A 54,597-nucleotide genomic window follows, 5' to 3' on the forward strand; every position below is an offset into this window, starting at 1 on the left:
TTGGACGCTCAATGCGCTTGTGCAGGGCCTTCGCGGGAAAGTCCGTCGCCTTCAGGCCGACCGCAACGGACGGCCTATTCGACGCATGGTTCAGACATCAGAAAATAGAAACCATCGACCTCAATACCCTGGCTCGATAGAATGCAAAACTGTTCGCGATGTCCTCGCACACCTGTTCGCGATGTCTCCGGTCCAAACACCCCTGTGGGAGAAGGTGTCGCCGAAGGCGACGGATGAGGGGTGTTCCAGCTTGGCGAGACGTCTCAATTGAACTGCGCACGGCGGCAAAAATCACCAACGTCTCACTCCGCTGGAACACCCCTCATCCGTCTCGGCGCTGCGCGCCGATCCACCTTCCCCCACAAGGGGGGAAGGAAGAACTACGCATTCCCGATCAACACACCGGCCGCGAACACCAGCGCACCGCCCAGGACCACCTGGAAGGCAGCACGCAGGAAAGGGGTCTGCATGTAGCGGTTCTGGACGAAGGCGATGGCCCACAGCTCGAAGAACACCACGACCGCCGCCACGCCGGTCGCCGTCCAGAAGCTCGGGATGAGATAGGGCAGCGCGTGGCCGAGACCGCCGAGCGTCGTCATGATGCCGACGGTCAGGCCGCGCTTGATCGGTGAACCGCGCCCCGACAATTTGCCGTCGTCGGAGGCGACTTCGGTGAAGCCCATCGAAATGCCGGCGCCGATCGAGGCGGCGAGACCGACCAGCAGCGTCTGCCAGGTGTCGTGCGTGGCAAAGGCGGCGGCGAAGATCGGCGCCAGCGTCGAAACCGAGCCGTCCATCAGCCCGGCCAGGCCCGGCTGAACATAGGTGAGGATGAACTGACGCTGCTCGGCGCTGGCCTCCTCGTCCTTGACCGCGCCCGGAACATGTTTCTGCTGCAGCTGATGCGCCGAGTTCTCGTGCCCCTGCTCGGCCGCCGCCAGGTCGTCGAGCAGTTTCCGGGTCGAGGCATCGGTGGTGCGCTTGGCCGCTTCGATATAGAAACGGTAGGCCTGTTGCTCCATCGCTTCGGCCTGGCGGCGCACGGAATCGATGCCGAGTGGCCTGACCAGCCAGTCGGGCTTGCGTTCATAATAGCCCTTCACATGCTCGCGCCGGATCAGCGGGATGCGCTCGCCGAACCGCTTGCGGAACAGCTCTATCAGCGCATCGCGATGGCCGTCCTCTTCCTCGGCCATCTCCTCGAACACCTTTGCCGATTGCGGAAAGCTTTCCGCCAGCCCGTCGGCATAGGCCCGGTAGATGCGGCCGTCATCTTCCTCGGATGAAATGGCCAGTGCCAGGATCTCCTGTTCGGAAAGCGATTCAAAGGGGCGGCGGCCGAAGCCGAAAACACGGGAAAGCATGAGGAAATCACCCTAGTTTAGAATAGTTCTAAACTAGGGTTTGGCATGCCCCGGGTCAATCGCGCAGAGATCGTGGAGTCAAGAATTGTTGAAGCCAGCGCGCGAGAGGCGCTCTTCATTATCAGCGAATGTTCACCTATATATGAACCAACCCCAAGAGAAAGGCATCCATAGATGACGGCAAAACAGCCCGCGCACAGCTATGACCCCAAACCCGTTCTCGATCTCATCGCCAGCATCGAGGCCGATCTGCAGCGCCTCAAGGGCCTGGTCGAGCAGCAAGTGGAAAAATTCGACCCCGCCAACCCGCACAACAAGGCGCCGGACGGCAAGCTGACCGAGGAAGGCGTCGAGTGCTGCTATCGCATGTTCGACGAAGGCAAGTCGCGCTATTCGGTCGCCCAGCAAATGAAGATCTCGTTTGCCGCCGCCAGCCACCGCTTCAACAATTGGCGCAAGCTGGGTGGGACCAAGAGGCAACGGACGTTGCTGGGGTGAGAAGCCGGTTCGCCGCAGGCGAATTGAAAGGTCCGGTGGACCTTTCAAAGGGTTCGAACCGGGGAGCTGCCGCAGGCAGCGGGTCCCCGGCTGGACACTCCGACCGCTGAGAAGCAGAACCCAGTCAACCGTCGGCGGGACAGCGCCCCCCTCTGTCCTGCCGGACATCTCCCCCACGAGGGGGGAGATTGGCGACTTCGCCGGTAGCTCACCAACTTTGTAACGGTCACATTTTTTCAATGGTGCGCAACATGCCTTTGCGGGCATCATGACAGGACGCTACCTCTTTTTGCTGGACCTCGCATGACCGCTACCACCCCTCCCGGCATAGCCGACATCCATGCCGCCGCAGCCCGGCTTGCCGGCCTGATCGTCGAAACACCCCTGATCGAATCGCAGGAACTCAACAACCGCTTCGGCGGCCGCATCCTGTTCAAGCCGGAGACGCTGCAGCGCACCGGCTCGTTCAAATTCCGCGGCGCCTATAACAAGCTGTCGTCGCTGAGCGAGGAAGAGCGTGGCCGGGGCGTCGTTGCCTTCTCCTCGGGCAATCATGCGCAAGGCGTCGCCGCTTCGGCCGCCATGTTCGGCGTCAAGGCGGTCATCGCCATGCCGGCCGACGCGCCGGCGATGAAGATCGGCAATGTCCGCAAGATGGGCGCGGAGGTGGTGCCCTTCGACCGTTTCCGCGATGACCGGATGAGCGTGGTTCGGCCCTATATCGACAGAGGCATGGTGTTGGTGCCGCCCTTCGACGATCCGGCCATCATAGCCGGGCAAGGCACGATCGGCCTTGAGCTGATGAGGCAGGCCAGGGCGCTCGGTGTCAGTCTCGATGCCGTCGTCATCCCTTGCGGTGGCGGCGGCCTGTCGAGCGGGATTTCTGTCGCGGTCAAGGATGCCTCGCCCGGCACAGCGGTCTGGGCGGTCGAGCCCGAGCATTTCGACGACACCCGCCGCTCGCTCGCCGCCGGCGCCCGGGTTTCCAACGAGCCAGGCTACAGTTCGATCTGCGACGCGATCCTGACCGCCGAGCCGGGCGCCATCACCTTCGAGATCAACCGCAAGAACCTCGCTGGCGCCATTGCCGTTTCCGACAGGGCGACGGCGCAGGCGATGCGTGACGCCATGGCCTATCTCAAGTTGGTGGTCGAGCCCGGCGGCTGCGTCGCGTTTGCGGCGCTGTCATCGGGCGAGATCGAGTTGTCCGGCAAATGCGTTGCCGTGGTGCTGTCCGGTGGCAATGTCGATTTCGGCACCTATGCGGAGATCATGGCAGCCGCCTGATCGCAATTCCGGATGCAAATCGTTCGCACTTTTCCTGGAACAGCCTAATCCAACGTGCGCCTGAACCGTAGAAGCGCCGTGCCCGCGAACACCAGCACGAACACGACCAGCCAGCTGATCTCGGCGGCGATGGCATGGAAGTCCGCTCCCTTCAGCATCACCGCGCGGGTGATGCGCAGGAAATGCGTCAGCGGGAAGATTTCGCCCAGCGCCTGAGCCCAGCCCGGCATGCCGCGATAGGGGAACATGAAGCCGGACAAGAGCAGCGACGGCAGGAAGAAAAAGAAGGTGAGCTGCATCGCCTGCATCTGCGAGCGGGCCATGGTCGAGATGGTGTAGCCGAGCAGCACCAGCGACAGCACGAAGACAAGCACCGACGATAACAGAAGCGTCAGGCTGCCGACGAACGGGATATCGAACAAAAGCTTCGCCGCCACCAGCACCACCGCAACCTGCACCGCGCCGACGACAAGGAAGGGCAGCACCTTGCCCAGCATGATCTCAGCCGGGCTGGACGGCATGGCGAGCAGGTTTTCCATCGTGCCGCGCTCGGTTTCGCGGGTCAGCGCCATGGCCGTCATCATCACCATGGTCATCTGCAGGATGACGCCGAGCAGGCCGGGCACGATGTTGTACTGCGAAATGCCTTCGGGGTTATAGCGCTGGTGCACCACCACCTGCAGCTGCTGCCTGGCATTCTCGGCGGCGGCCGCCTGCATCCCTTGCGCGCGCAACAGCGCCTGGCTCGCCACCGTGCTCAGCGTGGAAATAGCGCCGCTCGCCGCCGAGGGATCGGTCGCATCCGCCTCGATCAGGATCTGCGGATTGTCGCCGCGCTCGACTCGGCTGGCGAAGTCGGCCGGGATGGTGACGACGAAGGAGACGTCGCCGCGCGCCATCAGGAATTCCGCCTCTTCGGCGCTCGCGGTCACATGGTCGAAACGATAGTAACCCGTCACCTGCAGCGCGGAAACCATGGCGCGCGTATACTGGTCGTTGCTCATCGCCACCAGCGCCGTCGGCAAGCCCTTCGGATCGTTGTTGATGGCAAAGCCGAACAGAACCAGCTGCAGCAGCGGCACGCCGAGCATCATGGCGAAGGTGATGCGGTCGCGCCGCATCTGGATGAATTCCTTGATCAGCAGCGCGCCAAGCCTGGCGAAGGAGAAGATGCTGTTCATGCCATATTGTCCTTCGACCCCGACATGAACTGGATGAAGACGTCTTCCAGACTGGTTTCGCCCGGCGCCACCGTCACGCCCTTGTGCTGCTTCTCGACATCGGCAAGGGCCGCTTCGAGCTTCTTCCTGTCGGAGCCGACGACATGCAGCGTGGCGCCGAACGGCGCCACCTGGTCGACGCCTGGGCGGCCCTGCAGGTCGTCAGCCACCTTGGCCAGCTGCGGACCCTGCACCACGAAGGTGGTCAGGCCGGCGTTTTTCACCACTTCGGCGACGGTGCCGGTGGCCAGCATCTTGCCATAGGAGATGTAGCTGATGCGGTGGCAGCGCTCGGCTTCGTCCATGTAGTGGGTGGAGACCAGCACGGTGAGCCCGCCGCTGGCGAGGCGATGGATTTCATCCCAGAATTCGCGCCGCGCCTTTGGATCGACACCGGCCGTCGGCTCGTCGAGCAAAAGCAGCTTCGGCTTGTGCATGATGCAGGCGGCCAGCGCCAGCCGCTGCTTCCAGCCGCCGGACAAAGTGCCGGCCAACTGGTTGCGGCGCGAGGTCAGGCCGAGCTCTTCCAGCGTCCTCGCAACGTATTCGCCGACCGGCTTCAACTGGTAGAGCCGCGCCACGAATTCGAGGTTCTCGCCGATGGTCAGATCCTCGTAGAACGAGAATTTCTGCGTCATGTAGCCGACTTCGCGCTTGATGCTGAGCGAGTCGGTGCGGATGTTGAAGCCCAGCACCGTGCCTTCGCCCTCGTCCGGCGTCAGCAGGCCGCACATGATGCGGATGGTTGTTGTCTTGCCCGAACCGTTGGGCCCGAGGAAGCCGACGATCTCGCCTTCGGCGACCGACATCGTCACATGGTCGACGACGGTCTTGTCGCCGAAGCGCTTGACCAGGCCGTGAACGTCGATGGCGTTCATTTTGCCGTTTCCGCGAGATCGACGTCGACGATCTGGCCGGGCTGCAGCAAGCCGGCATCGCCCTCCGGCCGCGCCTCGACGAGATAGACCAGCTTCTGCCGGTTCTCGAGCGAATAGATCACCGGCGGGGTGAATTCGGGATCGGGCGAGACGTAGCTGACACGCGCCTTCACGCCCTCGCCGCAGCCGTCGCAATGGACGCTGAGCAGGCTGCCGATCCTGACCGAGGAGAAGGCAGCTTCCGGTATATAGACACTGAGCTTCACCGCGCCGTCGGGCAGCATCGAGATGACCGGCGCGGTCGGACCGGCGGTGTCGCCGGGATTGCGGATGACGTCGTTGACGCGGCCGGGCGAAGGTGCCGCGAGCGTGCGCTTGGACAGCCGCCATTGAGCCTGCTCGAGTGCTGCCTGCGCCTGCTTGACCTGATTGTCGGCCGCCTTGATCGTCTCGGCGCGCGCCGGCAGGCCGCCGACGGCAAGATTGGCCTCGGCCTGGCCGACCTGGGCGTTGGCCGTCTCCAGCGTGGCCGAGGCGGTGTCGTAGTCGGCCTGGGTGCCGGTGCCGCGCTTGAAAAGATCGGCGGCGCGGTCGTATTTGCGCTTGGCATCGTCGGCCTGCGCCTTGGCCATGTCGACCTGCGCCTTGAGTGCGGCGATTTCTTCCGGCCGTTTGCCGACCTGCAGGTCGGCGAGCTGCGCCTGCGCCTGGGCGAGGCTCGCCTGCGCCTGCGCCACCGCGATCTTGGCGTCGGCGCTTTCCAGCGTCACCACGGTCGCGCCGGGGATGACGCGATCGCCGCGCTTCACAGCGACGGTCTCGACCTGTGCCACTTCGATCGGCGCCAGCAGCACATAGTCGCCCTCGACATAGCCGACGGCGAGTGGCGCAGTGGGGGCACACGCACCGAGGAGCTGGGCGGCGAGCGGCAAGGAGCAGAGGAAACTCATTGTTTTGATCCCATTTTGGGTTTTGATCCCATCCGGGCGGCCAGTATGGCGCTGAGATTGTCCGTCGTGACCGCCACGACCTTGGCGGCCTCGGCGGCGCCGATGTCGTGCCAGCCCATGCGCCGCATCACCGCCTCGCGGCCGATGCGGAAATAGATGACCTGGCCGATCAGCGTGAACACGGTGAGTCGGGTCCGCTCGCTTTCGGCCGGCTCGCCGGTCGCCTGCTCCCACACCAGACACAGCCGGCGGTGCGTCGGCTCGAACACGCCGTCATAGATGCGGTCGAGCGCGGCCGTCGGATGCGACAGTTCGCGCAGCACGAATTGCACGATCTCGCCGGCCTGCGGCTGCGCCAGGATGAAGCCGCCCATCCGCTCCAGCACCGCGAACAGCTGCGCGCGCGCCGCCTCCGGATCGGAGGCCGGCGCGGCCGGGCCGGCGCCCAGTGCTTGGCCAGCAATCGTCTGGATGGTCTCGACGATATAGTCGGCGGCAGCGGCGCGGAGGCCTTCCTTGCCGCCGAAATGATAGGCGATCGAACCGATATTGGCCTGCGCCTCCGCCGCGATCTCGCGGGTCGAGGTGCCGTCGAAACCCTGCCGGCCGAACAGTTTCAGCGCCGCCTGCACGAGTGCGGCACGGGTCAGCTCCGGAGAGGTCTCGCGGCGTGGACTTTGGGCGTCAGGCAATTTTGTCATGGCGAATATTTAATCAATCGATTGATTAAAGTCAACTTGTATTCGAAGCCGTCTTGCCATCGCCCGCGCCAAACGCTTTAGTGCGCGGCCATGGGCAAGGAAGTCGAGCGCAAATTCCTGGTCTCCAGCACCACATGGCGGGGCCTGGTCGAGGCGGATATCCGCATTCTCCAGTTCTATCTCGCTACGGCACCTGGGCGAACCGTCCGCATCCGCATCAGCGACGGCGCTTCCGCCAAGCTGACGCTCAAATTCGGCCGCGCCGCGCGCGAGCGTGACGAATTCGAATATCCGATCCCCTTGGCGGAGGCGGTGGAGATGCTGGATTTCGCCATCGGACGTGTCATCGAGAAGACACGTCACCATGTTAGGCATCGCGGCTATCTCTATGAAGTCGATGTCTTTGGCGGCGCACTCGCGGGACTTGTGGTGGCCGAACTCGAGACTCCGGAAGATGTGCCGGACGAAATGCTGCCTGACTGGCTTGGCCGTGAAGTGACCGGTGAGCAGAAATTCTACAACGCGTCGCTCGCCCTCGGGGGGATACCGGAGATCGCCGCATGAGCTTTCGTATCGACCCGCGCCTGCCGCTGACCGGCGAGGTCAGGCGTATCCTTGCCGAGGAGATTGGCAAGGCACTGCTGCATCTGGATGCGGCGCGCAGCCGGCCGGAACAGGGCCTGCACAAATGCCGCAAGCGGCTGAAAAGCGCGCGTGCCTTGCTGCGCCTTGTTCATTCCGGAGACGAAACATTCTGCACGACGGAGAACCAGTGCTATCGCAACGTGGCGGCTCTGCTTGCCGGCCCGCGCGAGGCAACGGCGCTGATCGAAACCGTCGACCGGCTGGCGGCAGCTTTTCCCAAGGAGAGCGCCGAGGGCGGGCTCGAAGCCGTGCGCGACAGGCTGATCGCCCGTCAGCACGATCTGCATGAAGGCGCCGGCCTGGAAGCAGCGATCGGCGCGGCGACCGCCGCCTGCGAAGACGGCATGAAGCGGATCGAAAGCCTCGCCTTGCCCGACCAGCCGGAACAGGCGGCCGACGTGCTCGCCGAAGGCGCCCGCGTCACCTTGCGCCGTGCCAGGAAAGCGCTCGACAGGGCCGGCGCGCGCGGCGAGGCCAATGATTTCCACGATTTGCGCAAGGCGGCCAAGACACATGGCATGCACCTGTCGCTGCTGGGCAGGCTGTGGCCGACGCCGATCAAGGCGCGGCGCAAGGCGGTCGATGAACTGGGCGAACGGCTCGGCGAACTGCATGATTTGTTCGTCATGCGCGCGCTGCTCGAGGCGGACGACGAGCCGCTTGGGCCGCACGAGGACACGAAGCTTCTCGGCAAACTGCTGAAGCGCTCGGAAAAGAGCCTGAGGAAATCCTGTCTTGCCGAGGCCGCCGAACTGTTCGGCGACAGCCCCAAGCACGCGACGAAGAAGCTCGCCCGCAAGGCGCGCGATGATCTTGCCGGCGCTCCGTCTGCGGACGATTTGGCCGCCGCTGCCAACTGATGCCTCATCTTCTCCGAGGAAGGCGAGAAGGAAAGCGGCGGTAGGCTCGCTAGCGTTTCCCCGCCGACCCGTGTTAGTCACGCTCTACCATGACCGAGCCCGGCGACACGCTTCTGGATCGACTTGGCCGCTGGCTCGCCGGCCGGCTGCAGGAAGAGTCCTCCGGCTATGAGCCCTATACGCCGTCCGACGCCGAGACGCTGCGCCGCACTCTGGAACCCGGCGACATCCTGCTGATCGAGGGCAACCAGAAGATCTCGGCGGCGATCAAGTATCTCACCCAGTCGACCTGGTCGCATGCGGCCTTCTATGTCGGCGACGCGCTGGCCGAACCGGAGGACGGAACGGAGCGGCGGCGGCTGATCGAAGTCACTATCGGCGAAGGCTGCGTGGCGGTGCCATTGTCGCGCTATCGCACCTACAACACCCGCATCTGCCGGGCGAATGGCCTGACACCGGAGGACCGCGACAAGGTCGTCGCCTTCATGATCGGCAAGCTTGGCCTGAAATACGACCTCAAGAACATTTTCGACATGCTGCGCTATTTCTTCCCGACGCCGCCGGTGCCGGTGCGCTGGCGCCGCCGCATGCTGGCCTTCGGTTCCGGCGACCCGACGCGGGCCATCTGCTCCTCGCTCATCGCCGAGGCCTATGGCCAGATCCACTACCCGATCCTGCCAGAGATCACCCGCGCGCCCGGCCGCGCTTCGGCGCAGTCGACCTATATGCGCAAGGAAATCCTGCACATTCGCCACCACTCGCTCTACACGCCGCGCGACTTCGACCTGTCGCCGTTTTTCCGCATCGTCAAGCCGACGCTGGAATATGGTTTCGACTACCGGCAGATGGTCTGGGACGACAAGGCAAGCACAGACGCCGAAGCCGCAAAGGCTGGAGCAATCGCCTCAGACACGTGATGGCTTCGGCCTGGGTCAGGACATGCCCCCATAGCGCGGCCTGTCCGGCGGGGTGCAGGCGTTTCACATGGCAACCTACATCATGCCGAAACCGCAACAACGCCCTGGTTTTCGGCTCGGCGTTCGACCCAGACATGGACCGGTTCGTCCCGGCCGCGGATGCTCACCGGTCCATGATCGCGCGCATTCAACCGTGTCGTGGGCGATTCCGCCTTCGCGGCCTCAATCAGTCGTGACCCAAAGCAAATATTCGCCTGAAGCTCACGGCAGAGCGCCTGCAAACGGCTGGCGACGTTGACGGTGTCGCCCACCACCGCGAAGGACAGATTGCGCTCGCTGCCGACCGCGCCGATGACGACTGCGCCATATTGTGCACCGATTCGAACGTCCAGCGGCGGATATCCCCTGGACACCCGCTGCACATTCCAGTCTTCGAGAGCGGCGATCATCGCTTCAGCGCACTGGATGGCGCGCGTCGCGTCGTCATGGCTGGCTTGCGGAACCCCGAATGTCGCCATGATGCAATCGCCGATATAGTTATCGACGGTGCCATGGTGATCGAAAACGACCTGCTCCATGCGACGGTGGAACTGACGCAGAAGTTCGAACACTGCTTCGGCCGGATGATCCTCGGAATAGTGTGTGAAGCCGACGATGTCGGCGAACAGCACCGCGATATCCTGCCGCCGGACCGGGCCGAAGGGCTCGTCATCCGTGGCGAGCTGGTCGACGACGTTGGGCGAAAAATGCCGGGCGAGATTGGCGCGGGCGCGCTCTGCCTTGACATAGTCTTCCGACAGACGTCGGGAACGAAAGACGACCAGCGCCATGATCGCGCCGATAATCAGCACAACCAACACGTTGGTCGCCTGCGCGAACGTATCGACGAAATTGGGGTTGAGATAGAGGTTCAGTCGCTCTTTCATCGGCAACGAATAGAGGTTCGTCGCCGGAATGACGGTTCCTGGGTGAGAAATCACCCATCCCACCCCGATCGTCCACGTCAAGGCCGCGAGCACGCCGAGATAGAGCGCCAATCGTGTCGAAAGGGTCAGCGCGCCAAGGCATACGAAAATCAGCAGGAACTTGAAGCTGCCCTCGCGCAGTTGCATCGCGGCCGGCGCGACCTCCTGGGAAAACGGGTTGGGCGTTACCAGCAGAATGGTCAACAGAATGATGTCCAGCGTACCGACGAGGTAACCGATCCACCATGGCGCCGTGCGACGGCGCGCAAAGAGAAACTGGATCAGGCCGACGAGCTGGAACAGCACGAGGCCCGACAGCACGAAGAGCAGTGCGGCATCCCAGCGGCTGATCAATGAAAAGAAGCAGGAGATCACAGCGAGCGATGCCGTACGCGCCCAGAACTGCAATGCAGCACCCTGGCGTTCTGCGCGCGCCCGCAAATTTTTCAGGCGCGAATAACGGCGAAGTTCAAGTGTTGGTGCGGTCGGCATAGGATCACTTCGATTCGACGGGGACGTGTCACGCATTCGGCAAACCCGCCCTCTACAGTCTGGCAAATCAGTGTGCGAATTCTATCATGAGGTGCCGGATCTGTTCTATCCCAACGCGCCCTACAGGCGCGGTCGGCATCGCTGGTCGCATGGCTGGTCCGGGCGGCAAGCTGGTGGCGAATGGTGGCAGTCCTCGCCGCCGGAACGGTGAGCCGCAAGCTCAGCCGCCAGATGCAATCCTGCTCGGGATGATTGGTCAGGCCGGCAGCGGCCGCCGTCCCTTTGCGGTCGCTGCGGGCCGTGCACCGGCATCGCGCGGGTGCGGCCCGATCGGCATGATCGCCGGAAACGGCGTCGCGCCGAAGGCAAACGTAAATTTGTAGCCGGTGAGCCCGTCCTCGGGCGTCGTATGCTGGTCGTGATGGGCGAGAAGTTTCACGCGCTCGGCCAGGTCTTCCGCCTCGCGCCGCACCATCTCCGCCGTCTCCGGCCGCATCCGCCTGGAGAAGCTGACGAAGGTCGCCTCCTTTTCGATATGGGTGATGGCCCAGCCGATGAAATTCTTGTTGGTCATCTCGAACAGTGGCCGGAGCGGTCCTTCGAAATTCCACTGAATCGGCGTCTCGACCAGCAATCTTGCCGTCAGACCCCGGCCGAGCGCGATCAGGCCGAGCTCCTCGAGGTCGCGCAGATAGAGGAACATCGAGGCTTCGCTCAGGCCCTGCGAGCGCATGATGCCTTCCGGCGTGAACTTTTCCGACAGCATGACGAAGATGAACAGCAGCGCCGGCCGGCCGGCGAGCCGGCGCTCGATCTCCGGTGCGATATGGTTGACCGGCCCCGGTCCCCGGTTCATCGAGCCGAGCACGTTTTCCAGCTCGACGCCGGCAGCAGTGCAGATCTCCATCAGCCGGTCGAGCTTGCAGTTCTTCTCGTGGAAGATGCGCTTCACCGTCGGCTCGGAAACGCCCATGCGTTCGGCAAGCTCGCGATAGGTGATACCCTTGGCCTTCAGCGTCCGCTTCAGCGCCTCGAAGATCAGACCGTTCATGGCATGCACCTCTTGCCGGCAGTTTCGTATCGATATTCGATACTAGCGGTAATCGAGCTTCCAGAAAAGTATCGAAAACCCTAGCTCTCCGTTGTCATCACAGGAGACCAGCCATGAAACGTCTCATCCTCGCAGCCTTTGCCGCCGCCATCGGCATCGCCGCCGCACCCTCCGCCCAGGCCGGCGAGCTCTGGCGCACCACGGGCCTCGAACAACCGGAATCGGCGCTGTTCGACGCTGCCAACAATCGCATCATTGTCTCCAACATCGTCGGTAATGCCGGCGATGTAGACGGCAACGGTTATCTCAGCGTGCTGTCCCTGGACGGCAAGATTGTCACCCACCACTGGACCGACGGCATGGACGCGCCCAAGGGCATGGCGATCTCGGGCGGCAAGCTCTATGTCGCCGACATCACCAAGGTCCGAATCGTCGATCTCGCCAGCGGCAAGCTCGTCGCCAGCATCGTGGTGCCGAATGCCGTCTTCCTCAACGACATGACCGCCGACGCATCGGGCAAGGTGTACGTGACCGATATGCTGGCCGACACGATCTACCGCATCGACGGCGACCGGCCCGAACTGTTCGCTAGGGATCCGTTGCTGGCTTCGCCCAACGGCGTCTTCGCTGATGGCAACCGGCTGATCATCGCCTCCTGGGGCAAGGGCATCAAACCCGACTTCAGCACGGCGGAGCCGGGCGGGCTGCTGGCCGTCGACCTCGCCGGCAAGGTGGTTTCGCCGCTGCCCGGGGCGCAGAAATTCGCCGACCTCGACGGCGTCATCGCCCTTGGCGACACCATCTATGCGACCGCCTACATGACCGGCACGCTCTACCGCTACAGGGCCGGCGGTGCGCCGGAAGCGGTGGCGCATTTCAAGCCCGGCAGCGCCGACATCGGCACCGACGGCAAGTCGATCCTCTACGTGCCGCTGATGAACGAGGGCGAAGTCGCGGCGCTGAAGCTCAATTGAGAGCTGGCGCTTCAGATCCGATCCCGCGCGACCCCTGACTAACAGCCGTGGGATGGACCGTGCTACGACGGTCCATCCCACGGTGATGGTCGAGGAGGTTTGCAATGGACGATCGAGAGATTCGCGCCGCTCTGGATCGCCACTGGGCTGCTTCCGATGCCGATGACTTCGAGACGGAGCACGAGATCTACAACGAGGATGCGGTGCTCGACTATCCGCAATCGGGCGAGCGCATCCGGGGGCGCCGCAACATCCAGTCGTCGCGTGCTGCGCAGCCGAACCGCAAGCGTTTTGCGGTGCGGCGGATCACCGGCGCCGATAACCTCTGGGTCACCGAATATGTCCTGACCTATGACGGGCGGCCCTCCTACACGGTCAGCATCATGGAATTCCTCGACGGCAAGGTGGCCCGCGAGACCCAGTATTTCGGCGATCCGTTCGAGCCGGGACCGTCGCGCGCGCAATGGGTCGAGCGGATACCGTGAGCCACAGGGACGATCATCCGCCGATCGCCCGTTGGGAGCTGCCTGACGATACGGCCGCTCTCGCCCGCTACCTCATCGGCAAGCTGGTGGTGCGCGACTTGCCCGAAGGTGTCGTCAGCGGCCGCATCGTCGAGACCGAGGCCTATGTCGTCGGCGACGCCGCCGGGCATGGATTCAGGGGAATGACCCCGCGCAACCGTTCGCTCTTCCTCGAGCGCGGCCACGCCTATGTCTATCTCGCCTATGGCATCTCCATGATGCTGAATGTTTCGAGCGAGATGGAAGGCATCGGCACCGGCGTGCTGATCCGGGCGCTCGAGCCGCTCGGGGGCATCGCCATCATGCGCCAGAACCGCGGCGTCGAGCGCTTGCGCGACCTGGCGCGCGGGCCGGGACGGCTGGCGGCGGCGTTGCGCATCGATCGTTCGCTCGACGGGCTCGACCTCTGCCGGAAAGGACCGCTATGGCTCGCTAAGGATGGGCAAGACTCTGGTGAAATCGGGCAGGGCATCCGGATCGGCATTTCGAAGGATGCCGACCGGCTGCTGCGATTTTACGTCAGGGGCAGCCCGTTCGTCAGCGGTCCAAGATCACTACGGGAATAAGAGACCAGCCGCTTTCGCACCGCGACGTGCTCAGACCGCGATTTGAAGCGTACCGTAACGTTTTACCTCGGCCTCGATCTCCCTGACCAACGTCTCCAGCGCGGGATTTCTGGGGGAACGCGCGCGTCTGATGACATAGGCCAGGTCTGGAGGCTTGGGGAATTTGTTGTCGACAATCTCCATGTCGGGCTGCAGGTACCGCTGACTCAAGAGTGCGACGCCAAGCCCGGCGGTCACGCCCGCAATGATTCCGGCAGCGCTGGAGCATTCGAACACGGTCTCCAACACCGTATCCTCGTCCTGCCCGACATCGATGCCCCAGCGCCGGTAAAAGCAATTTTCATCGAAAGAAAGAAACGGGACCGGCTTGCCGGCCGACAGAACCAGGTCGCGCGATTTCACCCAATGCAGCGTCTCGCGGAACAAGAGGATGTCGGCGGGGCGGACCTCGTGCTGGAACACCTGGATGATGGCGGCATCAAGGGCTCCCTGGCTGAGCTGCTCCTGCAACACGAGGCTCATGCGCACCTGCGTGCGGACGCTCACCTCCGGATAAAGCCGGCGAAACCGGCCGAGAATGCGCGAAAGGTCGGTGCAGGTCGTATCTTCGGTCATCCCGAGCGCGATCTTGCCTTGCAACGGGCTTTTCGACAGGCTGAGGACCGCCTCGTCGTGGATGCCCAGAATGCGCCGCGCATAGCCAAGCAGATCCTGTCCGGCCGTGGTGAACATCGGCGCGTTTGCTTTCCGGGTGAGGATTTCGCAGTCGAGACTCGTTTCGAGTCTCCTGATCTTGTGGCTGACGGCCGACTGCGACAGGCCGAGAATTTCGGCCGCGCGCGTCACGCCGCCGTGCTTCTCGATCGCGACCAGTGCGCGCAAGGCGTCGACATCCAGGCGGCGGCTCATCAGTCCAGCCATGACAATCCTCGCCCGAAACAAAAGCAACGCGCCAATTTCTGATCCTCTGATGCCTTTTGGGCAAGCCAGTATGCCATTTTTCTGGCTGTTTCATGATCATATCGAAATTTGTCATGTGCAAGCATGCGTCGGCGTCGTCAATAGTCTGAGCCAAGATCGGCCGTGCTCCTCTTCGGGGGCCATGGGCGGGCCTGAACAAAGAGATCCCATGACGCTCCGGCAAACCAAAACCCATCACCTCGTATGGCCGGTCATGGCGACGGCGCTGGTCGTAAGCTGGAGTTCCGGCTTCGTCGGCATCCGCTATGCCAGCGAGAATGCCGATGTCATGCTGGTGCTGTTCTGGCGGACCTTGATGTCCGGAATGATCCTCTTGCCATTTGCTCACCTGATCGGGCCGCGCATAAGCGCCCGTGCCTTGGTCCAGCAGATGGTCTTCGGCGTGGCGATGATGTTCCTCTATCTAGGCGGATTCGCGCTTGCCATCGGTCAGCGCGTGCCGACTGGCCTTGTCGCGCTGATTTCCGATCTTGTGCCTCTCGCCATTGCAGCCTTGTCGCAGCCGGTGCTGGGACTCCGATTGACCGGGAGACAATGGATCGGAACGGCTCTCGGAGTGGCCGGCGTGCTTATCGTCTCGCTGGACAATTTGACGCTCGGAACGGCCCCGGTCTGGGCATATTTGCTGACCGTTGCTTCCATGACGGTTATGGCGCTGGCAACGGTGGTGCAGAAGCGGATGGGGACGATCAATATGCCCATCCATCAGAGCCTGTGCGTTCAATGCTTGACGGCGGCGCTCCTTTTCGCCGCTTGCGCCGAATGGAATGGCGGGCTGATGCCGCCCCTCGATCCCCGTTTCGGGTTCGGCATCGCCTGGCTGGTGCTGTTTTCGACCTTCTTCTGCTACGGCACGTATTATGCAAGCCTGCGCCTCTACACGGCCTCACAGGTCAGCAGCGTGATCTATCTCAGCCCACCGGTGACGATGCTCTGGGGCTGGTCGATGTTCGGCGAGCCGCTTTCGAAGGCAATGTTGGCCGGCCTTGCGGTGACACTGTTCGGTGTCTGGTTCTCCTCGTCGGGCAGTGCAGCGTCAAAGGACTTTCAGCCCAGTCAGCAGCAGATCGGCTAATCCCCGAGGCGAAATCGACCTCATGATCGATCGCGATCCACGCCAGCGTCGCTTACTCACGGACATCAAGGAGAGGTAACCCATGAAGCTCACAGATTTCAAAGCCCTGACCTTCGACTGCTACGGCACCTTGATCGATTGGGAGTCCGGCATGATCGCCGGCCTGAAGCCGCTGACCGAAAGGGCTGCCCGCGGCTTAGACCGGAACGAGATTCTGGAGGCGCACGCCCGGCACGAATCCAGTCAGCAGAAATGGACGCCGGGGAAACGCTATCGCGACCTCCTGCCGATCGTTTACAAGCGACTTGCGGAGGAGTGGGGTGTCGTCGTCACCCCTGAGGAATGCGTGGCGTATGGCGAAAGCGTGAAGGATTGGCCGGCTTTTGCCGACTCCGCCGACGCCTTGCGGTACCTCAAAAAGCACTACAAGCTGATCATCCTCTCCAACGTCGACAACAAAAGCTTCTCGTTCAGCAACAGGAAGCTCGGCGTGGATTTCGATGCGGTCTATACGGCGGAAGATATCGGCTCCTACAAGCCCTCCGACCGCAACTTCGACTATATGCTCGAAAAGCTCGGTACAATCGGAGTGGAGAAGCGAGAGATCCTGCACACAGCGGAAAGCATGTTCCACGATCACGCTCCCGCCAACCGCTTCGGCCTGACATCGTGCTGGATCTATCGCCGGCATGCGGATCAGGGCTTCGGCGCGACGATGAACCCCGGCGACGTGCCGACGGTGGATTTTCGCTTCGACAGCATGGCCGACCTGGTGAAGGCGCACGCTGAAGAAATGCGAGGCGGCTGATACCCGAGGCGCCAGGCAGCTATTGCGTGACCGCACGCGCCGGCGTCGCCACCAGTTGCGCCCGCGCGTCATTGATCGAGGCGGCGTAGGTCACCAGCGGGTGTTTGACGCCGTGGTTGATCAGGGTGCGCCGTATCTGCGGCGAGGCGCCCGCTATGATGAAGCGCACGCCGGCGCGGCTGGCCTTGTGAGCCGCGCTTTCGATGACATTGGCGGCCGTCGAATCGAAGAACGGCACGGCGGAACAGTCGAGGATGAAATTCTTGCGCTGGTCGGCGATGCGGTCGAGCACGGTGCCGACGATCGAGGCGGCGCCGAAGAAGAAGGCGCCCGAGATGCGGTAGACGACGGTGTCGGTGTCACTTGCCTCGCTGGCATCATACGCGCGGCCGCTGCTGTCGGCGACATCGTCCTGCACCAGCGGCACATCAATATGAATATCTCAGACGTAAGCCCTGTCGCCTGATTGTCCATATTTCGATACTTCCCGAGGAATACGAGCTAGGGTTTCGTCCGTCCGAGGCAGGGGATAACGCGGTGAACATTTTCAAGGCTTTGATGACGTCGGCATGCTTGCTGTCGATGGCTCTGGCGCTGGCAGGCTGTGGTGGGCACCTCATCAACAGATTGATCTGAGGCAAGCCTGAGTGTCGCGGTCAGGCGCGGTCAGCATCGTCAACCACCACATGGCGCCGCTGCAACATCCGCGCCACCAACCAGCATAGCATCGCCCAGGCGAAGCCGGCGCACCAGCCCGCCAGCACATCCGACGGCCAGTGAACCCCGAGATAGATGCGGCTGACGCCGACAAGCACCGTCGTCAGCACGGCAAGCGACAGGACGTAGATCTTGGTCGCCCGGCCGTGCAGGAAGCGCGCCGCGAGCGAGCCGAGCGTGAGATAGGTCACCGCCGACAGCATGGCGTGGCCGCTGGGGAAGGAGAGCGACGTCTCGTTGACCAGATGCGAAACGAGTTCGGGCCGCGGCCGGTCAACGCCGACCTTCAGCAGGCTCGACAGCACCTGGCCGCCGGCCACGGCGACGAAGATGAGAAGCGCGGTGCCGGGCCGGCGGATCAGCAGCAGATAGAGGATCGTTGCCGTCGTGATCAGCACCAGCACGGCTGAGCTGCCGAGACTGGTGATGTCGCGCATCGCCCCTTCCAGCCATAGCGGGCCGATCGGAACGCCGGGCTGGCCGGTCTGGCGGAAGGCGAGCAGGATTTCGGTGTCGAAGGCGTGCGGCGTGGTGGCCCGTGCCACCTCCATCAATTCCTCGAACCCCCACATCCCGCCGGCGATGACCAGGCCGGCCAGCAGGACCGGGAATTCGATGCGGTTGAGCAGGCTGCTTGCGGTGTCTTTCATCGGATCGGTATCGCAGTCTTCATCTCGATCAACGCCCTTGCAGATAGGGCCCGAGCGTGATCAGCGCCACCGCGGCGATCGCCAGCACGATGCCGCTGGCCTGCAACGCGTTGACGCGCTCGCCGAAGAACACCAGCGCCACGACGTTGACCGATACCAGCTGGATGACCGCCGAGAGGCTGAACGACACCGACATGCCGAATTCACGGATCAGCCGCAGCATGATCAGATTGCCCAGCGAATAGAGCGCGAGCGTTAAAAGGATCTTGCCCAGGCTCGGCGCCAGTCCCCATTGCTTGGCGGCGGTCGCAGCCAGAAGGAAGATCACCGTTGAAAAGCCAAGCTGCAGCAGTCCCGAAAAACTCAACGTCCCATCCCCTCGAAGCGGCTCTGGCGGCATCTGCCGCGGACCTTGTTTCCGAAGCACGCCGAGACGTCAAGTAACCTCATTCTAACGAAGGTCTTGGCAACGGCGAGGCTGAGGCTCAATGTGCCGATGTCGCCCGGCTGTCGATGGAGGGGCGGTCAGGGGAACATGATTCGTATTCTGCAGAACTTGGCGCGACGCTGGAGCGAGCTTTCCCTTGCCCTGCAATTCCTCGTTGCCGGCGGCTTTGGCCTTCTGGCCGTCATGCTGGTGGTGGGCGCCTGGGTGACGTCGCAGATCCGGGACGGTGTCACCCGCAATTCGGCCGCCACCACGGCACTTTATGTGGACAGCGTGATTGCACCGCTGCTGCCCGACCTGCGCAAGAGCGAGGAACTCAGCGAGTCCGTCAAACAGGCGCTCGACGAGACGCTCGGCCAGGGTGCACTCGGCAAGCGCCTGGTCTCGTTCAGGCTGTGGCGCCGCGATGGCACCGTGCTCTACGCGAAAGACTCGGCGCTGATCGGCCGTCGCTTCGATCTGACCGACAATCTGCGGTCCGCCTTCCAGGGCAACGTCACCGCCCAATTCGATACGTTCGATGGAGACGAAGAGAAGGAGCAGGCCGCCGGCGTGCCGCTGCTTGAAATCTACAATCCCGTGCGCGAACCCTGGTCCGGCGAGGTGGTGGCCGTCACCGAGTTCTTCGAGGTCGCCAGCGATTTCAAAGCCACGCTGGCTTCCGCCCTGTTGTCGAGCTGGCTGATCGTGGCCGGCACCACCTTGACGGCGTTTCTGCTGTTGTCGGGCATCGTGCTGCGCGCCAGCCGCACCATCGACGACCAGCGCGGCGCGCTGCGCCGCCAGGTGTCGGAGCTGCAGGGCCTGGTGACACAAAACAACGCCTTGCGACAGCGTGTGCAGCGGGCGTCCCGCCGCGCCACCGCGTTCAACGAAAGATATTTGCGCCGGATCGGCGCCGACCTTCATGACGGACCGGCACAACTCGTCGCCCTGGCGGCGCTGCGCATGGACAGCCCGGTATTTTCCGGCGACGGCAATTGGGGCGAAAGCCGCTCGACCGAGGTTACGATGATCCGCAAGACGCTGGAGGATGCGATGCGCGAAATACGCGGCATCTGCACCGGCCTCGTTTTGCCGCAGATAGAGACGGCCGCCGCGATGGACATATTGCGGCTGGCGGTCGACGAACACCAGCGCCGAACGGGAACGTCGGTGACGCTCACGCTGCCTAGGCATCTGCCCGAACCGGGAGCCTCCGAGAAGATCAGCATCTATCGTTTCGTGCAGGAAGGCCTGAACAATGCCTATCGCCACGGGCGAGGCAAGGACCAGGCAGTGCGTGCGGAAATGAAAGGCGGCAGGCTCTTCGTCGAAGTATCGGACGGCGGACCCGGCTTTGATCCAGCCGCACGGGTCGAAGGATTGGGGCTGGCCGGCCTCAGGGATAGAGTTGAAAGCATTGGCGGCCAGTTCGAAACCCGGACTGGACCGCAAGGCACGCGGCTGGTGATCAGCCTGTCGGTCGAGGAGCAAGCATGATTGGCGCCATTCGCATCGCTATTGTCGACGACCATCCGCTTTTTCGCGAAGGGGTGACACGCAGCCTGTCGGAGATCGGAGGCTTCGAGATCGTCGGCGAAGGTGCGACGGCGCAGGATGCCGAACGCATCGCCTCGACGGTGCGGCCCGACCTATTGCTGCTCGACATCTCCCTGCCGGGCGGCGGCCTGGCCGCGGTTGCAACCATCCTTGCCGACCATCCCACCCAGAAGATCGTCATGCTGACCGTTTCGGAGGCCAATGCCGACGTAACCAAAGCCCTGAACGCTGGGGTGCAGGGCTATATCCTGAAAGGTGTCGGGTCGCGCGCGCTCGCCGACATCCTGCGCAACGTGGCGGCCGGCGAGAGCTACCTTACGCCGGCCCTGTCGGCGCGGCTGCTTTCCGATCTCCAGTCGCCGCAGCCTGCCAATGGCGTGGCGGACCGGCTGCGGCACCTGACCGAACGACAGACGGAAATCCTGCGGCTGGTGGCCGAAGGGCTCAGCAACAAGGAGGTCGCCCTGCGCCTGGAGCTGCAGGAGAAGACGGTGAAGCATCACATGACGGGGGTGCTGTCAAAACTCAATGTGCGAAACCGCACTGAAGCGGCACTCATGATGCGCGAGTTTCGCGACCAGGACAGGAACCGATCGTAGGCCATCGCGGACCGGCGCGAGGGCCGGACAAAGAGAGGTCACCTCCGCCGGGGGCGGCGGAGGTGACGTGCGAAGCTGGCCGTGGCCTATTGACCAGCCTCACATAGCCTTCAGACGGCTGACATCGGCGGGTGTGGCCCGGCGGTCGATGATCGTGCGGCCCAGCGCATCCTGCATCTTGAACCGGCCGCCTTCAACCTTCTCGACGATGCCGTCGGGGTGCGTGACTGTGATCTTGTTGCCGCTCACATCGACCTTGTCACCGGTCGTGGCGTTGACATGGCTGGCGCCTTTGTCGCTCTGGCCATTGCTGGATCCCGCGCCGTTTCCATTGCCGTTGCCGCTATTGCCGCCGCTGCCGCTGTTGCCACCGTTTCCACTATTGCCGCCGCCGTTACCGCTGCCGCCGTTGCCACCACCGTTGCCGCCGCCATTCCCGCCGCCGCCCTTGCCGGCCTGCGCGGTGACGGCGTCGATTCCGGGGGCGGAGCCGTGCAGGGAAATTCGATAGGGGACGATGGTCAGCGCCAGAGCCGCCGCCGAAACGAGCGTCAGCCGGCGACAACGGGCCGTGATCGATCCGTGCATCCCTTATCTCCGTCGATTGAGCCGGCGCGCCCACCCCAACGTTGCAACCCGCAACATCGCCGAAAGATGTAGTGGCCGGAAGCGACCTCCGACCGTTGCGGTTGTCCTCCAGGACCTTTGCCAGCGCAAGATTGGACCAAAGTCCGAGGTGCGCGTGAGCAAGTCGCCTCGCCCCGGGCATGGGAGCTTGTATGATGTCACGAAAATGTGATCGGCCTGGCTTAAGGGGTCGAACAGGCAACAAGCTCCAGCCACGCCAAAGCCAGAGGCCCTCATGACCGAACACCGTTCCCCCGACGCCCGATTCCGCACCAGCCTGCTCGAGGAAAACGAAGGACCGGCCATCAACCCCACCGCCAACCGCACCATGGGCGAAATCATCGCCGCGCGGTTCTCGCGCCGTGGTTTCCTGAAAGGATCGCTCGCCGTATCGGCGATCGCCGCCACGGTCAGTCCGCTGGCCATGATCGCGGCAGACGATGCCCGCGCCGCGGAAGGCTCAGCCTTCAAATTCGACGAGCTCCAGGCCGGCATCGACGACAAGCATCATGTCGCGCCGGGCTATGACGCCGACGTGCTGTTGCGCTGGGGCGATCCGCTGTTTGCCGATTCACCGGAGTTCGATCCGACCAAGCAGTCGGCGCAGGCGCAGGCCAGGCAGTTTGGCTACAACAACGACTATGTCGGCTACATCGCGATCGACGGCTCGGCCGAGCACGGCCTGCTGGTGGTCAATCACGAATACACCAACCCGCATCTGATGTTCCCGGGCATTGTTTCGATCGTCGACAAGGACGGGAAGAAGAAGGCCGAGGTCGCGCCGCTCTCGAAGGAGCAGGTCGATGTCGAAATGGCGGCGCATGGCGGCACCATCGTCGAGATCCGCAAGTTGTCGGGCAAGTGGCAAGTGGTGCGCGACGGCAAGCTCAACCGCCGCATCACCTCCAACACCGAAATGGCGCTGTCCGGTCCGGTCGCAGGCCATGACCGCGTCAAGACCAATGCCGATCCGTCCGGCACGAAAGTATTCGGCACTTTCAACAACTGCGCCGGCGGCGTCACGCCGTGGGGCACCTATGTGATGGCCGAGGAGAACATCCACGGCTATTTCTCCGGCGAACTGCCGGAAGGCCACAAGGAAGCCGCCAACTACAAGCGTCTCGGCATTCCGGAAGGCGCCTATGAATGGGGCGCACATTACGACCGCTTCAACCTCGCCAGGGAGCCGAACGAGCCCAATCGCTTCGGCTGGATCGTCGAGGTCGATGTCAACGATCCGACCTCGACGCCGAGGAAGCGCACCGCCATGGGCCGCTTCAAGCATGAGGGCGCCGAATCGATCGTCGCCAAGGACGGCCGCGTCGTCTTCTATCTCGGCGACGACGAGCGCTTCGACTATGTCTACAAGTTCGTCACCAAGGGCACGTTCAACGCCAACGACCCTGCCGCCAACAAGGACCTGCTCGACGACGGCACGCTGCATGTCGCCAAATTCGCCGAGGACGGCACGGTCGACTGGCTGCCGATCGTCTTCGGCCAGGGGCCGCTGACGGCGGAAACCGGCTTTGCTGGCCAGGCCGACGTGCTGATCGAGACGCGGCGCGCCGCCGATCTGCTCGGCGCCACCAAGATGGACCGGCCCGAAGACATCCAGCCCAATGGCGTCAACGGCAAGATCTATGTCATGCTGACCAACAATTCGAAGCGCAAGGCCGACCAGGTCGATGCCGCCAACCCGCGCGCCGAAAATGCCTTCGGCCACATTATCGAGATCACCGAGACCGATGGCGATTTCACGGCCACCAAGGGCAAATGGGAAGTGCTCTTGAAATGCGGCGATCCCTCGGTTGCCGATGTCGGTGCTACCTTCTCGACTGCAACGACGAGCAATGGCTGGTTCGGCATGCCCGACAATTGCGCGGTCGATTCGGCCGGTCGCCTGTGGGTCGCCACCGACGGCCAGGGACCGAAGGCCACCGGCCGCACCGACGGCCTGTGGGCGGTCGACACGGAAGGGGCGGCACGGGCGACTTCAAAGCTGTTCTTCCGCGTGCCGATCGGTGCGGAAATGTGCGGCCCGCTGTTTGCGCCCGACGACCAGACCGCCTTCGTCGCCGTCCAGCATCCGGGCGATGGCGGCGAGGATTGGGAAGGTTTTGGCCGCCCGTCCTACTATGAAGACCTGTCGACCCGCTGGCCCGACTTCAAGCCCGACATGCCGGTGCGACCGTCGGTCGTCGCCATCACCAGGCAGGGCGGCGGCAAGATCGCGGTCTGATCTCGGGCGCCGGTTTTGCAGCCTTGGGAGGGGTTTCGGTTCCCGAACGCCCCTCCTTCGCGGCATGACGCCCATTCAAGCTCCGGGAAGATTGGCAATTTACAGGTGGCGCCCTAACTCCTCCTTCAGGAGACCGCCATGTCGAAGTCCGTCTATGATCGTGGCCTGCTCAAGCCCGGCGACATCGCCAGGCTGCAGCGTGTCTTTGACGAAGCCTGCCTCAAGCGCGAAGCGCACCCCGATTCGCCGGAAGCGCGAGAGATCGCCCTGACCCTGCTGGCCCTCCACAATGCCGGCATGGTCGACGAGGAGATGCTGACGGACGCCGTCGGTTTCCGCCGGCTTGAGCCGAAATCGGCCTGAGGTTCAGGGCCTCCCAACCGCTTATCCGGGGCGTTGAACAACGGCCACGTTGATTGCGCTTCGCAGTTTGAAGCCGATGGATTCGTACAGCTTTATCGCGCCGGCGTTGGTGGCGTAGGCGTGCAGGTAGGGTACCTCGCCGCGTGCGAAAATCTGATTGGCCACGAACACGGACAGCAGCCGGCCGAGGCCGCCGCCGCGGACATCCGGATGCGAGCAGACGCCGCTGAGCTCGCTGTAGCCAGGCTGTTTCATCCGCTCGCCGGCCATCGCCACCAGCCGGCCGCCGGCCTTCACGCCCCAGAAGTCGCCAAGGCTCAATGCTCCAGACGTGAATGGGCCGGGCTTGGTGAGCGACGCCAGGGCCACCATTTCCGCCAAATCGTCTTGTGTCAGGCGTTGCACCCGTTCATCCGACACCAGCTGTAACGGCGCCTCGGCGACCATCTGCACGGCGGCGGCGGTCGAGATTGCCGAGAGGCCAGCCGGAAGGGCAATGGGGTCGGCCTGAGCCATGATGACGCTGTCATCGGGGCCGACAAGGTCCGCGAAAGCCTGCAGGCTTTCGGCATCGTCCGCGGCGGTGGCGGCGAAAAGGGCGAATGACGGCGAATAGCGCCTGGCGAACTTGCCACCTTGCGCGAGGGCTTGATGGCGCGTCGCGAGCGCGCTCCAGATCGGCCGGTCGAGGACATGCTTCATTGCGCGACACCCTTTTTCACACGGCGATCGAGTGGAGCGGCGGCGAGGCCGTCCTCGATAGCGGCGAGTTGATCGAGAAGCGGCCCCGAGAGGTCCCGGCACAGATCCGCGACAGCGCTCTCGATGCGCGGCCAGACGTCCCGCTTCGCCACGTCGACCAGACGCTGGCCCTTGCCCGTCAACGAGACCATCTTGCGGCGCTGGTCGCCATCCGACTGGACGGCTTCGACCAGCCCCAACTCGCCCAGCAGCGACACGCTTCGCGTCACGCCTGGCTGGGTCAGCCCGAGCGATTGCGCCAGTTCGCCGACGGCCAAGGGTCCCAGCCTGTCGAGCGCGGCAAGCAGCGGGTACTGGCTCGATTGAAGCGGGACCTCCAGGTAGTCGAGCAGATGCTGCGCGTCGGCCTGCAATTGTTCGCCGATGCGCTTCAGCCGGCTGCCCAGGCAGAGATAGCCAAGCGATCGGACAACGTCTTCCATGATCAATCCGCCTCTCAATCCATAACATGTTATATAATACGGCAAGGAACGAGTCAAAGCCGTCCTCAGTCAAATCAGCGTGAGCCATCCGAGGGCCGGGACGCACCGGCGATCCGCCTGGCGATCGCCTTGCCCAATATGCCGGCATTGGCAAAGCAGCCGCGAATGCTCGGCCGCATGCCGGTGAACCACAGGCCGGGCAGTTTCGGATCGGCGTCGCCGCCGTTGAAGAGCGGGACACCCTTGCTGTCGAGCACGCCGAGACTGCCGACCATGCGCTCCAGCCCGGTGCGGTAGCCGGTTGCGGCAATGACGATATCGGGATCGATCAGGCGGCCATCGGCCAGGATGACGCCGTCGCGGCTGAACTCGCGTATCGCCGGCACGACGGTGATCTTGCCCGATTTGATGGCGTCGACGGCGCCGTCGTCCGCGGCGATCGCGGTGTAGTCGGAGGTCAGGCGGCTGGCGCCGCCCGACGGTGCGGGCGGCAGGCCGAATTTGGTCAGATCGCCGAAAACCAGCCGCTGCGTCGCGGCGATCGCCGCATCGGCGACGCGCAGCGGCAGGCGCGCCATGAGCGGCGAGAGCCGATGCACGGCGATCTTGCCTATCCGCTTGGGCAGCAGGGCGGGGCCATTGCGGGCCGACAGCCAGAGAGCTGCCACATCCACGCCAGCCAGATGATTGAGGGCGTCGAAGCCCGAATTGCCTGCGCCGACGACCAGCACCTTCTTGCCGGCATAGGACTTGGCATCGCCAAAATCCGCCGAATGGATGATCCGGCCCGCGAAGGCCTCTGCGCCCTTCCATTGCGGCGTGAACGGCTCCTTGTCGCGGCCGGTGGCGACAACGACATGGCGCGCCAGGCGCGAGCCGGCGCTGGTGCGCACGTCCCAGTGGTCGCCCCTGAACACTATGGTCTCGACAGCGACGCCAAACTCCACCGGCAGCCGGTTCGCCTCCCGGAAATCGTTCATGTGGCGGATAACGACGCTCTTGGGTGGAAAGGCTGGCGTATCGCCGGGATAGGAAAGGCCCGGCAGTGCCGAGAGATCGCGATGGGTGTTGAGATGCAGTTGCTGGTGCCGCCGATGCCAGGGCTCGGCCAGCCGGCTCTCCTTTTCCAGGATCGACGCCGGCACGCCGGCCTTGATCAAAGCCTGGGCGACGGCCAGTCCGGCAGCACCGGCGCCAATGACGATCGCCGGCTCGATCGCCACCAACTGCTCCACCATCGGTCTGGTTGTCGTATCAGCCATTCACTCTCAAAACCCATTCAACCGCCGCAGCATCCGACAGGTTCGCAGGACGCTGTAACCGTTTGATCGCGCGCAAACCCATGCAGCGGATCGGTACCGATTGCCGCGGCCCCGCGCCGGGCCGCGCTTGCGCTCCAGAGCATTGCGCCGCCAAGCGGAAACAACTTCCATCGCAGAAATGCGGCCAAAACAACGACATGACGCGGGATGCCCCGCTTCTGTCCGAAACCATGCAGCCCTATATGGCATATCCGCGGCATCGGCGATAATCAGGTCGCGGCAATGTGATTGATTCGAGCTCCGGGGGCTGGCGGATCTCGTTACCGACGCAGGAATTCGAAATCGCAGCGATTTTGGCTTCCCGCGAAAAATCAGGACGCCGTGGCGCGTCCAGCGTGTCGAAAGGCACGTCGCGCCACAGACGGCACGCGGAATCTCGACCATGCCCTCCTTGCGGATCTATTTCGACAAAATCCTCGAGGGCGCCTCGCCCAAGGTCGAGCGCCAGGCGCTGACGCATGTCGAACGGCTAGCGATCGTCCGCCGCCATGGCGATTTCTCGCTCGCCTATTCCACCGCCGTGCAAACCAGGCTTTCCTATTTTGGCGACGCCGACGGCTACATCGCCTTCGGCACCAAGATGAAGCATCATTTCGCACTTGGCGACCCGGTGGCGGCGCCGGCGCGGCGGGCCGACTACATCAGGCGCTTCGTCGGGACCGGCGGCGACCCGTGGTTCGTGCAGATCGGCGAGGAGACCGCGCGCGTGCTGGCCGGGCTCGGCTACAAGGTCAACCGGCTGGGTATCGACACAAGGCTCGTGCTGCCCGAGCATGATTTTTCCGGCAAGCGCAACGAGACCGTGCGCTATTCCGAGCGCTGGCTCTCGAAGAAAGGCTTTTCGTTCGAGGAAGACAAGCGGACGGTGTTCCTCGACGAGATCGCCCGGCTGTCCGAAAACTGGCGCGGCGACCGCATCGTCAAGCGCTGGGAGATGGGCTTCCTCAACCGCCCGTTCTACGATCAGCTCGGCACCGACATGCGCCGCTTCGTCCTGCATGGACCCGATGGCGAGCTGATCGCCCTGCTCGACTTCGATCCGATTTTTCGCGACGGCAAGGTCATCGGCTACACCACCGCCTTCAAGCGCAAGCATATCGACGCCTCGCCGCACGCCGAGATCGGGCTGACCAAATTCGCCGTCGACCGGTTTCGCGAAGAGGGCATGGAGGTGGTCACGCTTGGCCTGTCGCCGCTCGTCGACGTCGACCCCAGCGGATTTGCCGAAAGCGACTTCTGGCGCAACGCTTTTCAGCGCGCCTACGACTCGCCCTGGGTCAACCGCCGCCGGTTCAACCTGCAGGGCCAGGCGGCATTCAAGCGCCGCTTCCACGGTATGGAAGAGCCGGTCTATATCGCCTTCCGCAAGGGGACTTATATCGAGATGCTGGGGCTGCTGCGGCTGGTCAAGGCGATTTAGATCTGCCGATATTCAGGTGAGGCCGGCCTGACCTGAATCTCAACAGATCTGGGCAGCGTCTTAGGTGCCTTTGTCGCGTCAGTTCCGCAGCCGGTAGCCGGTCTTGAATATCCAGGCGACGATTGCGATGCAGACGGCCAGGAACACCAGTGTCATGCCCAGGCTAACGCCGACCGAGACGTCGGACTTGCCGTAAAAGCTCCAGCGGAAGCCGCTGATCAGGTACACCACCGGATTGAACAGCGTGATCGTCTTCCAAATGCCGGGCAGCATGTTGATCGAATAGAAGCTGCCGCCGAGGAAGGTCAGTGGCGTGATGATCAACAGCGGCACCAGCTGCAGCTGCTCGAAGCTTTTCGCCCAGATGCCGATGATGAAGCCGAACAGGCTGAAGGTCACCGCCGTCAGGATCAGGAAGGCGAGCATCCAGAACGGATGCAAGATGGTGAGCGGCACGAACAGCGAGGCGGTGGTGAGGATGATCAGGCCAAGAATGATCGACTTGGTGGCCGCACCGCCGACATAGGCGATGACAATCTCCAGGTAGGAGACCGGTGCCGACAGCAATTCGTAGATCGAGCCGACGAATTTCGGGAAGTAGATGGCGAAGGAGGCGTTGGAGATCGACTGCGTCAACAGCGACAGCATGATCAGCCCCGGCACGATGAAGGCGCCGTAGCTGATGCCGTCGATCTCGGTGATGCGCGAGCCTATGGCCGAGCCGAAGACGACGAAGTAGAGCGATGTCGAGATGACCGGCGAGACGATGCTCTGCAGCACGGTGCGGAAAGCACGTGCCATTTCCATCCGGTAGATGGCCCAGACTGCACGCAGGTTCATGCGTCTTTCCTCACCAAATTGACGAAGATCTCCTCGAGCGAGCTGTTTTGCGTGTCGATGTCGCGGAACTGGATGCCTGATGCCTCGAGGTCGCGGATCAGCGAGGCGACGCCCGGCCGCTCGGCCTGGTTGTCATAGGTGTAGGTCAGCTGCCCGCCATCCGGCGACAGCTCCAGCGCGTAGCGCGAGAAGGCTTCCGGAATGGCGGTCAGCGGATTGCGCAGTTCCAGCACCAGCCGCTTGCGGCCGAGCTTGCGCATCAGCTCAGCCTTGTTCTCGACCAGGATGATTTCGCCGCGGTTGATGACGCCGACGCGGTCAGCCATCGCCTCGGCCTCCTCGATATAGTGGGTGGTGAGGATGATGGTGACGCCATCCTCGCGCAGCCGGCGCACCATCTCCCACATGTCCTGGCGCAGCTCGACGTCGACGCCGGCGGTCGGCTCGTCGAGGAACAGGATGCGCGGCTCATGCGACAGCGCCTTGGCGATCATCAGCCGCCGCTTCATACCGCCTGACAGCGTGATCGCCTTGGCGTCTTTCTTGTCCCATAATGACAGGTCGCGCAGCACCTTCTCGACGAAGGCCGGATTGGCCGGCTTGCCGAACAGGCCGCGGCTGTAGCTGACAGTTGCCCAGACGCTCTCGAAAGCGTCGATGGTCAATTCCTGCGGCACCAGTCCGATCAGGCTGCGCGCGGCGCGGTAGTCCTTGTTGATGTCGTGACCGTCGACGGTGACGGTGCCGGTCGAGCGGTTGACGATGCCACAAACGATCGAGATCAGCGTCGTCTTGCCGGCGCCATTCGGCCCCAGAAGCGCGAAGATCTCGCCGCGCTGGATGTCGAGATTGACTTCCTTGAGCGCGGTGAAACCGGTGGCGTAGGTCTTGGAGACCCCGGAAATGGACAGAATGGAGGGCATGGCTGAAAACGGCTGCCTGAAAGAGGTCCCCTGATATAGGCCGAATGTCGGAGCGTGCAACCGGAAGTCAATGGTTGCTGCTGACAGTTCTGGACAGCCAGTGCGGGGACCGGCCGCAATGCGCGGCATGAACCGGCAAAATTGTCCTGTGGCGTTCAGCCTCGCGGCAGGACGCCGCTTTGACCTGAACCGGCTTCGAGCCTACTCTCCGCCAGTACTTTCAGCAGCCGGAGCCCGCCATGGACCCGCTCATACTGTCGCGCATCCAGTTCGGCGCGAATATTTCGTTTCATATTCTGTTTCCGACGATCACCATTGCACTTGGCTGGGTGCTGCTGTTCTTCAAGCTGCGCTACAACGCGACCAATGATTCCGCCTGGATGCGCGCCTATTTCACCTGGGTGAAGGTGTTCGCGCTGTCCTTCGCCATGGGCGTGGTGTCGGGCGTCACCATGAGCTTCCAGTTCGGCACCAACTGGCCGGGCTATATGGAAAAGGTCGGCAACATCGCCGGGCCGCTGCTGGCCTACGAGATCCTCACCGCTTTCTTCCTCGAAGCGGCCTTCCTCGGCATCATGCTGTTCGGCTTCCGCCGCGTCTCCAACCGTGTCCACACGCTGGCGACGGTGCTGGTGGCCGGCGGCACCACGCTGTCCGCCTTCTGGATCATCGCGCTGAATTCCTGGATGCAGACGCCGGCCGGCTTCGAGATACGCGACGGCGTGGCGCATGCCGTCGACTGGTGGGCTGTTGTCTTCAACCCGTCCATGCCCTACCGGCTGGTGCACATGCTGCTCGCCTCGGGTCTGACGGTATCGTTCCTCATCGCCGGCCTGTCGGCGCTGCGTCATCTCAACGGCGACCGTTCGGAATCGATGTGGAAGGCGCTGCGCACCGGCGTCTTCACCGCGGCGGTCCTGATCCCGATCCAGATCTTTGCCGGCGACCAGCACGGGCTGAACACGCTGGAACACCAGCCGCAGAAGATCGCCGCGATGGAGGCCAACTGGAACACCGGCCCCAACGTGCCGCTGGTGCTGTTCGCGCTGCCCGACGAGGCGGCCAAGGAAAACAGGTTCGAGGTCGCCATTCCCGACGGCGCCAGCCTGGTGCTGCGGCACTCGACCAGTGGCGTGGTGCCAGGGCTCAACGACTATCCCGGCAACCATCCGCCGGTCTTCCCGCTGTTCTGGAGCTTCCGCATCATGGTTGGCACCGGGCTTCTGATGCTCGCCGTCTCCTGGTCGGCCGCCTTCTTCCTCAAGCGCCGGCACAGCCTGCCGAAGGCGCTCGCCATGCTGATGGTGCCGATGGCGTTGTCGGGCTGGCTGGCGACGCTGGCCGGCTGGTATACGACCGAGATCGGCCGCCAGCCCTGGCTGGTGACGGGCGTGCTGAAAACCGCCGACGCCGTCGGCCCAGTGGCGGGCAGCCATGTCGCGCTGACTTTAGCCGTCTACCTCATTCTCTACGTGCTGTTGCTGATCGCCTATCTCGGCGTGCTGGTGCATCTGGCGCTGAAGGCGGCGAAAGATGGCGACACCTCACCGCTGCCCGGCGTGATGAAGACGGCCATGTCGCAACCGGCCGCAGGAGAGTGACATGACTTTCGACTGGCCAACCGCTCTCCCCCTCATCTTCGCCGGCCTGATGGGGCTCGCCATCCTGATCTATGTCATTCTTGACGGTTTCGACCTCGGCATCGGCATCCTGTTCGCCGCCGCCGAGGACAGCGAGCAGGACACGATGATCGCGGCGATCGGCCCGTTCTGGGATGCCAACGAGACCTGGCTGGTGCTGGCCGTCGGCCTGCTCCTGGTCGCCTTTCCCCTGGCGCATGGCGTCATCCTGACCGCGCTCTACATTCCGGTCTTCGTGCTGCTGGTCGGGCTGATCCTGCGCGGCGTCGCCTTCGATTTCCGCGCCAAGGTGCCGAGCGGCAAGAAGCATCGCTGGAACCGCATCTTCTTCCTCGGTTCGGTCATCGCCTCGCTGGCCCAGGGCTATATGCTGGGCGTCTATGTGCTCGGCCTCGATGTCGGCCTGGGCGGCATGGCGTTCGGTGCGCTGGTGGCGTTCTGCCTGGCCGCGGCCTATGCGGCGATGGGCGCCGCCTGGGTGATCTACAAGACCGAAGGTGAGTTGCAGAAGAAAGCCGTGCGCTGGCTGCGCACCGCACTGGTGCTGACCGCGCTCGGCATGGCGGCGGTATCGCTGGCGACGCCCTTCGCCAGCCCGCGAATCTTCGACAAATGGTTCGTCTGGCCGCAGATGCTCTATCTCTCGCCGCTGCCGATCCTGTCGGCGCTTTTGTTCCTGTGGCTGTGGCGGCAGACGTTCCACCTGCCGAAGCCCGACGACCGCCATGCGCTGACGCCGTTCCTGACACTGGCTGCCATCTTCGCGCTCGGCTTTGCCGGCCTCGCCTGGTCGTTCTATCCGTATGTGGTGCCGGACAAATTGACCATTTGGCAGGCGGCGTCGGCGACCGAAAGCCTGGCCATCATCCTGGCCGGCACGGTCGTGGTGCTGCCGGTCATCATCTTCTATTCCTTCTATGCCTACCGGGTGTTCGGCGGCAAGGCGACGGACCTGACTTACGACTGATATCTCTTCGTTTTGACGCAATTCCCAAGGGAAAGCGCTATGCGCTTTTCCCGGGAAAACCGGGTCCCACTTTTCCTGGAATTGCTGTTTTCAGATCAACCCTGAGTCGCGCGCGGCCGCCGTGGCCTCGCCGCGCGAGACCGCGTCCAGCTTGCCCAAAACCGCCGAGACATGGTGGTCGACCGTCTTCGGCGAAATGGTGAGATGCTCGGCGATCCGCTTGTTGGACAGGCCGCGCTCGATCAGCTGCAGCACTTCCATCTGGCGCTGGGTCAGGCCGGCGCTGTTGGCACGGGTGGTCTGTCGCGGTCCCCGGGCGATGTGAATGACGCCGTTTCGCCGCATGAGCTCCCGCACATGCTGGGCAGCCGGCTGAGCGCCAAGGCTTTCGAATATCTCCAGCGCCGAACGCTGCGCCGCCTCGTGGCCCTGAGCCAGGGCAAGGCCGCGCTCGAAGGGAGCGCCAATGCCGGCCCAGACATCCGCCGCTCCTTGCCAGTCGCCGGCCAACAGCATCCGGTAGGGAGCAGCCATATCCGATGTGTCGCCTTGGTCGATGGAAGGGGCCAGCAGCTGCCGCCAGCAGGCCAGTTCGGCAAAGGCGCCGCGCGTCGGTGACAAGGTCTCGGCCAGATCGATCAGCCGCAGCGCCTCATCCTTTTCTGCCGCCCCAAGCCACGCCTGCTCGGCGATGACGGCCGCATAGGGCAACAGCCGCTGCAATTCTGCTCCTTTTTCCAGAAATTGGTTCATTTCCGCCAGAAGCGGCTCGGCCGAGGGATCGCCGCGGCGCAAGCGCAATTTCGCCAGCGCCACAACAGCGGGATAGCGCACCAGCGCGGCGGCCTGGCTGCTGGTGATGACTTCGAGCGCTTCGTCCGCCGCCTCGTCCCAGCGTCCATAACGCAGCAGCAACTGCGCCCGCACGCCGCGCATGTAGTCGCGCCAGGTCGCGAGGTCGTTCTCGACGCAATAGTCGATGCCGCGATCGAGAAAGGCCTGAGCCTTGCTGTAGTCGAGCTGGTTCATTTCGCTGCAGGCGCAATTGGTGAAGGCGCGCGCCGCGTGTTCCTGAAAATTCTGCTCGAGCGCGATCTCGAGGCTGCGGGCAAGGTGCAGCCGGCCGCTGGCCACGTCCAGCCACTGTTCGGCAGAGCCGAGATTGTTGAGCGCGTGACAGACGATGTCCGGCCGGTCCACCTGTTCGGCGAGCCTGATCGCTTTGGCGCCCAGCGACAAGGCCTCGTCAAGCCGTTCGGCCAGCATCGCCAGTTGCGAGAGATTGGAATAGGCCATGGCCAGCTCCGGTCCGGCCGGCGCGGTTTCCAGCAACGCGACGGCCTCGGCGCCGAACAGGTCGGCGGCCTGACGGTCGCCCATCAGATAGGCGAACCGCGACAGGCATCTGAGGCTGTCTCCCTCCTTCAGCGTGTTGCCGAGCGCGCGCTGCAGTGCGCGCGCCTGCTGCTGCGCCTCGATGGCCTCGGCGATGCGGCCGATAAGGTGGCATTCAAACGCATAATGCTCGTGAAGCGAGGCGCGCTCTTCGGCCGGAAGGGTGTCCGCGTGGCGCAGCGCGACCTCGTAATGGCCGGCGGCATCGCGATGGGCGCCGACGCGGGAAGCCTCCCGGGCGGCGACCGGCGCCAGTTGGCGCACCGCCTCCAGATTGTGCGCGCCCACCGCATGATGGACCAGCCGGGCGGTGGCGACTTCGCCCCTTTCGAGCAGCGCGGAAAGGGCGCGCTGGTTGAACTCGCGCCGCTGGCTTGTCGTCAGCATCGTCTCGATGGCGCGGCGGGCGATTTCGTGCCGGAAAGCATACACATCGCCCAGATCGTCCAGCAGGCCATTCGAGACGCATTCTGCCAGCTGGCCGGCGGCGGCCACGCCGCACAGGCCCTGCAAGGCCCAGGCGTCCGCGCGCCTTGGAAACACCGACACCGCACCAAGCATCGAGCGGGCACCGGCAGACAGGCGATCGGCGCGCGCGACCACGGCGTCGCGCACGCTGGCCGGCAGTGCCGTCTCATTTTCGGCGCTCAGCAATTCGGTGACGAAAAAGGCGTTGCCGGCCGTCGCCCGGTAGATGGCGTCGCCGTCGCGGCCGACGGCGGCGGCAAGCGACACCACGGCCGCTTCGCTCAGAAACGGCACGTCGATGCGCGCAACGCTGCCCGACGGGATTTCACCCAGCGCCCGGCGCACACGCGCCTGTCCCTCGCTGCGGTCGGTGCGCGCCGTCAGCAGCAGCAGGATGTGGGTGCTGGCGATGCGGCGGCCGAGAAAACGGACGAAGTCGAGCGTCGCGTCATCGGCCCAGTGCAGGTCCTCGATCACCAGCAGCGTCGCACCCGTCCTTGCCTCGAAAACCTCCATCGCATCGGAAAACAGCGGCAGCCGCTGTCCCCGCCGGGCGTCGACCGCCTGCGGCATCGCCCATTGCGCCTCGCGCGCCAGATCGTAGAGAGGCCCGAGCGGGTCGGGTATCGACAGGTCCTCGCAAGCGCTGCGGAAGATGCGCGCATCTGGCCCGGCGCGGCTGGTAAAGGCTTCGACCAGCGCCGACTTGCCGGCTCCCGCCTCGCCCGACAACGCCGCGACGCGGCCGCGGCCGCGGCCGGCTTCCGCCAAAAGTTCGTTGAGTTGCGCCAGCTGCGCCTGCCGTTCCAGAAGCATCGTCATCGCTCAAATGGGGTCGGTTCCACCGCTGCGCTGGACATCCGCCACGACTGTCCAAGGCGCTTGCCCGGAAATGTGACCCTCCACACATTCCGGTGCCATTCTCCACATAACGCCGCCAATATAGGGAATCTTCCCACAAAATATAGGGAAAGGTTCCGATGTGCGCCCTTTGCGAGCGTGATCAATGTCCGGCCGCGCTCAGATCGAGCGTCAATCAACACAAAAGGGAAACCGATATGCCTCGCTATGTAGTTGAACGCACATTTCCAAATGGCCTCAGCGTACCGATGAACGATGCCGGCGCCGATGCGCTGGGCGGCGTCATCATGCGCAACGCCGAAAAAGGCGTGACCTGGGTGCAGTCCTTCGTCTCGCCCGACAAGAAGCAGAGCTTCTGCATCTATGATGCGCCGTCGCCCGAGGCGATCCGCAGCACGGCGCAGAAGAATTCGCTCCCGGTCGACAAGATCACGGAGGTGCGGGTCCTTGACCCTTACTTTTACCGTTGATCCCGACCATGACCATCCAGCTGCCCTTCGCAGCGGTGGCGGCTTGCCTGACAACTCGCTCGGCGAGGTGTTGGCGGGTTCGAGACCAGTCGGACGAGGCCCGCTACTGGGCCGGATTCTCCGGCGGCTTGCCTCGCTGCTGTTCGCACCATTGCGCAAGAACCGGCGCCGGTTGCCTCCGCAGGACGACTATCTGAGACGCGATATCGGCCTGCCGGAGCTCGAGGAGCTGCCGCAATACTGGGACTTCACCCGGAACCACTGATACGCGCAGCCACCCAACGTCGCAGCGGGAGCGGCTGCTCCCGCGCATCAACAACGAGGAGAGAAAATGAACATCCATCTGTGGACCAAACACCTCATCAACCTGTCGATCCTGTCGATCGCGGCCACGGCGGCAAATGCCCATGATACGGGCGCGCTGGATGAGAAAGTGCGGGCAGCCAACAGCCGTTTCGAGAATGTGGCGATGGCGACCGCCGAAGGCTATGCGCCGATCCCTTGCGCCAGCGGCATCACCGGCGGCGCCATGGGCATCCACTATGTCAACGCGGCCTACCTGAAAGACGATGCGGTCGATCTGGCGAAGCCGGAAGCGGTGATGTACGAGCCGATGGCGGACGGCACGCAGAAGCTGGTGGCGGTCGAGTACATCACATCGAAAGGCCCGGCCTCGCTCGAGGGGCAGCTGTTCAACTTCAACAGCACGCCCAACCGTTATGGCCTGGGCGCCTTCTATGAGCTGCATGTCTGGGCCTGGAAGAAGAACCCGACCGGCACTTTCGCCGACATGAATCCCGATGTGTCGTGCGACGCGATGAAGGCCGGCGGCATGTAGCGCGCAAATCTCCCCCCTCGAGGGGGAGATGGCCGGCAGGCCAGAGGGGGTCGGTTCGACTGGATGAGACCTCCTTGCGGCAGATGAGGCTAGCACCCGGTCGAACCGACCCCCTCTGTCGCCTTTGGCGACATCTCCCCCTCAAGGGGGGAGATAACCAGCCCTCATCAATTGCTCGCCGAAAGCACCAGCACCGGCTTGTCGCTGTACAGCGCCGGGAACAGCTGCTTCAGGTTCGCCACCTTGGGCAGGTCGTTGTAGACGATGTAGGGATAGGTCGGGTTCAGCGTCAGAAAGTCCTGGTGGTAATTCTCGGCCGGGTAGAAGGTCTTGCCGGTCTCGATCGTGGTGACGATCGGTGCCGCATAGAGCTTGGCCTTGTCGAGCTGGTCGATGTAGCTCTGCGCGATCTTCTTCTGCGCGTCGTTTTCGGCGAAGATCGTCGAGCGGTACTGGGTGCCCGAATCCGGGCCCTGATAGTTGAGCTGCGTCGGATTGTGGGCGACCGAGAAATAGACCTGCAGCAGCTGGCCGTAGGTGACCTTCGACGGGTCGTAGGTGATCTCGACGGATTCGGCATGGCCGGTGCGGCCGGTGCCGACGGTCTCGTAGACGGCGTCATCCTTGGCGCCGCCGGTGTAGCCGGAGACGGCCTGGCTGACGCCCTTGACGTGCTGGAACACGCCCTGCACGCCCCAGAAGCAGCCGCCGGCGAAGATCGCCGTCTCGCTGCCCGGAGCTGCCTTTTCGTCGAGCGCCGGCGGCGGGATGACCACGGCGTCTTCCGCCGAGACGGCCGGTGTCAGCCAGAAAGCGGCGCCCGCGGCGGCAAGGGCCATCGCCGCCAGCGCGCCTCTGACAAAGCCGGTTGAACGGTTCTTGGTATTGGTCATGGTTGCACTCCTCATGGCTTCCATTTGGGATCAGTCTACTGGATCAGCTACGATGGCGCGATGCGCGAGTTGCGGCGCAGCCTCACATTCGTGCGATGCTCCATCAACTGTCCCCGGCTGGACAGGGAGCCCGCCAGGGACAGAAGGCCACGGGCCAATCAATCTCAGTTGGCGGTGGCATCCGTTGCCGGCTTCATCGCATCGGTCGCCGGTTTCATGGCGTCCGCCGCCGGCTTCATGGCATCCGCAGCGGGCTTCATCGAATTGGTGGCCATCGGGTCCGCCGGCTTGATCGCGTCGGTCGCGGGCTTCATGGCATCTGTCGCCGGCTTCATCGCGTCGGTGGTCATCGCATTGGCAGGCTTCATCGCGTTGGTCGTGTCGTCGGCGCGGGCGCCGGCGACGAAAACGGCGGCCGAAAGCGCGAAGGCGAGCGCCGGCAGGGTCAGGTACTTGGTCATGAGAGTCTCCTTGGGTTTTGGCGCGCGGAAGCGGGCCGGGTGATGCGTTGCCGCGTTCCACGGCCCCGCGCGATAAAAGGGATGATCAGTTGGTCGCGGCGGCCAGGATCGGTCCGCCGCCCGGCGATTGCACCAGCACGGCGGTGCTCAAGCCCCCGGACGCGGCGGGCAGCGCATAGGCGGTGGCGCCGCCGGTCCAGCTGCCGAGTTTTGTCAGCGCATGCACGACATTGGCATGCGGCAGCGTGCGGCCGGTGTTTTCGCCGCGCGCCACCGGCACCTGCACGACGCCCTTGGTGTAGCGCACCAGCCAGACATCGGCCTTGCCGCCCGGACCGGCGCCGATCGCGACCTTGCCGTCGCCAAGCTGCAGCGAGGGGCCGCCGGTCTTGGCCGTCGCCGCGATCAGATGCTCGATCTCGCCCGGTGCGGCGCCGACGACATCGGCATGGCCGTTGACCACCACTTGCGGCGTGAACGGGCCGTCATGGCCGAGCGGCGGTTCGTAGGAAACCTGGCGCTGGGTGAATTCCTGCTTTCCAAAAGTGTCCTTCCAGCCGAGATAATCCCAGTAGGTGACGTTGAAGGACAGTGCCAGAACGCCGGGCTGGTCCTTGACCTTGATGAGGTTGGCGTTGGCCGGCGGGCAGGACGAGCAGCCCTGGCTGGTGAACAGCTCGACGACGCTGAGCGGCTGCGCTGCAGCGGCACCGAGCGAGGCGGCGAGCGCCAGCGCACCCAGGCTGGACAATGCGGCGAATTTTGTGGCTCTCGGCATCGGCTGGCTCCGTGTGGGACGGCGCTGCGATGCGCCGGTCATTCCCCCACTTCGCTGCCGTCGGCCGCTTCGTTACAGCGCTCACCGGTTTGTGATCATGGCACCTTCTTCCTTCTCCCCTTGTGGGAGAAGGTGGATCGCCGCGCAGCGGCGAGACGGATGAGGGGTGTTCCAGCGGAGTGAGGCGTTGGCGTTCCCTGGAACACCCCTCATCCGTCGCCTTCGGCGACACCTTCTCCCACAAGGGGAGAAGGGAAAGATGCAGCTATACCGCCAGACTTATGCGCGCGGCCCAAAACACCACAGTGATGTGTAGTGCATGATCGGCCGCTCAAACCTTGCGCCTTCGGCGACAAATCGCTTTCCAGCATCCAGCATGGGCTGGAAGGTATCGAGCTGCCTGGCGTGCTCCAGCGTGTCCCAGACACTGGTGTTGATCAGCGACAATGTCGCCTCGTCGGCGCCGGCGTAGAAGGTGAGCAGCCCTGGCATGGCCTCGATGCCGGGCCGAAGATCTGCCTCCGCCTCCAGCATCATCTCTCGCAACAGCGCAAACTTCGTGGCATCGCAGCGCAAGATGGACACACGCAGCACGGGGTCTGACATCGCGTTCTTCTCCAGGAGCTGATGGATATCGACCGCAGGCTAGGCCATGCCGACCCAGGCCCGCAAGGCGCCTCTTCCTTCTCCCCTTGTGGGAGAAGGTGGCCTCGCGTAGCGAGGTCGGATGAGGGGTGCTCCAGGGAACGCCAACGCCTCACTCCGCTGGAACACCCCTCATCCGTCTCGGCGCTAACGCGCCGATCCACCTTCTCCCACAAGGGGAGAAGGGAAAACCGCGCTCCTACCGCCAAGGCTGGAGACTCGTGTCCCGCACATAAGCGATGATGGTGTCGCAGACGGCGTCGATGTCTGTCAGGACATCGTCGTTCCAGAAACGCAGAACGCGAAAGCCCTTTGCCTCCAGCTCGGCCTTACGCATCCGGTCAGTATCCGATTCCGCATGCTGGCTGCCGTCGATTTCGATGATCAACCCAGCTTCGGGGCAAACGAAATCGGCAATGTATTTTCCGATAGGAGCCTGGCGCCGGAATTTTATCCGGTCGAGCCTGCGGTCGCGCAGCTCCTGCCAGAGCTTGCCTTCCGCTTCCGTCATGTCGCGCCGGAGCGAACGAGCAAATTTACGTTTGGCGGGGGTGACGGTTTGATGCGGCATTGCGCCAGATTAGCCAGACGTAGCGATCCGTCCAGCCATCCGTCTCGGCGCTACGCGCCGGTCCACCGCCCGGGGCGAGTCACTGGCCTCGCCCGCCCTTCGCCCTTTGTGCGAGAAGGGAAAGGCAGCGTTCTTACTGCGTCAGCGCTGTATCCGAGGGCCGCTTGTTGAAGTCGCACTTGCCGGTGACGTTGTAGAAAAAGTCGGCATTTGAGGACGGAGTCGGCACCGTTGTGCCACCGTCCTCCCAGGCTTGATAGCTGGTGACGCCACAAGGCACGATGGCGAAGATGTCGACCTTCGTCCCGGTCGTGGTCTCGACCAGAGAGTTCGCGTCCACCCCGCTATAGAGTCGGTTGGAGGTGCTCGCATCGTCCGATTTGAGGTATTGCGGGTTGCCCGATGGCACGTACATCTGCAGAGAGAGGCCACCCATCTGGCTGACATCGATCGCCGCGCCAGTGCCGTTGGCCGGATACATGGTGTTGACGCAGGTTGTCGAATATTTCCTGTTACCACTGGTCTGGAGGATCGCATCGGCGGGCTGACCGGTGAACGTGGTCACGCTGGCGGTGGTGCAAACTTGCGACTGGACGAGCGTCTTGATGTCGGCGCCACCATTGTTGGTGATCGTATACACATTCGTGGTGCCGTAGCCCTTCGGATCCCCGAAGCCGTTATAGGCATACTCGATAGACATCAGCGGCTTGGCCGCCGCCGCTCCAAATTGGGTGCCGTAGAGCGTCATCGTCTTGTTCCACCAGCCCGACACCTTGCTGATCTTGAAGGTCGCATTGACCAGCGCCGGCGGCTTGCTGACCGCAGACGCGACGGCAATCGGCACGGAGTCGATCCTGGCGATCTTCATGAAAATGGTCGGCATGGCGAAACTTGCCGAGGCCTGGCCGGTGGCGGCGGCGGTGGTGGTACCAGCCACAAAACTGTTCAGCGTCGCAGTGCCCTGGCCACCATTGGCGATGAAGGAATCCTGCAGCGCCGTCTGGCGCTGCGCCAGCGTCGAGGTGGTGTCCATGGTGGTGATCGACAGCAGCGCGGCATCCAGCGCCTGCTGCTGGTTGGACCGGGTTTGGATCGCGCTGGTATAGTCGACCGAGAAGCCGACCGCGGATATAATCGGCACCAGCATGAGAAAGAACAATGGCACGATCGAGCCGCTGCGCGACTCCATGAACCTGACTGCAATCCCCCGCATTTTCGGCCCTTTCAACGCAATATCTTGCAGAGCTAACATGCGAGTCTAAAATTATGCTCTAATGCATATGGTTAAAGTTTATCGATATTCCCGCAATTCGGCAGAAATGGTCGGCCGAATCGGTCGGCAAAGGCCGCCGCTTGCCGCAGCTTTCCGCCCCTGCTAAAGCGCGCGGATGAGCACGCCCCTCGACCACATCCGCAATTTCTCCATCGTCGCCCATATCGACCATGGCAAATCCACGCTTGCCGACCGGCTGATCCAGTCCACCGGCGGGCTGGAGCTGCGCGACATGAAGGAACAGGTGCTGGACTCGATGGATATCGAGCGCGAGCGCGGCATCACCATCAAGGCGCAGACGGTGCGGCTGAAATACCGCGCCAACAATGGCGAGGACTATATCCTCAACCTCATCGACACGCCCGGACATGTCGACTTCGCCTATGAAGTGTCGCGCTCGCTTGCCGCCTGCGAGGGCTCGCTGCTGGTCGTCGACGCTTCCCAGGGCGTCGAGGCGCAGACGCTGGCCAATGTCTACCAGGCGATCGACAACAACCACGAGATCGTCGTGGTGCTGAACAAGGTCGACCTGCCGGCCGCCGAGCCCGAGCGCATCCGCGAGCAGGTCGAGGAGGTGATCGGCATCGACGCGTCCAACGCCGTGCTGATCTCGGCCAAGACCGGCCTTGGCATTCCCGACGTGCTCGAAGCCATCGTCCATCAATTGCCGCCGCCGCGCGAGGGCGATGCGACCGCACCGCTGAAGGCGATGCTGGTCGACAGCTGGTACGACGCCTATCTCGGCGTCATCGTGCTGGTGCGCGTCATCGACGGCGTGCTGAAAAAGGGCCAGACCATCCGCATGATGGGCACCGGCGCAAAACATTTGGTCGAGCGCACCGGCGTGTTCACGCCGGCCCGCATCAATGTCGACGAGCTTGGCCCCGGCGAGTTCGGCTTCTTCACCGGCTCGATCAAGGAAGTGGCCGACACCCGCGTCGGCGACACCATCACCGAAGACAAGCGCCAGACGGCAAAGGCCCTGCCCGGCTTCAAGCCGGCGCAGCCGGTGGTGTTCTGCGGCCTGTTCCCGGTCGACGCCGCCGATTTCGAGGATCTGCGCGCCGCCGTCGGCAAATTGCGCCTCAACGACGCGTCTTTCTCTTATGAGATGGAAACCAGTGCCGCGCTCGGCTTCGGCTATCGCTGCGGCTTCCTCGGCCTGCTGCATCTTGAAATCATCCAGGAGCGGCTGGAGCGCGAGTTCAACCTCGACCTGATCGCCACCGCGCCATCCGTCGTCTACCGGCTGCAGCTCAATGACGGCACGGAGAAGGAGCTGCACAACCCGGCCGACATGCCCGACGTGGTGAAGATCGCGTCGATCGAGGAGCCGTGGATCCGCGCCACCATCCTGACCCCCGACGACTATCTCGGCGGCATATTGAAACTCTGCCAGGACCGACGCGGCATCCAGGCCGACCTCTCCTATGTCGGCAAGCGCGCCATGCTGACCTACGATCTGCCGCTCAACGAAGTGGTGTTCGATTTCTATGACCGGCTGAAGTCGATTTCAAAAGGCTACGCCTCGTTCGACTACCACCTGACCGACTACAAGGAGGGCGACCTCGTCAAGATGTCGATCCTGGTCAATGAGGAGCCGGTCGATGCGCTGTCCATGCTGGTGCACCGCACGGCGGCGGAAAAGCGCGGAAGGCAGATGGTCGAGAAGCTGAAGGAGCTGATCCCCAACCATCTGTTCAAGATCCCGGTCCAGGCCGCCATCGGCGGCAAGGTCATCGCGCGCGAAACCATCTCGGCGCTGCGCAAGGACGTGACAGCCAAATGCTACGGCGGCGACGTCTCGCGCAAACGCAAGCTGCTGGACAAGCAGAAAGAAGGCAAGAAGCGGATGCGCCAGTTTGGCAAGGTGGATATTCCGCAGGAGGCGTTTATCCAGGCGCTGAAGATGGGCGATTGAGGGGAAAACCCGTGTGGCCTAAAGGGGGATGTCGCCTAGATCAAGACTGTGTTGCGGATCAGCATCCATTTGTCTGCGAACCCTAAGAAGTAGCTCCTTTTTGTCTCGAACAAACTCGTCGTCAGGCCTCACGAACAGCAGATGGCTTGCCTGTCCTATCAGCCGCGCCACGCATTGATCCAACCGTTCACCTATGCGCTGAGCGTGGCCTCTAGGCCCATATCTTTCGAAGTAAAATACTTCCTGACGAAATCTTCGCCTTATGGGTCTGGCTACCGCTAACTTCTGGTTCACAACGATGCCGGTTACCTTCTGACGATTGTGGCGGTATAAAACTTGGCTCTTCCCCTTATTAATCTTGTGCCCGTAACCGATAGCCAACTCAGATACGAACCAAAGAATCTCATGAAAGTTGACATCCGCGCCTAATTTTCCAGATATAGTGATATCGTCCGAATACCTCGTATACCTAAAAGTTCGTTCTCTACAAAATTCGAATAGTTTATGATCAAATTCGAATAGTACGATGTTGCTTATCGCCCCGCTTGTCGGAGAGCCCTGACAGAGGTGCCCTTGAGATACACACAGCTTGGACAGAAATATTGACAGCTCTTTCGTATATCCAGCCGAGTAGAAAACATCGACCACGGCGCTCTCTTTTATTCTGTCAAAAAAACTTTCTAAATCTAATTTGAATACAAAGTCCTGGCCAATATGGAACCGCGCATTTTGTTTTAAATTTGAGTGCTTTCTATATGATTTTACAAAAGCGCTGACGCTTACGTTATCCAAAATATTGGCCAAGAGCCAACGCTGTACCGCCTTTAGAAGAGGCAGGGGTTCCTGTATAAACCTCTTTCCACCGTTCCGCTTCGGAATAGAGAACCCTCTGTAGAAGCGTCTGGGCTCGTTTGATACCGCAAATAGATATTGAGGATCGACTCCCACAATTTGACAGAGATGAACGGGCGAATAAATAATCGGTAGCTGTCGGTCAGAGAGCAGTGCATCATATTTCGACAAAGCGACCTTCTGAGCTTCGGTCAGACCGTCGAAAATTACATTGATGTTTCGCGAAGGAAGCTCAAAGTATGGCAAGGTGGGGAGCCCGCGGCGTTACCATTATCGTTATTGCGAAGCAATATTTGCGACGAAGGAGCATTGGCACACCGAGAGGTGAGCTCCTGTGAGCCGAAGGTGTGCCAACGGCTTGATGTCACGTTCAATCTTGCACGTCGACTCGACGTACCGACGGATGAGCTTTGGGCTCATACGCCACCACTAACGCGCTTTGCCACTTGTTGAGCAAGCGAGCTCCCAATTCGATACTGGCAGTTTGCCTCAGTTTCCGCAAGCAACCAACGTTGGTCTATATCTATCAAAGGAACCTTTCCGCCGGCATATCTGCGCAACGCTCTCGCACCAAGCGATGTAAGCGTCAGCTTGCCGCCGACAGAGCGAAAGTAAGATTGCGCTATCATATCCTGAGTCAGCGTCATAATCCCCGTTGCCGAATGGAGCAATTCTGACGGCAGCCCCTGCCTTAGGGCAACGGATCGAAGCAGCAGAAACTGCTCCCTTGAGATTTTTAACGGGGAAAAGGTGCGGGCCAATTTCGGTTCTTTCCTCTATGCCAAAATATTGGAAGAGTATTGTTTGGAGTCCTCTTCATGGAAATCAGGGCCTCGCTGCCTCGCCAGCCTCGCTTCTGGGTCGGCGATACCGTTAGTTGCGACTCAAGCGCGTCATATCGCGCATAGAACAGACTAATGTCCTTTCCAGCGTCTCGAAGATAGCCATCGATAGCCTTACGTTTCAATACCTCGTGAACGACAACCATACCCTGGGCTTCGATCGCAGTCTTTCCTGCTTCCATAACCGCAATTGCTATCGCACCGGTTATTTTCGTAGCCTTCTGCAAAGATGTCATTCGATCAACCATTTCAAGAAATTGCTCCCCTGTCCCGATAAAATCGTCGACCGCATATTTGGGCAAATTTGCTTTGAGGAGGTCTTTCGAATCTGGGGCATCGTAAAATTCGAAACGGCCGTCAAAATCTGGGCTAGAAAGAGACTTCAGTTCGTAGAATACATGGTCTCCGCTCTTAATTCGTTCGTCATCGAAGGGCGCCAAAGGGAAAAGCGCAATCTTCTCGGGATGGAGTTGAGATACTCTTGAGAGAAGGTTAAATAGATAACCGCGATACTGGTTAATAATGTCGTAGTACGCGACTAAATCAAAAACTAAATCTCTGTCTGGTGGATCAATAGCGGAAAATAGTTCGACCAGACGATCAAAATTACTTTTGCTGGGGCGAAAGAACTTTTCAGGATTCGACAGTCCGTTTGCTTCTAGGATCTCCTTCAAACGGAGCAGCTCATCGATACTCAAACTCATTCCCCCTCAATCCCGGCTGGAGAGAATAGCTGGCGGTGAGTTTGATCGCAAGGCAAGACGCTACCGGTGACTGCGCCCAAACTGTGGTGTGCTTCTGGCAATCTTAAGCGCAAGTTCTTGAATAAAAGACGTTCCTCACAGTATCCTCTCTCTAGCCTGGGAAGACATCGCATGCGCACCACATCAGACACCGCCGCCTCTGTCGGCCTCGCCATCGGCGGCGCCTTCGGCCTCGCCGGCACTTTCGTTGCCAGCGCTCCGCTGCGCGAAACGCTCTGGACGATCGACGGCGCGGCGCTGGTGGTCGCCACCGCGCTGCTCACCATGAAATACCAGCGGCTGGGCAATGACTGCGTCGCCGCGGGCTTCCTGACCTTCCTGGCCGGCGAGACGCTGCTGCTGGCCGGCAATGCGGCGGGGTTGGAGGCCAGCGTGCCCTCCTATGTCGGCGGCATCACGCTGTGGGCGGCGGCACTGGTCATGGTCAGCGCGCCGAAGACTTTTGCGCTGTGGATGCGGCTCACCGCGCTCGTGGCCGCCGTGCTGTTTGTCGTCTCGGCTGGCATGATCCTGTGGGGCGCGCCCTTGCTGCCGACCTCGGCGCCCCTGCCCGCCGCCGGTTATCCGTTCCTGGTGCTGACTTTTGTCGGCTGGATCTGGACGCTGGTGAGGGGCGAGCGGTAGCGCTGAACGCTGCCGTCGATATCCGCGACGGAAGACGAGCGTCGGCGCTGCCCCTCATTGCCCTGCCGGGCATTTCTCCCCGTAAACGGGGCGAAAGAAGCTGGCCGCGTCGCCGCGCCCCTTCTGCAAGGTTGGCGATTGGCGAAACCGGCGATGACGGCGCCCTTCGCCCCATTTACGGGGAGTTGAGGAGTGGTCCGCGCAGCGGACGAAAAGCCAACTGCTTGGCTTTTCGAACGACGAAGTGGCGGCAGCCAGATGAGGGGCAGCGCTGACTTCCGCGATGGTCCGCCCCGAGGCATGTCCGCGCCCGTATTGACATCAGGTGGACCCCAGCGTCATTTGGCGCCGGGCATTGGGGAACCGTCCGTGAAAAAAATCTATGCAAAGCCAACGCTGAACAGGCGCGAGAAGCTTTCGGCCGTGACGGCAATGCCCTGTCCGATATCTGGCTGCCCACGCTAGAGCGTTGCGGGCTTCCAGCCGATCGGTTCTCCCACGATTACAGCAGCGTTTGTACGAAACCGTACCAACGGCCCGGCTTGGTTGATCGTGCTCGCACCGCCAGCTACACCAATCGGGCGGCGGACCTCTTATCAGGTCGCCAGTGGCCGGCGCGGGACTCAGGCAATTGTCTTCACCGGCATGCGCGCCGGCCACTTCCCTGCCGCTGCATGCGCCCGGTCATCTCACCGCGAACAATCCAGTTGACCAGGCCGCTGTCGACATGCGCCCTGCCCGTGCGTTCGCGCAGCAGGGCCTTGCAGTGGTCCGCCCATTGCGCCTCGGGGATGAGGTGTTCGGCAATGGATGTCTGGAACGCCCTTCGCAACGCATGGAAAGTGAGTGGCGGCCCGGTGGGGTCTTCCATTTGCATTGCTCCCGGAGGGGCGGGAGCACGCTGACACTCTCAAGCACCAGCGCCCATTGAGTGGCCAGCGACAGCGCAACCATGCGCCCTGCGGCGGCAGCGGTCCACCGACTGGGACCGCACGCTTTGCCTCGTACATGAAATGTTGGGGGCTGGGGCGCTGACTCGGCCTTGCCTTCCCCCCTTGTGGGGGAAGGTGGATCGGCGCGCAGCGCCGAGACGGATGAGGGGTGCTCCAGCTTGGCGATACCGTCAAACGTCACGGAACCAAAGCCGTAAACACCAACGCCTCACTCCGTCACGCACCCCTCATCCGTCTTGCCGCTTCGCGGCAATCCACCTTCTCCCACAAGGGGAGAAGGGAAGAACAGCGCTCGGCCTCACCCCTCAATCCACACCTTCTCAAAATGCTGTTCCAGCGCCTGGTGCTGCTCGCAGCCTTCCACCCCCTTGCGATAGGTCCGGTACACCGAGCGCCAGTAGGGTTGGATGATGATGCCGGAATCGCGCAGATTCTTCTCGATGCCGGCCATGATCTCCTTGCGCGCCTTGGCGTCGGGGGTGGCGAGCGCCTTGTTGAGGAGGTCGTCGAACTCCTTGCTGGCGTAGGCACTTTCGTTCCAGGCAGCGCCCGATTTGTAGGCCAGCGCCAGCACCTGGACGCCGAGCGGGCGGCCGAGCCATTCGGTGCACGAGAAGGGATATTTGCTCCAGTCGTTCCAGAAGGTGGCGGCGGGCAGCACGGTGCGCTTGATCTTGAGGCCGGCCTCGCGCATCTGCGCTGCAATCGCGTCGCCGGTGCTCTTTTGCCATTCGACGTCGACCGAGATCAGCTCATATTCATGGTCCGCCTTGCTGGAGGCCGCGAGCAATTTCTTCGCCTCCTCCATGTCGCGCTTGGCCGGGCCGATATCGGCATATTCGGGGTGCATGGGGCCGACATGGTGGTTGTCGGCGGGTTTGCCGCGGCCGTCGAGGCCGAGCTGCAGCACGGCGGCATTGTCGACGGCGAGCTGGGCGGCGCGGCGCAGCTTGACGTCGTCATAGGGCGCGTTGCCGATGTTGAAGCGGGCGACGATGGTGGAGCCGGTGGCGATCTCGGAATTCTTCAGCCCCATCTTGTCGGTCTGCGAGACGGCGTCGGTGGCGGTTTCGTGGTCGGTGTCGATCTCGCCCGATTCGAAGGCCGACAGCATAGCGTTGGGGTCGGAGCCGTAGTCGATCCACTGGATGCCATCGAGCCAGAATTGCCCCTTCCACCAGGGCTTGTCCTTGCGCTTCACCTCGGCCCCCGTCTCGGCGTCCCATTTCACCAGTTCGCAGGGGCCGGTGGTGATGGCGAGCGCCTTCATCGGATCGCCGCCACCGTCATAGGAGCGGTGCATGATCAAAGCGGGATAGTCGGCCATGCCGGCGATCAGCGAAATGTCGGGCTTGGGCAGATTGAGCTTGATGGTGAAGTCGTCGACCTTCTCGATGCCGCCATCGACGACCTTCTTGGTGTCGGCATTGACCAGAGCGCCCATGCGCGCGGCGACCGAATTGCCGGCGACGCCGGCCTCGCACCAGCGGGTGAGGTTGTGGACGACATCGTCGGCGTTGAAGGCATCGCCATTCGACCAGGAAATGCCCTTGCGGACATGCAGCGTCAGGGTCTTGGCGTCGTCGCTCATCTCCCATTTTTCCAGAAGCCAGGGCTCGAAGGAAAAATCGGTGTTCCAGCGTACCAGATATTCGTTGCAGTGGCGGGCGACGTTGGACATTTCGACGCCGTCGAAAGTGCGTGGGTCCTTGAAACCCTTGACGTTCATGGCGACGCGCAAGGTGCCGCCCTTCTTGGGTTCGGCGGCGCGGACCGGGGTCGCGGTCAAGCCGCCCAGCGCCAGCGCGCCGGCGGCGCTGACGCCGAGGCCGGCCATGAGAGCAAAATATTCGCGGCGATTGATGCCGCCCTTTTTGAAATCGTTAGCGACGGGCTTGGCCCGCGGGTGCAGTTTGCGGTCGGTCAGCATGAATTTCATCGTCGTTCCCCTGATTGTTGGTGCATGCCGCCCAAAAGTGCCTAGCGGTTTTGGGAAATCGGCATGCACAGAAAGAATTCGTCCCGACGAATCGCCAACGCGGGGGCGGCTGCGACCGCCGGGACGCCTTTGCCTGAGGGGCTGATGATAGAGGGGGGTGAGTTTGGGGAGTGTTCTGGAATCCGCAGGAGTTGTGCGGCGCTCCGCATAGAGGGAGGGCGGCCTCCTCCCTTCGTCATCCACGGGCGGAGCAGCCGCGTAGCGGCGTCGCGGAGACCCGAGGATCCATGCCGCGACCTTGCCGACGGATGCAGCGGTGCAGAATTCTGGGCCGTGGCGACAGCTTCAGAGTCCCGGCATGGATCCCTTGGGCTGCGGAGCAGCTCCAGGGGTCTGCGCCGCTGCGCTCCTTGCTCCGCCCGTGGATGACGAGGTCGAGGGGTGGCGCCCCCAAACAAAAAACCCGGCGCGAGGCCGGGTTTTTCGAGCAATCCATCAAGGCCGAGCCTCAGCTCACCTGAACCTTCCCCGCGGCCTGGTCTTCGGCGATCTTCTGCTGGAACATCTGCGCGAAATCGATCGGGTCGAGCATCAGCGGCGGGAAGCCGCCATTGCGGGTGGCTTCGGCGATGATCTGGCGGGCGAAGGGGAACAAAAGGCGCGGGCATTCGATGAACAGGATCGGCAGCATGTGCTCCTGCGGGAAGCCCGAAATGGCGAAGACGCCGCCATAGACCAGCTCGACGTTGAACAGCACTTCCTGGTCGAAGGAGGCCTTGGCGTTCAGCGTCAGATTGACGTCGAACTGCTTGTCGGAAAGCGGGTTGGCGTTGACATTGACGTTGATGGCGATGCCGGGAGCCTTGTCGCGGCCGCGCAGCGAGTTCGGCGCGCCGGGGCTTTCGAAGGACAGGTCCTTCACATACTGGGCGAGCACGTTGAGCGACGGCTGCGCCGCCGTGTTGCCGTTTCCGTTGGCCGCGCCGGCTGGCGCGTCATCATTGCTGGCCATGAGCCTAAATCCTTTTCCCCTGGGCAGCCTTGCTGACCGAATTGAAATCGGGCGTTGGCTAGCATGGCCAACAGGACAAGACAAGGTTTGCCGCCTTGCGGCCGGAAGGGGATTGGCTTGAGGCTGGTGTGGCTTCGACTTGGCGTTTGAGAAATCGTTTTGAGGCCAGCGCCGCCCCTCACCTGCCTGCCGGCATCCTCTCCCCGTAAACGGGGCGAGGGGCGCTGTTCTCGCCGATTTCGCCAATTGTCAACGTTGCAAGGATGGCGCCGGCGTCGCGGCCAGCTTCTTTCGCCCCGTTTACGGGGAGAAATGCCCGGCAGGGCAATGAGGGGCAGCGCTAACGTTCGGGAACAGGTTGCAACCGGGACCTAATCATCCTTCAGCCGCCGCCACGGCGAATTGTGGTCCGGGCCGCGCTTGAAATCGTCCTCGCGCGAATAGTCGCCGTCGTCGAGGTCGATGACCTTGTCGCGCTGGCGGCCGCGAAAACCGCCGGCCGAGAAATCGGTGGCGACGACGATGCGGCCCTTGAACCGGCGCCAGGCGAGATCGCGCACCGGCGGCAGGAACAGCAGCAGGCCGATAATGTCGGTGATGAAGCCGGGGATGATCAGCAGGATCGCCGCGACCACGATCATGGCGCCGTGGGCAAGATGGCGGCTGGGATCATGGCCGGCGTCCATCTCGGCGCGCACCCGCGCCATGACGCCGAAACCCTGGTGCCTGAGCAAAAGCACACCGGCAATGCTCGACGCCAGCACCAGGCCGACCGTCGCCAGCGCGCCGACCTCGCGGCCGACGATGACGAAACCGGCGATTTCCAGCAGCGGCAGGGCGAGAAGAAAAAAGGGAAGCAGCGAAATGCGCAAGTCTTGACCGATCGTTTGGATGTTTTGCCCGTCGGCGGCCAATCGCCGCTGGCACTGAGGCTGTTAGATAGGTATGCCTGCCATTGATTTGAATGATTGCACCTTGCGTTCTATATGCTTTGAATGTTGAACGCTATGCGACCGCGGCCCGTTGGGCCGGATGGTCCGGCCTCGAGGCAGGGATTGATTGGCGGAAGATATGGGATTCTTCGACTTCGGCACGATTTTCTTCCTAGTCGCGGCGGTGGTGATCTTCTTCCAGCTGCGCAACGTGCTGGGCCGTCGGACCGGTAGCGAGCGGCCGCCCTTCGATCCCTACACGGCGCCGCGCACCGACAAGGACGCCACGCAGAAGCCCGAGAATGTCGTTTCGCTGCCGCGCAAGCGGCTGCCGGGCGAGCCGGCGCCGGCCGACGCCTATACGGCGATCGACGCTTTCGCCAAGCCGGACACCGATCTCAACAAGGGCCTGCGCGCGATCAAGGACAATGATCCGTCCTTCGATCCGAAGGGTTTCGTCGACGGCGCCAAGATGGCCTATGAAATGATCGTCATGGCCTATGCCGACGGCGACCGCAAAACGCTGAAGAACCTTTTGTCGCGCGAGGTTTTCGACGGTTTTGTCGCCGCCATCGGCGAGCGCGAGGCCAAGGCGGAAAAGATCCAGTCCTCCTTCGTCGGCATCGACAAGGCCGATATCGTCTCGGCCGAGATGAAGGGCGGCGAGGCGCATGTCACACTGCGCATCATCAGCGAGCTGATTTCGGCGACCCGCGACAAGGCCGGCGAGGTCATCGAAGGCGATCCGGAAACCGTGGCCGAGGTCAAGGATGTCTGGACCTTCGCCCGCGACACGCGCTCGCGCGATCCGAACTGGAAGCTCGTCGCCACCGAAGAAGAAGACTGAGCCCAGACAAAGGCGGGCTCCGGTGTCGCTATCGCCTCTCTTTTCGGCAAAGTCTTTCGATGATCTCCCCGGCTGGGGCGACGACGACCATCTGCCAGCCTTCGAAGCCTTTCGCCGTTCCGCCTTCCATGTGCCGGTAAAGTCCTATCGCAGCGGCGCGCTTGGCGTCGATTTTGGCGCCTTCGCGGGGGCCTACGACCAGGCGCGCACCACCTCGCCGGTGAACCGCTCCGAAGCCCGCGCCTTCTTCGAGCGCCATTTTGTCCCCATGCTGGTCCGCGCCGAGACCGGCGCCGGCCTCGTCACCGGCTTCTACGAGCCGCAGGTCGAGGCGTCGCCGGTGCGGACAGAGCGTTTTGCCGTGCCGCTTTTGTCGCGGCCGGCCGATCTCATCGATGTCGACGACGCCAGCCGGCCGCAAGGGATGGATTCTTATCTTGCCTTTGCGCGCCGAACCTCCAATGGACTGGCCGAGTATTTCGAGCGTGGCGCGATCGAGCGTGGCGCGCTGGCCGGGCAGGGACTGGAGATCGCCTGGCTGGCCGACAAGGTCGACGCCTTCTTCATCCATGTGCAAGGGGCGGCACGGCTCGCCATGACCGATGGCCGGCTTTGCCGCGTCACCTACGCCGCCAAATCCGGCCAGCGTTTCACCGGGCCGGGCAAAATCCTGAGCGAGCTGGGGGAAATCCCGCTCGCCGAAGTGACGATGCAGTCGATCCGCGCCTGGTTCAAGGCGCATCCCGGGCGCGTCGACGAGATCCTGTGGCAGAACCGCTCCTACATCTTCTTCCGCGAGGCTGATGTCGACGACGCGACCCTTGGTCCGATCGCCGCCGCCAAGGTGCCGCTGACGCCGGGCCGCTCGGTCGCTGTCGACCGGCTGCTGCACACATTCGGCACGCCTTTCCATATCGACGCACCGACGCTGACCGCTTTCGACAAAAGACCGTTCCGGCGGCTGATGATCGCGCAGGATACCGGCTCGGCCATCACCGGACCGGCGCGCGGAGATCTCTTCGCCGGGTCGGGCGATGCCGCCGGCGAAATCGCCGGCGTGGTGCGCAATGCGGCGGATTTCTATGCGCTGGTGCCGCGCGCGCTGGCCGGGGCCGCCAGATGAGCAAGCGCCCGGACAGGCTCAGCGAAGACGACCGGGTGCTGTGGAACCTGGTGGCGCGCACGGCCAAGCCGCTCAAGGGCAGAACCTCGGTTGATATCCCCGACTTGGCCATCGACGCCAAGCCGACGACGACGCAGGCGGCGCAGCCCGCCGCCAATGCGCCGGGCGCGGCAAAGCCGAAAGCCCAGCATGTCACGCACCGGCTCGACGAACCGACGCTGGACAAATTGTCGAAAGGCCGGCTGCCGATCGAAGGCCGCGTCGACCTGCATGGGATGACGCAGGACGAGGCCTATTCGCTGCTGTTCTCGTTCCTGCACCGGGCGCATGCCGGCGGCATCCGCTATGTCCTGGTTATCACCGGCAAGGGGTCGTCCTCCGGCGGCGATGGCGTGCTGCGGCGCGCGGTGCCGGCCTGGCTGTCGACGCCGGCATTCCGGCCGCTGGTCTCCAGCCACGACCATGCCGCCCGCAACCATGGCGGCTCGGGCGCGCTCTATATCAGGCTGCGGCGGGTGCGCGCATGAGGGCAGGGAGGCCAAGCGCATGACGCCGTTCGGCGAGCGGCTGCGGGCGCTGCGCGCCGAGCGCGGCGTCAGCCAGAAGGACATGGCGGCGGCGATCGGTGTCAGCGCCGCCTATCTCTCGGCGCTCGAGCATGGCAGGCGCGGCGCGCCGACCTGGACGCTGATCCAGAAGATCATCGGCTATTTCAACATCATCTGGGACGATGCCGAGGAATTGGCGCGGCTGGCCGAAGCCTCGCATCCACGCGTAAAACTCGATACGTCGGGCCTCAACCCCGCCGCCACGGAGCTCGCCAATCTTCTGGCCGAGAACATCGAAAAGCTTGACGAGGTGGAACTGCGCCGCATCACCGCATCGATCCGCGCAGCGCTGGGCCGGCTGAAATAACGGATTTTGCGACGGCCGCGTGTCCGCTGATCGCAAGACAGTGCCCGCCGGCGAAGCGCCAGCGGGCAGCTGTGACGAGATCAATACTTGCCGGTAGGCCCGCCATTGGGGTTGTAGCCGGAGGGGCAGCGGGCGACTTCGCCAAGCCTCGGGCCGGATGGCCATCCGGCCCGAGGCTCAGTCGCTTCCATCGCACAAAAATCATCTCGTGCAGATACAAGGGGCGGCGCTAACTTCCGCCGTTTGCTGAAGAGGACGTCGGTGAGACCGCGAACGCGCGCCGGTCCCTTATTCCACCGACCCCACCAGAACCTGCTGGCCGCCGCGGATCGAAACCCAGCGGCCGGTGTTGTCGATCGCCTGCCGCTTGAGGAAGCGGTAGCCGGTCTGGTCCCAGGCCCTGACCCCGTCGGTCAGATTGTCGAGCACGTAGTCGCCCTTGTCGGTGCGCACCGTCAGCACGGAATGGCCTTCGCCGTCGGGCTTGCGCACCACGGTGATGAGAAGGTCGGCAAGCGAGATGCCCATGTGGGACAGCCGGCGGCGCTTTTCCAGCACATAGTCCTCGCAATCGCCGACGCCCTTGTCGGGATAGGCCCAGACCTCGTCCTTGCCGTAGATGTCCATGTCGCTCATCGGCTTGACGGCGGCGTTGACCCTGGCGGTAACGCTGGCGAGCTTGCTCATCAGCCCATCGGACATCCTGGCCGGTGCCAGATTGCCCGGACGGATCGAGCATTCGCCGGGGTGCAGCTTGCAGAAATCATAGTGGCCGATCGGCTGCGAGGTGATGCCCCCGGTCGCCATCGCTCCGGCAGCCATTGCCGGTGCCATCCAGGCTCCCGTGGCTGCCAGACCGGCCGCAGCCGCGCACAAGCGCAGCCTTCTCGCCATTGTTGAGGAATTCATTGTCCCCGCTCACCCTGTTGTTAACGAAACGTTAAGGGCGATTGACAGTCCGTGTCAATTACGACGACGGCCTG

At 63.1% G+C, this 54,597-nt stretch carries 56 protein-coding genes and 1 pseudogene; 26 read left to right on the forward strand and 31 right to left on the reverse strand.

Annotation, left to right across the window (positions count from 1 at the left end):
• Positions 1–380 precede the first annotated feature (380 nt).
• A complete protein-coding gene (gene mbfA / locus AC1D05_RS31650) occupies positions 381–1,364 on the reverse strand; it encodes an iron exporter MbfA (protein ID WP_477446341.1) in 984 nt (327 codons plus the stop codon).
• 174 nt (positions 1,365–1,538) lie between these two features.
• On the opposite strand from mbfA, the gene AC1D05_RS31655 reads away from it, so the two are divergent.
• Complete coding sequence (locus AC1D05_RS31655) at positions 1,539–1,862, forward strand: hypothetical protein (RefSeq protein WP_477446343.1); 324 nt, start codon at positions 1,539–1,541, stop codon at positions 1,860–1,862.
• Positions 1,863–2,165: 303 nt separating this feature from the next.
• Positions 2,166–3,149, forward strand: coding sequence for a threonine/serine dehydratase (locus tag AC1D05_RS31660; protein WP_477446344.1), 984 nt, complete (start codon positions 2,166–2,168; stop codon positions 3,147–3,149).
• A gap of 44 nt (positions 3,150–3,193) precedes the next feature.
• Here AC1D05_RS31660 and AC1D05_RS31665 read toward each other — a convergent pair whose 3' ends face one another.
• Genes AC1D05_RS31665 through AC1D05_RS31680 form a run of 4 tightly spaced genes read right to left on the reverse strand, consistent with a single transcriptional unit; the run spans position 3,194 to position 6,898 of the window.
• Positions 3,194–4,330 carry an ABC transporter permease gene (locus tag AC1D05_RS31665; RefSeq protein ID WP_477446346.1) on the reverse strand — a complete coding sequence of 379 codons (1,137 nt, stop codon included), beginning with the start codon at positions 4,328–4,330 and terminating at the stop codon, positions 3,194–3,196.
• Positions 4,327–5,247, reverse strand: a complete 921-nt coding sequence (locus AC1D05_RS31670) for an ABC transporter ATP-binding protein (protein WP_477446348.1) — start codon at positions 5,245–5,247, stop codon at positions 4,327–4,329. Before AC1D05_RS31670 ends, AC1D05_RS31665 begins: the two co-directional genes overlap by 4 nt.
• Positions 5,244–6,197 (reverse strand): HlyD family secretion protein, encoded by a 954-nt coding sequence (locus tag AC1D05_RS31675; RefSeq protein WP_477446350.1) that lies wholly within the window; start codon positions 6,195–6,197, stop codon positions 5,244–5,246. The genes AC1D05_RS31670 and AC1D05_RS31675 overlap by 4 nt, the downstream gene beginning before the upstream one ends.
• Positions 6,194–6,898, reverse strand: coding sequence for a CerR family C-terminal domain-containing protein (locus AC1D05_RS31680; RefSeq protein WP_477446352.1), 705 nt, complete (start codon positions 6,896–6,898; stop codon positions 6,194–6,196). The genes AC1D05_RS31675 and AC1D05_RS31680 overlap by 4 nt, the downstream gene beginning before the upstream one ends.
• Positions 6,899–6,988: 90 nt before the next feature.
• Here AC1D05_RS31680 and AC1D05_RS31685 point away from each other — a divergent pair, with 90 nt between their 5' ends.
• From AC1D05_RS31685 to AC1D05_RS31695, 3 genes are all read left to right on the forward strand, one after another.
• Positions 6,989–7,462, forward strand: a complete 474-nt coding sequence (locus AC1D05_RS31685) for a CYTH domain-containing protein (protein ID WP_477446354.1) — start codon at positions 6,989–6,991, stop codon at positions 7,460–7,462.
• Positions 7,459–8,403, forward strand: a complete 945-nt coding sequence (locus AC1D05_RS31690; RefSeq protein WP_477446356.1) for a CHAD domain-containing protein — start codon at positions 7,459–7,461, stop codon at positions 8,401–8,403. Before AC1D05_RS31685 ends, AC1D05_RS31690 begins: the two co-directional genes overlap by 4 nt.
• An 89-nt stretch (positions 8,404–8,492) precedes the next feature.
• Entirely contained in the window at positions 8,493–9,320 is an 828-nt protein-coding gene (locus AC1D05_RS31695) for a YiiX/YebB-like N1pC/P60 family cysteine hydrolase (RefSeq protein ID WP_477446358.1), read from the forward strand.
• A gap of 80 nt (positions 9,321–9,400) precedes the next feature.
• Here the strand turns inward: AC1D05_RS31695 and AC1D05_RS31700 are convergent, their stop codons facing one another.
• Together AC1D05_RS31700 and AC1D05_RS31705 are read right to left on the reverse strand one after the other, a co-directional pair.
• The gene (locus AC1D05_RS31700) at positions 9,401–10,777 is read right to left on the reverse strand and encodes an adenylate/guanylate cyclase domain-containing protein (RefSeq protein ID WP_477446360.1); all 1,377 of its coding nucleotides are present in this window, start codon (positions 10,775–10,777) and stop codon (positions 9,401–9,403) included.
• Between the two features lie 256 nt (positions 10,778–11,033).
• The gene (locus tag AC1D05_RS31705; protein WP_477446362.1) at positions 11,034–11,828 is read right to left on the reverse strand and encodes a helix-turn-helix domain-containing protein; all 795 of its coding nucleotides are present in this window, start codon (positions 11,826–11,828) and stop codon (positions 11,034–11,036) included.
• A 113-nt stretch (positions 11,829–11,941) separates the two neighbouring features.
• On the opposite strand from AC1D05_RS31705, the gene AC1D05_RS31710 reads away from it, so the two are divergent.
• The 3 genes from AC1D05_RS31710 to AC1D05_RS31720 all read left to right on the forward strand — a co-directional run bounded on the left by AC1D05_RS31710 (position 11,942) and on the right by AC1D05_RS31720 (position 13,892).
• A complete protein-coding gene (locus AC1D05_RS31710; RefSeq protein WP_477446364.1) occupies positions 11,942–12,802 on the forward strand; it encodes an SMP-30/gluconolactonase/LRE family protein in 861 nt (286 codons plus the stop codon).
• Between the two features lie 104 nt (positions 12,803–12,906).
• Positions 12,907–13,287 (forward strand): nuclear transport factor 2 family protein, encoded by a 381-nt coding sequence (locus AC1D05_RS31715; protein WP_477446366.1) that lies wholly within the window; start codon positions 12,907–12,909, stop codon positions 13,285–13,287.
• Entirely contained in the window at positions 13,266–13,892 is a 627-nt protein-coding gene (locus tag AC1D05_RS31720; protein ID WP_477446368.1) for a DNA-3-methyladenine glycosylase, read from the forward strand. The genes AC1D05_RS31715 and AC1D05_RS31720 overlap by 22 nt, the downstream gene beginning before the upstream one ends.
• A gap of 30 nt (positions 13,893–13,922) precedes the next feature.
• On the opposite strand, the gene AC1D05_RS31725 is transcribed toward AC1D05_RS31720, so the two are convergent.
• Entirely contained in the window at positions 13,923–14,813 is an 891-nt protein-coding gene (locus tag AC1D05_RS31725; protein ID WP_477446369.1) for a LysR family transcriptional regulator, read from the reverse strand.
• Positions 14,814–15,021: 208 nt separating this feature from the next.
• Here AC1D05_RS31725 and AC1D05_RS31730 point away from each other — a divergent pair, with 208 nt between their 5' ends.
• Together AC1D05_RS31730 and AC1D05_RS31735 are read left to right on the forward strand one after the other, a co-directional pair.
• Complete coding sequence (locus AC1D05_RS31730; protein ID WP_477446501.1) at positions 15,022–15,948, forward strand: DMT family transporter; 927 nt, start codon at positions 15,022–15,024, stop codon at positions 15,946–15,948.
• A gap of 82 nt (positions 15,949–16,030) precedes the next feature.
• Positions 16,031–16,756, forward strand: a complete 726-nt coding sequence (locus AC1D05_RS31735) for a haloacid dehalogenase type II (RefSeq protein WP_477446371.1) — start codon at positions 16,031–16,033, stop codon at positions 16,754–16,756.
• A 19-nt stretch (positions 16,757–16,775) separates the two neighbouring features.
• On the opposite strand, the pseudogene AC1D05_RS31740 reads toward AC1D05_RS31735, so the two are convergent.
• The 3 genes and pseudogenes from AC1D05_RS31740 to AC1D05_RS31750 form a co-directional block, all read right to left on the reverse strand.
• Positions 16,776–17,186: pseudogene (locus tag AC1D05_RS31740) on the reverse strand (sodium-independent anion transporter); the annotation flags it as partial.
• Between the two features lie 226 nt (positions 17,187–17,412).
• Positions 17,413–18,123 (reverse strand): phosphatase PAP2 family protein, encoded by a 711-nt coding sequence (locus AC1D05_RS31745; RefSeq protein ID WP_477446373.1) that lies wholly within the window; start codon positions 18,121–18,123, stop codon positions 17,413–17,415.
• A gap of 28 nt (positions 18,124–18,151) precedes the next feature.
• Positions 18,152–18,490 (reverse strand): hypothetical protein, encoded by a 339-nt coding sequence (locus AC1D05_RS31750; protein WP_027054900.1) that lies wholly within the window; start codon positions 18,488–18,490, stop codon positions 18,152–18,154.
• Between the two features lie 168 nt (positions 18,491–18,658).
• On the opposite strand from AC1D05_RS31750, the gene AC1D05_RS31755 reads away from it, so the two are divergent.
• Positions 18,659–20,053 carry a sensor histidine kinase gene (locus AC1D05_RS31755; protein ID WP_477446375.1) on the forward strand — a complete coding sequence of 465 codons (1,395 nt, stop codon included), beginning with the start codon at positions 18,659–18,661 and terminating at the stop codon, positions 20,051–20,053.
• Positions 20,050–20,712 (forward strand): response regulator, encoded by a 663-nt coding sequence (locus tag AC1D05_RS31760; protein ID WP_477446377.1) that lies wholly within the window; start codon positions 20,050–20,052, stop codon positions 20,710–20,712. The genes AC1D05_RS31755 and AC1D05_RS31760 overlap by 4 nt, the downstream gene beginning before the upstream one ends.
• A gap of 99 nt (positions 20,713–20,811) precedes the next feature.
• Here the strand turns inward: AC1D05_RS31760 and AC1D05_RS31765 are convergent, their stop codons facing one another.
• The gene (locus AC1D05_RS31765; protein ID WP_477446379.1) at positions 20,812–21,300 is read right to left on the reverse strand and encodes a hypothetical protein; all 489 of its coding nucleotides are present in this window, start codon (positions 21,298–21,300) and stop codon (positions 20,812–20,814) included.
• A 274-nt stretch (positions 21,301–21,574) separates the two neighbouring features.
• Between AC1D05_RS31765 and AC1D05_RS31770 the strand changes: the two genes are divergently transcribed.
• On the forward strand, positions 21,575–23,578 hold the full coding sequence (locus tag AC1D05_RS31770) for a PhoX family protein (protein WP_477446381.1): 2,004 nt from the start codon (positions 21,575–21,577) through the stop codon (positions 23,576–23,578).
• 138 nt (positions 23,579–23,716) lie between these two features.
• Entirely contained in the window at positions 23,717–23,941 is a 225-nt protein-coding gene (locus tag AC1D05_RS31775; protein ID WP_475455337.1) for a hypothetical protein, read from the forward strand.
• A 21-nt stretch (positions 23,942–23,962) separates the two neighbouring features.
• Here the strand turns inward: AC1D05_RS31775 and AC1D05_RS31780 are convergent, their stop codons facing one another.
• The 3 genes from AC1D05_RS31780 to AC1D05_RS31790 form a co-directional block, all read right to left on the reverse strand.
• Positions 23,963–24,643, reverse strand: coding sequence for a GNAT family N-acetyltransferase (locus AC1D05_RS31780; protein ID WP_477446383.1), 681 nt, complete (start codon positions 24,641–24,643; stop codon positions 23,963–23,965).
• Positions 24,640–25,125, reverse strand: coding sequence for a MarR family winged helix-turn-helix transcriptional regulator (locus AC1D05_RS31785; RefSeq protein ID WP_477446385.1), 486 nt, complete (start codon positions 25,123–25,125; stop codon positions 24,640–24,642). The genes AC1D05_RS31780 and AC1D05_RS31785 overlap by 4 nt, the downstream gene beginning before the upstream one ends.
• 74 nt (positions 25,126–25,199) lie before the next feature.
• Positions 25,200–26,387, reverse strand: a complete 1,188-nt coding sequence (locus tag AC1D05_RS31790; protein ID WP_477446387.1) for a flavin-containing monooxygenase — start codon at positions 26,385–26,387, stop codon at positions 25,200–25,202.
• A 442-nt stretch (positions 26,388–26,829) separates the two neighbouring features.
• On the opposite strand from AC1D05_RS31790, the gene AC1D05_RS31795 reads away from it, so the two are divergent.
• Positions 26,830–27,867 carry a phosphatidylglycerol lysyltransferase domain-containing protein gene (locus AC1D05_RS31795; RefSeq protein ID WP_477446389.1) on the forward strand — a complete coding sequence of 346 codons (1,038 nt, stop codon included), beginning with the start codon at positions 26,830–26,832 and terminating at the stop codon, positions 27,865–27,867.
• 78 nt (positions 27,868–27,945) lie between these two features.
• Here the strand turns inward: AC1D05_RS31795 and AC1D05_RS31800 are convergent, their stop codons facing one another.
• Positions 27,946–28,707, reverse strand: coding sequence for an ABC transporter permease (locus AC1D05_RS31800; protein WP_477446391.1), 762 nt, complete (start codon positions 28,705–28,707; stop codon positions 27,946–27,948).
• Positions 28,704–29,630 (reverse strand): ABC transporter ATP-binding protein, encoded by a 927-nt coding sequence (locus AC1D05_RS31805; protein ID WP_477446393.1) that lies wholly within the window; start codon positions 29,628–29,630, stop codon positions 28,704–28,706. The genes AC1D05_RS31800 and AC1D05_RS31805 overlap by 4 nt, the downstream gene beginning before the upstream one ends.
• A 239-nt stretch (positions 29,631–29,869) precedes the next feature.
• Here AC1D05_RS31805 and AC1D05_RS31810 point away from each other — a divergent pair, with 239 nt between their 5' ends.
• Both AC1D05_RS31810 and AC1D05_RS31815 read left to right on the forward strand, forming a co-directional pair.
• Positions 29,870–31,231: a cytochrome ubiquinol oxidase subunit I gene (locus AC1D05_RS31810; RefSeq protein ID WP_477446395.1), complete on the forward strand. Its 1,362-nt coding sequence runs from the start codon at positions 29,870–29,872 to the stop codon at positions 31,229–31,231.
• 1 nt (position 31,232) lies between these two features.
• Entirely contained in the window at positions 31,233–32,237 is a 1,005-nt protein-coding gene (locus AC1D05_RS31815; protein WP_477446397.1) for a cytochrome d ubiquinol oxidase subunit II, read from the forward strand.
• A 90-nt stretch (positions 32,238–32,327) separates the two neighbouring features.
• Here AC1D05_RS31815 and AC1D05_RS31820 read toward each other — a convergent pair whose 3' ends face one another.
• Complete coding sequence (locus tag AC1D05_RS31820; RefSeq protein ID WP_477446399.1) at positions 32,328–34,922, reverse strand: ATP-binding protein; 2,595 nt, start codon at positions 34,920–34,922, stop codon at positions 32,328–32,330.
• Positions 34,923–35,158: 236 nt separating this feature from the next.
• On the opposite strand from AC1D05_RS31820, the gene AC1D05_RS31825 reads away from it, so the two are divergent.
• From AC1D05_RS31825 to AC1D05_RS31835, 3 genes are all read left to right on the forward strand, one after another.
• Positions 35,159–35,431 (forward strand): DUF4242 domain-containing protein, encoded by a 273-nt coding sequence (locus tag AC1D05_RS31825; protein WP_027032108.1) that lies wholly within the window; start codon positions 35,159–35,161, stop codon positions 35,429–35,431.
• Entirely contained in the window at positions 35,409–35,696 is a 288-nt protein-coding gene (locus tag AC1D05_RS31830; RefSeq protein WP_477446401.1) for a hypothetical protein, read from the forward strand. The genes AC1D05_RS31825 and AC1D05_RS31830 overlap by 23 nt, the downstream gene beginning before the upstream one ends.
• A gap of 66 nt (positions 35,697–35,762) precedes the next feature.
• A complete protein-coding gene (locus AC1D05_RS31835) occupies positions 35,763–36,269 on the forward strand; it encodes a hypothetical protein (protein WP_477446403.1) in 507 nt (168 codons plus the stop codon).
• Positions 36,270–36,436: 167 nt separating this feature from the next.
• Here the strand turns inward: AC1D05_RS31835 and msrA are convergent, their stop codons facing one another.
• The 6 genes from msrA to AC1D05_RS31865 all read right to left on the reverse strand — a co-directional run bounded on the left by msrA (position 36,437) and on the right by AC1D05_RS31865 (position 40,830).
• Complete coding sequence (gene msrA / locus AC1D05_RS31840; protein ID WP_477446405.1) at positions 36,437–37,162, reverse strand: peptide-methionine (S)-S-oxide reductase MsrA; 726 nt, start codon at positions 37,160–37,162, stop codon at positions 36,437–36,439.
• A gap of 164 nt (positions 37,163–37,326) precedes the next feature.
• The gene (locus tag AC1D05_RS31845) at positions 37,327–37,623 is read right to left on the reverse strand and encodes a hypothetical protein (protein WP_477446407.1); all 297 of its coding nucleotides are present in this window, start codon (positions 37,621–37,623) and stop codon (positions 37,327–37,329) included.
• An 85-nt stretch (positions 37,624–37,708) separates the two neighbouring features.
• Positions 37,709–38,401: a DUF1223 domain-containing protein gene (locus AC1D05_RS31850; RefSeq protein ID WP_477446409.1), complete on the reverse strand. Its 693-nt coding sequence runs from the start codon at positions 38,399–38,401 to the stop codon at positions 37,709–37,711.
• 279 nt (positions 38,402–38,680) lie between these two features.
• A complete protein-coding gene (locus tag AC1D05_RS31855) occupies positions 38,681–39,007 on the reverse strand; it encodes a hypothetical protein (RefSeq protein WP_477446411.1) in 327 nt (108 codons plus the stop codon).
• Between the two features lie 238 nt (positions 39,008–39,245).
• On the reverse strand, positions 39,246–39,617 hold the full coding sequence (locus tag AC1D05_RS31860) for an endonuclease domain-containing protein (protein ID WP_477446413.1): 372 nt from the start codon (positions 39,615–39,617) through the stop codon (positions 39,246–39,248).
• 133 nt (positions 39,618–39,750) lie between these two features.
• Positions 39,751–40,830 (reverse strand): TadE/TadG family type IV pilus assembly protein, encoded by a 1,080-nt coding sequence (locus tag AC1D05_RS31865; RefSeq protein ID WP_477446415.1) that lies wholly within the window; start codon positions 40,828–40,830, stop codon positions 39,751–39,753.
• Between the two features lie 175 nt (positions 40,831–41,005).
• Here AC1D05_RS31865 and lepA point away from each other — a divergent pair, with 175 nt between their 5' ends.
• Positions 41,006–42,811, forward strand: coding sequence for a translation elongation factor 4 (lepA, locus tag AC1D05_RS31870; protein ID WP_027032102.1), 1,806 nt, complete (start codon positions 41,006–41,008; stop codon positions 42,809–42,811).
• An 18-nt stretch (positions 42,812–42,829) separates the two neighbouring features.
• Here the strand turns inward: lepA and AC1D05_RS31875 are convergent, their stop codons facing one another.
• Both AC1D05_RS31875 and AC1D05_RS31880 read right to left on the reverse strand, forming a co-directional pair.
• The gene (locus AC1D05_RS31875; RefSeq protein WP_477446417.1) at positions 42,830–43,909 is read right to left on the reverse strand and encodes a reverse transcriptase family protein; all 1,080 of its coding nucleotides are present in this window, start codon (positions 43,907–43,909) and stop codon (positions 42,830–42,832) included.
• 490 nt (positions 43,910–44,399) lie between these two features.
• A complete protein-coding gene (locus AC1D05_RS31880) occupies positions 44,400–45,209 on the reverse strand; it encodes a phosphoribosyltransferase-like protein (RefSeq protein ID WP_477446419.1) in 810 nt (269 codons plus the stop codon).
• Positions 45,210–45,380: 171 nt separating this feature from the next.
• Between AC1D05_RS31880 and AC1D05_RS31885 the strand changes: the two genes are divergently transcribed.
• Positions 45,381–45,893, forward strand: a complete 513-nt coding sequence (locus AC1D05_RS31885) for a hypothetical protein (RefSeq protein WP_477446421.1) — start codon at positions 45,381–45,383, stop codon at positions 45,891–45,893.
• Positions 45,894–46,530: 637 nt separating this feature from the next.
• Here AC1D05_RS31885 and AC1D05_RS31890 read toward each other — a convergent pair.
• The 4 genes from AC1D05_RS31890 to AC1D05_RS31905 form a co-directional block, all read right to left on the reverse strand.
• Complete coding sequence (locus tag AC1D05_RS31890) at positions 46,531–46,764, reverse strand: hypothetical protein (protein WP_477446423.1); 234 nt, start codon at positions 46,762–46,764, stop codon at positions 46,531–46,533.
• 380 nt (positions 46,765–47,144) lie between these two features.
• Positions 47,145–48,785: an ABC transporter substrate-binding protein gene (locus AC1D05_RS31895; RefSeq protein ID WP_477446425.1), complete on the reverse strand. Its 1,641-nt coding sequence runs from the start codon at positions 48,783–48,785 to the stop codon at positions 47,145–47,147.
• Between the two features lie 508 nt (positions 48,786–49,293).
• Positions 49,294–49,797, reverse strand: a complete 504-nt coding sequence (gene secB, locus AC1D05_RS31900; protein ID WP_477446427.1) for a protein-export chaperone SecB — start codon at positions 49,795–49,797, stop codon at positions 49,294–49,296.
• A 371-nt stretch (positions 49,798–50,168) separates the two neighbouring features.
• The gene (locus tag AC1D05_RS31905; RefSeq protein ID WP_477446429.1) at positions 50,169–50,669 is read right to left on the reverse strand and encodes an FxsA family protein; all 501 of its coding nucleotides are present in this window, start codon (positions 50,667–50,669) and stop codon (positions 50,169–50,171) included.
• Between the two features lie 199 nt (positions 50,670–50,868).
• Between AC1D05_RS31905 and AC1D05_RS31910 the strand changes: the two genes are divergently transcribed.
• From AC1D05_RS31910 to AC1D05_RS31925, 4 genes are read left to right on the forward strand one after another with little or no spacing between them, the layout of a single operon-like run.
• The gene (locus AC1D05_RS31910; protein WP_477446431.1) at positions 50,869–51,576 is read left to right on the forward strand and encodes a Tim44/TimA family putative adaptor protein; all 708 of its coding nucleotides are present in this window, start codon (positions 50,869–50,871) and stop codon (positions 51,574–51,576) included.
• A gap of 22 nt (positions 51,577–51,598) precedes the next feature.
• Positions 51,599–52,699, forward strand: coding sequence for a murein transglycosylase A (gene mltA, locus AC1D05_RS31915; RefSeq protein ID WP_477446433.1), 1,101 nt, complete (start codon positions 51,599–51,601; stop codon positions 52,697–52,699).
• Positions 52,696–53,226, forward strand: a complete 531-nt coding sequence (locus AC1D05_RS31920) for a Smr/MutS family protein (RefSeq protein WP_477446435.1) — start codon at positions 52,696–52,698, stop codon at positions 53,224–53,226. Before mltA ends, AC1D05_RS31920 begins: the two co-directional genes overlap by 4 nt.
• A gap of 19 nt (positions 53,227–53,245) precedes the next feature.
• Positions 53,246–53,614 (forward strand): helix-turn-helix domain-containing protein, encoded by a 369-nt coding sequence (locus tag AC1D05_RS31925; RefSeq protein ID WP_477446436.1) that lies wholly within the window; start codon positions 53,246–53,248, stop codon positions 53,612–53,614.
• 288 nt (positions 53,615–53,902) lie between these two features.
• On the opposite strand, the gene AC1D05_RS31930 is transcribed toward AC1D05_RS31925, so the two are convergent.
• Positions 53,903–54,523 carry a transglutaminase-like cysteine peptidase gene (locus AC1D05_RS31930; RefSeq protein WP_477446438.1) on the reverse strand — a complete coding sequence of 207 codons (621 nt, stop codon included), beginning with the start codon at positions 54,521–54,523 and terminating at the stop codon, positions 53,903–53,905.
• Positions 54,524–54,597: the final 74 nt, after the last annotated feature.

The organism is Mesorhizobium sp. P2_E9, from assembly GCF_056403815.1.

What these genes read in the sequence shown, in the direction of transcription:
- mbfA (WP_477446341.1), bottom strand. Translation starts at nt 1,364, where the DNA reads ATGCTTTCCCGTGTTTTCGGCTTCGGCCGCCGCCCCTTTGAATCGCTT.
- AC1D05_RS31655 (WP_477446343.1), top strand. Translation starts at nt 1,539, where the DNA reads ATGACGGCAAAACAGCCCGCGCACAGCTATGACCCCAAACCCGTTCTC.
- AC1D05_RS31660 (WP_477446344.1), top strand. Translation starts at nt 2,166, where the DNA reads ATGACCGCTACCACCCCTCCCGGCATAGCCGACATCCATGCCGCCGCA.
- AC1D05_RS31665 (WP_477446346.1), bottom strand. Translation starts at nt 4,330, where the DNA reads ATGAACAGCATCTTCTCCTTCGCCAGGCTTGGCGCGCTGCTGATCAAG.
- AC1D05_RS31670 (WP_477446348.1), bottom strand. Translation starts at nt 5,247, where the DNA reads ATGAACGCCATCGACGTTCACGGCCTGGTCAAGCGCTTCGGCGACAAG.
- AC1D05_RS31675 (WP_477446350.1), bottom strand. Translation starts at nt 6,197, where the DNA reads ATGAGTTTCCTCTGCTCCTTGCCGCTCGCCGCCCAGCTCCTCGGTGCG.
- AC1D05_RS31680 (WP_477446352.1), bottom strand. Translation starts at nt 6,898, where the DNA reads ATGACAAAATTGCCTGACGCCCAAAGTCCACGCCGCGAGACCTCTCCG.
- AC1D05_RS31685 (WP_477446354.1), top strand. Translation starts at nt 6,989, where the DNA reads ATGGGCAAGGAAGTCGAGCGCAAATTCCTGGTCTCCAGCACCACATGG.
- AC1D05_RS31690 (WP_477446356.1), top strand. Translation starts at nt 7,459, where the DNA reads ATGAGCTTTCGTATCGACCCGCGCCTGCCGCTGACCGGCGAGGTCAGG.
- AC1D05_RS31695 (WP_477446358.1), top strand. Translation starts at nt 8,493, where the DNA reads ATGACCGAGCCCGGCGACACGCTTCTGGATCGACTTGGCCGCTGGCTC.
- AC1D05_RS31700 (WP_477446360.1), bottom strand. Translation starts at nt 10,777, where the DNA reads ATGCCGACCGCACCAACACTTGAACTTCGCCGTTATTCGCGCCTGAAA.
- AC1D05_RS31705 (WP_477446362.1), bottom strand. Translation starts at nt 11,828, where the DNA reads ATGAACGGTCTGATCTTCGAGGCGCTGAAGCGGACGCTGAAGGCCAAG.
- AC1D05_RS31710 (WP_477446364.1), top strand. Translation starts at nt 11,942, where the DNA reads ATGAAACGTCTCATCCTCGCAGCCTTTGCCGCCGCCATCGGCATCGCC.
- AC1D05_RS31715 (WP_477446366.1), top strand. Translation starts at nt 12,907, where the DNA reads ATGGACGATCGAGAGATTCGCGCCGCTCTGGATCGCCACTGGGCTGCT.
- AC1D05_RS31720 (WP_477446368.1), top strand. Translation starts at nt 13,266, where the DNA reads ATGGGTCGAGCGGATACCGTGAGCCACAGGGACGATCATCCGCCGATC.
- AC1D05_RS31725 (WP_477446369.1), bottom strand. Translation starts at nt 14,813, where the DNA reads ATGGCTGGACTGATGAGCCGCCGCCTGGATGTCGACGCCTTGCGCGCA.
- AC1D05_RS31730 (WP_477446501.1), top strand. Translation starts at nt 15,022, where the DNA reads ATGACGCTCCGGCAAACCAAAACCCATCACCTCGTATGGCCGGTCATG.
- AC1D05_RS31735 (WP_477446371.1), top strand. Translation starts at nt 16,031, where the DNA reads ATGAAGCTCACAGATTTCAAAGCCCTGACCTTCGACTGCTACGGCACC.
- AC1D05_RS31745 (WP_477446373.1), bottom strand. Translation starts at nt 18,123, where the DNA reads ATGAAAGACACCGCAAGCAGCCTGCTCAACCGCATCGAATTCCCGGTC.
- AC1D05_RS31755 (WP_477446375.1), top strand. Translation starts at nt 18,659, where the DNA reads ATGATTCGTATTCTGCAGAACTTGGCGCGACGCTGGAGCGAGCTTTCC.
- AC1D05_RS31760 (WP_477446377.1), top strand. Translation starts at nt 20,050, where the DNA reads ATGATTGGCGCCATTCGCATCGCTATTGTCGACGACCATCCGCTTTTT.
- AC1D05_RS31765 (WP_477446379.1), bottom strand. Translation starts at nt 21,300, where the DNA reads ATGCACGGATCGATCACGGCCCGTTGTCGCCGGCTGACGCTCGTTTCG.
- AC1D05_RS31770 (WP_477446381.1), top strand. Translation starts at nt 21,575, where the DNA reads ATGACCGAACACCGTTCCCCCGACGCCCGATTCCGCACCAGCCTGCTC.
- AC1D05_RS31775 (WP_475455337.1), top strand. Translation starts at nt 23,717, where the DNA reads ATGTCGAAGTCCGTCTATGATCGTGGCCTGCTCAAGCCCGGCGACATC.
- AC1D05_RS31780 (WP_477446383.1), bottom strand. Translation starts at nt 24,643, where the DNA reads ATGAAGCATGTCCTCGACCGGCCGATCTGGAGCGCGCTCGCGACGCGC.
- AC1D05_RS31785 (WP_477446385.1), bottom strand. Translation starts at nt 25,125, where the DNA reads ATGGAAGACGTTGTCCGATCGCTTGGCTATCTCTGCCTGGGCAGCCGG.
- AC1D05_RS31790 (WP_477446387.1), bottom strand. Translation starts at nt 26,387, where the DNA reads ATGGCTGATACGACAACCAGACCGATGGTGGAGCAGTTGGTGGCGATC.
- AC1D05_RS31795 (WP_477446389.1), top strand. Translation starts at nt 26,830, where the DNA reads ATGCCCTCCTTGCGGATCTATTTCGACAAAATCCTCGAGGGCGCCTCG.
- AC1D05_RS31800 (WP_477446391.1), bottom strand. Translation starts at nt 28,707, where the DNA reads ATGAACCTGCGTGCAGTCTGGGCCATCTACCGGATGGAAATGGCACGT.
- AC1D05_RS31805 (WP_477446393.1), bottom strand. Translation starts at nt 29,630, where the DNA reads ATGCCCTCCATTCTGTCCATTTCCGGGGTCTCCAAGACCTACGCCACC.
- AC1D05_RS31810 (WP_477446395.1), top strand. Translation starts at nt 29,870, where the DNA reads ATGGACCCGCTCATACTGTCGCGCATCCAGTTCGGCGCGAATATTTCG.
- AC1D05_RS31815 (WP_477446397.1), top strand. Translation starts at nt 31,233, where the DNA reads ATGACTTTCGACTGGCCAACCGCTCTCCCCCTCATCTTCGCCGGCCTG.
- AC1D05_RS31820 (WP_477446399.1), bottom strand. Translation starts at nt 34,922, where the DNA reads ATGACGATGCTTCTGGAACGGCAGGCGCAGCTGGCGCAACTCAACGAA.
- AC1D05_RS31825 (WP_027032108.1), top strand. Translation starts at nt 35,159, where the DNA reads ATGCCTCGCTATGTAGTTGAACGCACATTTCCAAATGGCCTCAGCGTA.
- AC1D05_RS31835 (WP_477446403.1), top strand. Translation starts at nt 35,763, where the DNA reads ATGAACATCCATCTGTGGACCAAACACCTCATCAACCTGTCGATCCTG.
- msrA (WP_477446405.1), bottom strand. Translation starts at nt 37,162, where the DNA reads ATGACCAATACCAAGAACCGTTCAACCGGCTTTGTCAGAGGCGCGCTG.
- AC1D05_RS31845 (WP_477446407.1), bottom strand. Translation starts at nt 37,623, where the DNA reads ATGACCAAGTACCTGACCCTGCCGGCGCTCGCCTTCGCGCTTTCGGCC.
- AC1D05_RS31850 (WP_477446409.1), bottom strand. Translation starts at nt 38,401, where the DNA reads ATGCCGAGAGCCACAAAATTCGCCGCATTGTCCAGCCTGGGTGCGCTG.
- AC1D05_RS31855 (WP_477446411.1), bottom strand. Translation starts at nt 39,007, where the DNA reads ATGTCAGACCCCGTGCTGCGTGTGTCCATCTTGCGCTGCGATGCCACG.
- AC1D05_RS31860 (WP_477446413.1), bottom strand. Translation starts at nt 39,617, where the DNA reads ATGCCGCATCAAACCGTCACCCCCGCCAAACGTAAATTTGCTCGTTCG.
- AC1D05_RS31865 (WP_477446415.1), bottom strand. Translation starts at nt 40,830, where the DNA reads ATGCGGGGGATTGCAGTCAGGTTCATGGAGTCGCGCAGCGGCTCGATC.
- lepA (WP_027032102.1), top strand. Translation starts at nt 41,006, where the DNA reads ATGAGCACGCCCCTCGACCACATCCGCAATTTCTCCATCGTCGCCCAT.
- AC1D05_RS31880 (WP_477446419.1), bottom strand. Translation starts at nt 45,209, where the DNA reads ATGAGTTTGAGTATCGATGAGCTGCTCCGTTTGAAGGAGATCCTAGAA.
- AC1D05_RS31885 (WP_477446421.1), top strand. Translation starts at nt 45,381, where the DNA reads ATGCGCACCACATCAGACACCGCCGCCTCTGTCGGCCTCGCCATCGGC.
- AC1D05_RS31890 (WP_477446423.1), bottom strand. Translation starts at nt 46,764, where the DNA reads ATGGAAGACCCCACCGGGCCGCCACTCACTTTCCATGCGTTGCGAAGG.
- AC1D05_RS31895 (WP_477446425.1), bottom strand. Translation starts at nt 48,785, where the DNA reads ATGAAATTCATGCTGACCGACCGCAAACTGCACCCGCGGGCCAAGCCC.
- secB (WP_477446427.1), bottom strand. Translation starts at nt 49,797, where the DNA reads ATGGCCAGCAATGATGACGCGCCAGCCGGCGCGGCCAACGGAAACGGC.
- AC1D05_RS31910 (WP_477446431.1), top strand. Translation starts at nt 50,869, where the DNA reads ATGGGATTCTTCGACTTCGGCACGATTTTCTTCCTAGTCGCGGCGGTG.
- AC1D05_RS31920 (WP_477446435.1), top strand. Translation starts at nt 52,696, where the DNA reads ATGAGCAAGCGCCCGGACAGGCTCAGCGAAGACGACCGGGTGCTGTGG.
- AC1D05_RS31925 (WP_477446436.1), top strand. Translation starts at nt 53,246, where the DNA reads ATGACGCCGTTCGGCGAGCGGCTGCGGGCGCTGCGCGCCGAGCGCGGC.
- AC1D05_RS31930 (WP_477446438.1), bottom strand. Translation starts at nt 54,523, where the DNA reads ATGAATTCCTCAACAATGGCGAGAAGGCTGCGCTTGTGCGCGGCTGCG.